Origin of the sequence: Halorhodospira sp. M38, from assembly GCF_022227985.1 — a bacterium.
Taxonomy (GTDB): domain Bacteria; phylum Pseudomonadota; class Gammaproteobacteria; order Nitrococcales; family Halorhodospiraceae; genus Halorhodospira; species Halorhodospira halophila_A.
On the sequence record NZ_JAJNQP010000013.1, the window covers coordinates 1 to 57,545 of the forward strand.

Below are 57,545 nucleotides of genomic sequence, written 5' to 3' on the forward strand. Positions count from 1 at the left end.
GCGCCCCCCCCCCCCCCGGGAGGGCCGCTGGTATTACGCCGACGAGCCGGTGACCCTCACCGTGCTCATCCGCACCGAGGACAACCGTGAGCGGGTCGGGGACTACATCGCCAACCTGATGGAGGATCTCGGCTTCACCGTCGAGCGCCTCTACCGCACGGCCGAGGAGGCCTCCCGCATCTGGATGACCGGCGACCCGGCCGCCGGACGCTGGCACATCTACACCGGCGCCTGGGTCTCGACCGTGATCAACCGCGACATCGGCGACAACTTCAACTACTACTACACCCCCCGAGGCCGCCCCGACCCGCTATGGCAGGCGTATGAGCCCACCGAGGCGTTCAGCGAGGCCGCCGAGCGCCTGGAGCGCCGCGACTACACCAGCGTCGGGGAACGCCAGGAACTCATGGAGGAGGGCCTGACCCTGGCGATGGAAAACTCGGCGCGCATCTGGCTGGCGGATCAGCTCAGTGTCTGGCCCCACGCCGCCGATCTTGAGGTGGCCGGCGACCTGGCCGGCGGGCTCTCCGGGTCGCAGCTGTGGCCCTTTACCCTGCGTTTCAGCGATCGCGTGGGCGGTCGCGTGGTGGCAGCCACGCCGAGCATGCTCACCGAACCGTGGAACCACGTCGCCGGCAGCAACTGGATCTTCGACCGCATGATCCTGCGCGGGTTGACCGACTCGGCGGTGCTGCCCGACCCCTTCACCGGCCTCTACTGGCCGCAGCGACTCGACTCGGCGGAGGTCACGGTCACTGAGGACGCGCCGGTCAACCGCACCCTGGACTGGGTCTCGCTGGAAACCGCTGAGACCATCGAGATCCCCGGTGACGCCTGGATCGACTGGGACCCGGAGGAGCAGCGCATCCTGACCGTGGACGATCGCCACGAGGATGGACTGACCGCCCGCTCGCGGGTAGTCCTCCACTACGAGGACGACTACCTCGAGCGCCGCTGGCACGACGGCTCGCAGGTCTCCGTGGCCGACGTGGTGCTGCCTTGGATCCTGAGCTTCGCCCGAGCCGACGAGGACAGCCCGCTGTTCGATCCCTCCCACCTGCCGGAGTTCGAGGTCTATCAACGCAACTTCCGCGGCTGGCGGATTACCGATACCGACCCCCTGACCGTCGAGGTCTACAGCGACCAGGTCTACCCGGACGCCGAGAACCTGGTCGCCGCCCGCATCCCGGCCGCTCAGCCCTGGCACGTGGTCAACCTGGGCATCCAGGCCGAGCGCCGCGGCGAGCTCGCCTTCTCCTCGAGCAAGGCCGACCGCATGGATGTGGAGTGGCTCAACCTGGTCTCGGGGCCGAGCCTGGAGGTTCTCCGCGGCTACCTGCGCGCTGCCGCTGAGGCCGAGCAGGTGCCCTTCGAGCAGGCCCTTGGCGAATGGCTGCGTGAGGGCGAGGCCGCCGAGCGCTACCGCGCCCTCGACACCTGGCAGCAGGAACGCGGCCACTTCTGGGTGGATGATGGGCCGTTCTACCTGCACTCGGTCCGCCCGGTGGAGGGCAGCATCGTGCTGCGTCGCTACCCGGATCACCCGGATCCGGCCGACAAGTGGCTGCGCTTCACCGACCCGCGCATCCCGGAGCTGGAAATCGACGGACCGCTGCTGGTCGAGCACGGCGAGGATCTCGAGCTGACGGTCCGCATCACCTACGCTGGCGAACCCTACCCGGACGAGGAGATCGAGACCGCCCGCTTCCTGCTCTTCGACCGGGACGACCGGCTGGCGCTGGAAGGCGAGAGCGAGCCGGACGGCGACGGACAGTGGCGCATCCGCGTCCCCGCCAAGGCGCTGGAGACGCTGGGCACCGGAGCCAACAGCATGGAACTGGCCGTCACCTCACGAAGCGTGGCCCTGCCGGCATTCGCCACCCACGCCTTCGCCACCCTACCGGCCGGCGGCCCCGAAGCAGACAGCCAGGAGGAGGAGTAGCCGTGGCCAGCGCCGCCCCCGTCAGCCGCACCGCCTCCTTGCTCCGCGACCTCCGTCATCTTGGGGTTTTCACCGCCAAGCGGCTCATCGCCCTGCTGCTGACCGTGCTGATCGGTGTCTACCTGACCATCCTCATCGCCAACATGGGCGGGCAGGTGGATGAGCTGCGCATGGCCCAGATCCAGGGCGAAGTGGCCGAACAGGTCCGGGGAGACCCGGCCTTCCAGGACCTCGACTCGGAGGAGCGCGAGGAACTGATGCAGCGCCAGATCGACCTAGAGGTCGAGCGCCTGCGCCTGGACGAGCCGTTCATCGTGCGCAGCTTCGACTACCTGCGCGCGGCCATGACCCTCGACCTGGGGCGGGCGGAGCAGATGCACAGCGATGCCGGTTCCCGGCAGGTCTACAACATCATTGCCGAGCGCCTGCCGGCGACGCTGCTGCTCTTCGGCACCGCCAACCTGCTGGTGTTTTTCGTCTCGGTCTTCGCCGCGCTGTCGCTGTCACGACGCTACGGCAGCCGGCTGGACCAGACCGTGATCGGCCTGGCACCCACCTCGGCGGCGCCGGCGTGGTTCTACGGCATCTTCCTGATCCTGCTGCTTGCGTTCATCTTCCCGCTGCTGCCGTCCGGCGGCATGGTGGCGGTGCCGCCGCCGGAGGATCCGTGGGCCTATGCAGCCAGCGTGATCCGCCACATGGCGCTACCGGTGGCGGCGATGTTCATCGCCCAGATCTTCATATCGATCTACTCGTGGCGGACGTTCTTCCTCATCCACTCCAGCGAGGATTATGTGGAGATGGCCCGTGCCAAGGGTTTGCCCGACGCCCTGGTGGAGCAGCGCTACATCCTCCGGCCGACACTTTCGCCGATCATCACCAGCTTCCTGCTGATGCTCATCGGCCTGTGGAGCGGTGCGATCATTCTCGAACAGGTCTTCAACTGGCCGGGCCTGGGCACGCTACTCTTCGAGGCCATCGGGCACCGTGACACGCCGGTCATCATCGGCTCGGTGGTCATCTTTGCCTACCTGCTGGCCGTGACCGTGTTCCTGCTGGACTTCCTCTACGCCATCCTGGACCCGCGGGTCCGCATCGACGGGGGGCAGGGATGATCCGCTGGCGCGATGGGCTCACCCAGGTACGACGCTACCCGTCCGCCGTGGCCGGGCTGCTGATCATCGCCATGCTGATCGCCACGGCCATCTATGCCGTGACCGCCATCCCCTACTCCGAGGCGCAGAAGCTCTGGCGCGGCGGCGACGCCTGGCAGGACCTGCCGGTCAACGCCAGCCCGGCGTGGACCGACCGGCTTCTCGGCGGGGACGCCCCGCGCACCATCACCGTCTCCAGCGAGGATGCGCCCACCGAGCGCCAGGATCTGGGCGCAGCACGGCTCGAGACAACCACCCTGGAGGTCGACTTCCCCTACGACGGCTTCCCCTCGGAGATCAATCTCTTCCTCGAGGCGGAGTTCGAGCAGGGCCAGCCCTTCACGCGGGTGCACTGGCGCACCCCGGACGGCGAGGAGATCCCCATCGACGCCCGCCGGGTGGGGGAGCGGGAGCGCTTCTCCATCTCCCAGGACCGGCAACTGGAGAGTCGGCTGGGCCGCGCGCCCCAGGTCGGCCTGTTCACCGACGCCGAACCCGGAACCCCGGACCCGACAGTGCGCACCGGCACCTACGAGCTGGTTATCGAGACGGTGCACTTCGAAGAGTCCGCCCGGCTGCACGCCGAGCTGGTCGTCTACGGGCAGGTCCACGGCGCCTTCGGCACCGACCACCAGCGCCGCGACCTGGCCGTAGCCCTGCTCTGGGGCACGCCGGTCGCCCTCGCCTTCGGACTGCTCGCCGCCGTGGGCACCACAGTGACCACCCTGATCATCGCCGCCACCGGGGTCTGGTACGGGGGCTGGGTGGACGCCACCATCCAGCGGCTCACCGAGGTGAACATCATCCTGCCGCTGCTGCCGATCCTGGTGATGATCGGCACCCTCTATTCGACCAGCATCTGGCTGATGCTCGGCGTCGTCGTGGTGCTGGGCATATTCAGCGCCGGGATCAAGATGTACCGCTCGATGCTGCTGCCCATCCGTGAAGCGCCCTATATCGAGGCGGCGCGCGCCTATGGGGCCGGGGGCGGCCGGATCATCCTGCGCTACATGGTGCCGCGGATCCTGCCAGTGCTCATCCCCACCTTCGTCACCCTGATCCCCACCTACGTCTTCCTGGAGGCGTCGTTGGCGGTTCTCGGCCTGGGTGACCCGGTGCTGCCGACGTGGGGCAAGGTCCTGCACGATGCCCAGGCCCAGAGTGCGCTCTACCACGGCTTTTACTACTGGGTGCTGTCGCCGGCGGCGCTGCTGATGCTCACCGGACTCGGCTTTGCCATGCTCGGCTTCGCCCTGGACCGGATCTTCAACCCGCGGCTGAGGAACCTCTGATGGCCGGTGCCCCGCTGCTCGAGATCGAGAACCTGCGCCTGGGCTACGCCACCGAGCGCGGCACCCTGTGGGCGGTGGACGGCGTGAACTTGGAGGTGCGCCGCAACGAGGCCCTGGCCGTGCTCGGCGAGTCCGGCTGCGGCAAGAGCTCGCTGGCGCGTACCCTGCTGCGCACGCTGCCGCGCAACGCCCATGCCCCCAGCGGCCAGATGCGCCTGGACGGACGCGACGTTCTCGGCCTTCCGGAGGAGCGCTTCCGCCGCGAAGTGCGTTGGGTGCGCATCGCCCTGGTCATGCAGGCGGCCATGAACGCCCTCAACCCGGTGGTGCGCGTCGGGGAACAGGTGGCTGAACCGCTGCGCGTGCACCACCGGCTGGGCCGGCGGGAGGCACACCGTCGCGCCGGCGCCGCCTTCGAGGAGGTGGGCATCGCCACGGATTTCCTGCGCCGCTACCCCCACGAGCTTTCGGGGGGCATGCGCCAGCGCGCGGTGCTGGCCATGGCGCTGGTGACCGAACCGGACCTGGTCGTCCTCGACGAGCCCACCTCGGCGCTGGACGTGCTCACCCAGGCATCCATCATGAACGTGCTCAAGCGCATCAAGGCCCAACGCGGGGTCAGCTTCGTGCTGATCACCCACGATATCGCCACCTCCAGCGAACTGGCCGACCGGGTGGCGCTGATGTACGCCGGGCAGGTGGTGGAGACCGCCAGCGCCGAGGCGTTCTTCGGCCATCCCGCCCACCCCTACTCGCGGCTGCTGATGGACTCGGTGCCCCGGCTGCACCAGGAGCAGCCGCCACGCGCCATACCGGGCCGCCCCCCGAGCCTGCTCGAGCCGCCGACCGGCTGCCGCTTCGCCGAACGCTGCCCGAAGGCCTATGAGCGCTGCAGCGAGCCACCACCCGAGGTTGCCTACGATACCCGGCACCGAGTCCGCTGCTGGCTTCACCACCGCTCGGGAGGGGGACCATGAGCTTGCACTCACCCATCGCGGCGCACACCACCGGCAGCACCGATGAGGCACTGCTGTGCGTTGACGGCCTGCACACCCACTTCGAACTGCGTCAGTGGGGGTTCCTGCGGACCGGCACGGTGCGCGCCGTCGACGGCGTAGCCTTCAGCCTGGACGCCGGTGAGGCCATTGCGGTGGTCGGCGAGAGCGGCTGCGGCAAGAGCTCTCTGGCGCGCACCCTGCTCGGGCTGCACCGGCCCACCGCCGGCTCGGCGCGTTTCGCCGGTACCGAGGTGGGTGAGCTCAACGGCGCGGCCCTCAAGACATACCGCGCGCAGGTCGGCTACGTCCAGCAGGACCCCTACGGGGCCCTGCCACCGTTCATGGAGGTGCAGCGGATCCTGGCCGAGCCGCTGATTATCCACGGCGTCCGCCCGCGCGCCGAGCGCTGGCGGCGCATCGAGGCAGCCCTCGAAGAGGTTGGCCTCAGCCCCGCGGCCGAGGTGGCCGGCAAGTTTCCCCACCAACTCAGCGGCGGTCAGCAGCAGCGCGTGGTCATCGCCCGGGCACTGCTGCTGCGGCCGGCGATGATCATCGCCGACGAGCCCGTCTCCATGCTCGACGCCTCGGTCCGGGTGGAGATCCTCAACCTGCTCCACCGGGTGCAACAGGAGCACGACTTGGCCCTGCTTTACATCACCCACGACCTCTCGACAGTCCGCCACTATGTGGACCGGGCGATGGTGATGTACGGCGGACGCATCGTCGAGCAGGCCCCTGTGGACGCGCTGTTGCAGCGGCCCCAGCACCCCTACACCGAGGCCCTGCTCAGCGCCCTCGGCGACCCCGATGCCGCCAACGCCGGCCGCCCCCGCCCAGTCCCCGGGGGCGAGGCGCCCAGCCTGATCCAGCCACCCACCGGATGCCGTTACCACCCACGCTGCCCGCACGCCATGGCGGGTCGGTGCGAGCTCGATCCGCCGCCGCCGGACTTCCGGCCCCGCCCGGAGCATCGAGCCGCCTGCTGGCTTCGCGAGTGACCCCGGTGCGCGGCGTCGAGCACATCCCGTGGCTCTACGACGCCGGTATGGCCGTCTGCGAACGCTTAGGCATGCACCGCTGGCGCGAGGCGCTCGTCGACGGGGTCCGCGGCCGTGTCCTGGAGGTAGGCTGCGGGACGGGACGGACCCTACCGCTCTATCCCGCCGAGACCGCGGTGTGGGCAGTGGATCCGGACGCCGCCGCGTTGCGCCGCGCCCGGCGCCGGGCGCCGCAGGTCCCGCTGTACGTTGGCCGCGCGGAGGCACTGCCCTTCGCCGACGGCAGCTTCGACACGGTCACCACCAGCCTGAGTTTCTGCAGCGTCGGCGATACCGCGGCGGGGCTGCGGGAGATCCGCCGGGTCCTCGACGATCACGGGGTGCTGCGAATGCTCGAGCACGTGCGCTCACCGGGGCTGGCGGGGCGGGTGCAGGACCGCATCCAGCCGGTGTGGACCGCCGTCAGCGGCGGCTGCCACCTCAACCGGGATACCGAGGCAGCCGTGCGCGCGGCGGGGTTCCGCATCGACGGCACCTCGCGACGGGCGCGCGGGGTCATGCGCTGCTTCGCCGCCTACAAAGCGTAACAGTCAGGACCGGCCCAGACGCTGCCACAGATCCGCCAGGTGGGCCGCCAGGCCAGCCAGCAACCACCCCGAGACCCAGTACCACGGGGCACCGGTCAGCGCGGCGCGCAGCGCCAGCAGCAGGAAGCCGCCGGCCGCCAGGGTGGTCACGATGGTTGCCGGCGCCAGGCCATGACCGGTGCGCCGGTAGAGCGCGTAAAGCAGGGCCCCCTCGAGGAGCATCAGCACCAGGATGGCGTCGATGACGCGGCCGCTGGCAAACCATTCCGCCATCATCCCGCTCACCACTCGGCCAGCCGTTCACGCAGCTCGTCCCGGAGGATGTCCACCTCAGGGCGGGCCTGCTCAAGGATCGTATCCACCCTGTGAAAGTCGAGCACGCGGATATCGCGGATCGCCGGGCTGATCAGGATATCGGGCTCCTCCCGCCGCCGCTTCTCCTGCAGGATGGAGTACTGCATGACCTGGAACGTGTTGAAGATGTTGTCCAGGTACGCCGGGTTGCGCAGTGCCTCGTCCTTGCCCTCCTCACGGGTGCCGAGCACATTGACCGCCACCACCACGTCGCAATCCTCAGCGAGCAGGTCGAACGGCACCGGATTGGTCAGGCCGCCGTCGACCAGCACCCGATCCTGATAGGAGACCGGGCTGAACAGCCCCGGCATGGCCATGCTCGCCTGGACCGCCGGCCACAACGCACCCGAATCGAAGACCACCGCCTCGCGCTTCCAGTAGTCGGTGGCCACAATCTGCAGCGGAATCTCCAGCTCGCCAAAGCGCGACACGCCCGTCTCCTTGCGCAGGTGGGCGATAAAGGCGTCGGACTCCACAAGCCCGCCGTCGCGATCCGACGGCTGCACGAAGTCGAGCCACTGCCGCCATTTGCCGCCCATCAGCGTCTGCAGCCAGTTCTCGTCCTGATCGGCGACGAGCTCATCGATTCCGGCTCGGATCTCCTCGGCGCTAAGCCCGGCGGCATAGAGCGCGCCCATGATGGCGCCGATGCTGCAGCCACTGATCCGGTGCGGACGCACCCCGAGCTCCTCGAGCGCCTCGAAGACCAGCAGGTGGGAGAGGCCGCGGGCCCCGCCGCTGCCGAGCGCCAGGCCGATACGCGGCCTCCCGTCCCGGTCCACCTCGCCGCCCCGGGCGCCGGCAACCGGGGTGACCGACATGCCCACCAGGGGCATCAGGGATGCGCTGATCATCATCTTCAGGGTGTGGCGTCGTGGGCGGTCGGGGAGGTCGTGTGGCACTGCGAATCCTCGCTTCAGGCTGCCGCTGAAGGTGCAGCGGTCTCGGGTGAACATAGCAGGCATGGCCCCGACTGTCCTCAGCCCGCGCCGCCGGCGACCGGGCGGCGCAACAGGGCGACATCGTCCCGCGGCAGGTGCAGCTCCGCGCCCCAGCGTCGGGCGAACCAGCAGAAGGTCGCCTCGGCGAAGAAGGCGATGTGGGTCGGGTCGCGCAGGTAGTGCCAGGCACCGAACGCCTCGGCGGACGGCTGGCGCTTGGTCATGATACCCAGCCAGCCCCCGGGTCGCACGCACCCCCAGAGCCCGTCGAGCTCGGCCGCCGGCTCGGCCAGGTGCTCGACCACCTCGGTGGCGGTAACCACCTCGTAGCGATCGCGCAACGGCGACGGATCGGGGAAGTAGAAGGGATCGTAGACCTCGGCCTGATAGCCTGCCTCACGGAACATCGCCGCCAGCGCGGGGCCGTGGCCGCAACCGAAATCCAGCACGCGCGCCGGCGGCACCACCGCGGCCATCAGCGGATCGGCGATCCGTGCCAGGAAGCGCCGGTAGCCCGGGTCGTTCACCGCATTCCGGTGCTGGTCGTAGACAGCCTTCTCGTCCGCCGCCGACAGGTGCTGCTCGGGCGGTACATGGACCAGGGCGCAGCTCGGGCATCGGTAATACGTGCGCTCGGCCCGATGGAACAGCACCGCCGAGCTGCCGCACAGGGGGCAGGGGCGAACGCTCACGGCGCCACCCCGCCGGCCTCCTCCGCGCGGACCGCCTCCAGGCGCCTGCCATCCGCGGTCAGCAGGCGCAGACGGTCGACTTCGGGCATATAGAGGAAGTACACCCCGGCGAGCACATCCAGGAACGCCTGCTCGGCTTCCGCCAGGCCCGCGTCGCGGCAGGCCATGCGCGTGGCGGCCAGGCCGCTGAACACGATCCGCTCGCCGGTCAGCCGGTAGGCGCCGGCGTAGCGATTACACGGCGCCTGCCCGTGAACCCGCCCCTCGGCATCGAGATCGAGCGTGATGATCGCCTCGGGGATCTCGCCGTCGACGGCCACGATCTGCCACTCACCCCCGGTCAGCAACCCCCGGGGATCGCCGCCGCAACCGCGATGCTGCGTACCGTCCAGGGTGTAGTCGACGCGGTACGGGTGCGGCATGCCGGTGGCCACATCGGCGCACAGCGCCTGCTCGACGACAACCTCCAGCGCGCGGCCGTTATCGGTCTCCGCCGTATAGCGCAGGGCCGTGTCCGTTACCTCCGGGTCCGGCTGCGCGGCGGCCACCTCGAGGCGGCCGTAATCGGCCAGCAGCCGCATGCGCTCGCCGTCCATGCGCAGCATCCACCCCGGCTCCTGCCCGCGGGCAATGAACGGTTCATCGGCGGTACCCAGCCCCGGTGCCGGCTCCGGGACAGTCTCGGGGGCCTCGATGGGCTCGGGCTCGGCCTCGGCCAAGGGGGCGGGGGGATCCTCACGGACCCCGGCCGGCTCGCGGTCCTGCGCCCGCTCGGGAGTAGCGCACGCGGCCAGCAGGAGAAGGATCGGAAGAGTGGTCGCGACGGTACGGATGGTGGTCATGGGTCCAGAATACCCGAAAGCGGTGCTCCAGCGGCACTGCCTCGGTGCAACGGAATCCGGACCGCACGCGGCGGCGCCGCCCCGTGCGGGGGCGGCGCACGGCGCGTACCGGCTCAGTTGGCCTTATGGATGGCCCGCTTACCCACGGCCAGGGCCGCTTCGTGGACGGACTCGGAGAGCGTCGGGTGGGCGTGGATGGTGCGCGCGATGTCCTCGGCGGAGCCGGCGAACTCCATGGTCACCACCGCCTCGGCGATGAGTTCGGAGGCCTGCGGACCGATGATGTGGGCCCCGAGCAACCGGTCGGTCTCGGCGTGAGCGATGAGCTTGACCATCCCAGCGGTCTGGTCCATGGCACGGGCCCGCCCGTTGGCAGCAAAGCCGAAAACCCCGGTGTTGTAGGGGATGCCGGCCTTCTTCAGCTGCTCCTCGGTCCGACCCACCCAGGCGATCTCGGGGTCGGTGTAGATCACCCACGGGATGGTCTCGTAGTTGAGGTGCCCGCCCTTGCCGGCGATTCGTTCCGCCACCAGGATGCCCTCTTCTTGGCCCTTGTGAGCGAGCATCGGCCCGCGCACGACGTCGCCGACGGCGTAGACGTCGGGCAGGTTGGTCTTGCAGTCCTCGTCGACATTGATGAAGCCACGCTCGTCGAGGAGCAGATCGACCTCTTTCGAGCAGAGGTCATCGGTGTTGGGTCGCCGGCCGACGCAGACGATGAGGCGGTCGACCTCCAGCTCCTGCCCACCGTTCTTGTCCTCGTAGGAGACCGTGACCCCACCGTCGACCCGGGTGCCGGTGACCCGGCAACCCAGGCGGATATCCAGCCCCTGCTTCTTGAACTCCTTCTGGGCCGTGCGCGCCACCTGGCGGTCCACCGGCCCGAGGAATTCGTCCTGCGCCTCGAGCAGCACCACCTCCGAGCCGAGCCGGCTCCATACCGAGCCCATCTCGAGGCCGATGACCCCGGCGCCGATGATGCCGAGCCGCTGCGGCACCTCGGTGAAGTCCAGCGCCCCGTCGGAGTTGACGATGCGCTCGTGATCCAGCGCTGCGGCGCCGATCTCGACGCTGCGCGAGCCGGTGGCCAGTACGACGGAGTCGGCGCTGTAGCGCTCACTGGTGCCATCCGAGCGGCGGACCTCCACGGTCTTCGCCTCGACCAACTGGCCGTGACCGTGGATCCACTCGATCTTGTTGGCCTTGAACAGCTGACGGATGCCCCCGGTGAGATCCTTCACCACCTTGTCCTTGCGGGCGATCATCTTCTCCACATCCAGCTCCACCCCCTGGGCGGTGATGCCGTGGGCGCTGAGCTGCTCGGTGACCTTGTGATACTGCTCCGAGCTGTCGAGCAGCGCCTTGGAGGGGATGCAGCCGACGTTCAGGCAAGTGCCGCCGAGGGCGGGCTCGCCGTCCTTGAAGACGAAGGCGTCGACCACGGCAGTGCGCATGCCCAGCTGGGCGCAGCGAATGGCAGCGCTGTATCCGGCGGGGCCGGCACCGATAACGATGACATCGTAGTGATTGGACATGTTGCGACCCTGTTCTGTGGTTGTATGTGCGCTCGAGGGCCTCCGGCCCCGGGCGGATCGTGGGCCCGCGCCGCTAGATTTCGAGCAGCAGCCGGGCGGGATCCTCGATGCAGTCCTTGACGGCCACCAGGAACTGCACCGCCTCGCGGCCGTCGATGATGCGGTGGTCGTAGGTGTGGGCCAGGTACATCATCGGCCGGACCACGATCTCACCGTCCTCGACCACCGGTCGTTCCTGGATCTTGTGCATCCCCAGGATGCCGCTCTGAGGCGGGTTGAGGATGGGCGTGGAGAGCAGCGACCCGAAGATCCCGCCGTTGGTGATGGTGAAGGTCCCGCCGGTAAGCTCGTCCATGCTCAGCTTGCCCTGCTGGGCACGCTTGCCGAGCTCGTTGATCTGTGACTCGATCTCGGCGAAGGAGAGGCGGTCGGCGTCGCGCAGCACCGGCACCACCAGCCCCCGCGGCGAGGAGACGGCGATGCCGATGTCGTAATAGCCGTGGTAGATGATGTCATTGCCGTCGATCGAGGCGTTGACCGCCGGATAGCGCTTGAGGGCCTCGACCGCCGCCTTGACGAAGAACGACATGAAGCCTAAGCGCACGTCGTGGGCCTTTTCGAAACGCTCGCGGTAACGGGCGCGCAGATCCATCACCGGCTGCATATCCACCTCGTTGAAGGTGGTGAGCATGGCCGCGGTCTGCTGCGCCTCGACCAAACGCTCGGCGATGCGCTGGCGCAGCCGGGTCATGGGCACCCGCTGCTCGGGTCGGTCGCCCAGCGGGGCGGCCTCGGCGGCGGGGGCGCTCTGCGGTGCTGTAACCGCGGTGGGCGCTGCCTCGGCCTCGGCCCGACGCTCCAGATGGCGGAGCACGTCTTCCTTGGTCAGGCGACCGTCGCCACTGGAGGACTCGATCCGGGCAGGATCCAGGCCGTGCTCGCGGACCAGACGGCGCACCGCCGGGCTGAGCCCGTCCAGGCTCACCGCCGGTGCCGCCTCCGCGTCCGCGGCCGCGACGGGCGCCTCGGGGGCCGTGTCCTCCCCGCCCTGGGGGGCCGGCTCGGCGTCGTCCGACGCCTGTCCGCCGGCCGCGGCCGCCGCGGCGGTCTCGGCGGCCGGGGGGTCATCGGTGGCGGCTGCGGCACCCGCCTCGACGTGCCCGAGGATATCGTCCGGGGTGACCGTATCGCCCACCGCACGGTCGATCCCCTGCAGCACACCGTCGGCGGGCGCCGGGACCTCCAGCACCACCTTATCCGTCTCCAGATCGACCAGGTTCTCGTCCTGGCTCACCGCCTCGCCGGGCTGCTTATGCCAGGCCACCACCGTCGCCTCGCTGACGGACTCGGGCAGCGCTGGCACCTTGATCTCGACGCTCATGCAGGTCCCCTTCTCTGGTGTTCTCGTCCGGGCTCGATCGCCGCGTGCCGCCTAGCCAAGGGCATCCTCGACCAGCGCCCGCTGCTGCTCGTGGTGGCGCTTGGGGTAGCCGACCGCCGGCGATGCCGCCGCCGAGCGCCCGGCGTAGCGCAGCCGCTGATCCGGCCCCATGCAGTTGTAGAGGTGGTGGTTGGTGGAGTACCAGGCGCCCTGGTTCTTCGGCTCCTCCTGGCACCAGACCACCTCGGTGGCGGCCGCGTAGCGCTCGGTCAGCAGCCGGCGCAGCGCCTTCTCCGGGAACGGGTAGAGCTGCTCGACCCGGATGATGGCGATGTCATTGCGGGCCTCCCGCCGGCGGGCCTCGAGCAGGTCGTAGTAGACCTTGCCGGCGCACAGCACCACCCGGCGGCAGGCAGCGGGATCGAGCCCGTCCACCTCATCGATGATGTTGTGGAAGTGGCCGCCGGTCAGGTCGTCAAGCCCGGAGGTGGAGAGCTTGTGCCGAAGCAGGCTTTTCGGCGTCAGCACCACCAGTGGCTTGCGGTAGCGGCGCAGCATCTGCCGGCGCAGCATGTGGAAGAACTGCGCCGGCGTCGAGGGCACGCAGACCTGCATGTTGTTCTCGGCACACAGCTGCAAGTAGCGCTCCAGGCGGGCCGACGAGTGCTCCGGCCCCTGCCCCTCGTAGCCGTGGGGCAGGAACATGGTCAACCCCGACAGCCGCCCCCACTTGGCCTCGGCCGCGGCGATGAACTGGTCGATGACCACCTGCGCGCCGTTGGCGAAGTCACCGAACTGCGCCTCCCAGATGGTCAGGGTGTCCGGCTCAGTGGTGGCGTAGCCGTACTCGAAACCGACCACGGCCTCCTCGGAGAGGAGCGAGTCGATGACTACGAAGTCCTGCGGCTCGGTGGTCACGTCCTGCAGCGGCACGAAGTTGGAGCCGTCACGGGCGTTGTGCAGCACGGCGTGGCGGTGGAAGAAGGTCCCCCGGCCGGAGTCCTGGCCGGTCAGACGCACGCGGTAGCCGTCCTGCAGCAGCGTGGCGTAGGCCATGGTCTCGGCAAAGCCCCAGTCCAGCGGCAGCGCACCGGCGACCATTTTGCGCCGGCTCTCCATGATGGAGGCCACCCGCGGATTGAGTTCGAAGCCGTCGGGCAGGGCGTCGAGAATCTGCTGCAGCCCGCGCAGGCGCTCCTTGTCCACGGCGGTCTCGACCGGCTCATTCCACTCGCCGCCGACGAACCGGGTCCAGTTCGCGGCGTAGTCGTTGCGCACGCCGGTGAGGATGTTCGACGCCACCACCTCCCGGTTTTCAAGGGCCTCGCGGTAGGCGGCGACCATCTCCTCGGACTCCCGCGGCCCGAGGATGCCTTCCTGCACCAACCGCTCGGCGTAACGCTGGCGTACCGTCGGCTGGTTGCGGATCTTCTGGTACATCATCGGCTGCGTGGCCGCCGGCTCGTCGGCCTCGTTGTGGCCGTGGCGGCGGTAGCAGATCAGATCGATGACCACATCGCGGTGGAAGGTGTTGCGGTAATCCAGGGCCAGGGCCGTGGTGAAGGCTACCGCCTCGGGGTCATCGCCGTTGACGTGGAAGATCGGCGCCTGAACGATCTTCGCCACTTCGGTGCAGTAGTGGCTCGAGCGCGTGTCTTGCGGGTGCGAGGTGGTGAAGCCGATCTGGTTGTTGACCACCACGTGCACCGTACCCCCGGTATAGAAACCGCGGGCCTGGGAGAGCTGGAAGGTCTCCATGACCACGCCCTGCCCGGCGAAGGCGGCGTCACCGTGGATGAGCAGGGGCAGGACCTGCTCGCCCTGGGGATCGCGACGCCGGCGCATGCGCCCGCGGCAGGAGCCCTCGACCACCGGGTTGACGATCTCCAGGTGCGACGGATTAAAGGCCAGAGCCACGTGCATGGGACCGCCCGGGGTCTGGATGTCCGACGAGAAGCCCATGTGGTACTTGACGTCGCCGGAGCCCTGCAGCCCGTCGGGTTGATGGCCCTCAAACTCGGCGAACAGGTCGCCCGGGTCCTTGCCCATGATGTTGATCAGCACGTTGAGCCGGCCCCGGTGGGCCATGCCCAGCACCATCTCCTTGACGCCCTCGCGTCCGGCGCCCTGGATCAGGTCGTGGAGCAGGGGGATCAGCGAGTCCCCACCCTCCAGGGAGAACCGCTTCTGGCCCACGTACTTGGAATGCAGGTACTTCTCGATACCCTCGGCCGCAGTCAGGCGCTCGAGGATCTCTTTCTTGCGCGCGGCGCTCAGCCGCGGACGGCAACCGGTCCCTTCGAGCCGCTCCTGGATCCAGCGCTTCTGCACCGTATCCGTGATGTGCATGTACTCCGAACCGACGGACCCGCAATAGACCTCCTCGAGCTGAGCGATGATCTCGCGCAGCGTCATTTGCGTCGGCGCGTAGAGGGACCCGGTGTTGAACGTTTGGTCCAGCTCCGCCGGCGACAGGCCGTGGAAGGCCGGATCGAGATCCGGCACCGGCGGTTTCGGGCGCAGGTCCAGGGGGTCGATATCCGCCGCCTGGTGACCCCGAAAACGGTAGGAGTTGATCAGCCGCAGCACCGCCACCTGCTTCTCGGCCGCCTCGGCGCTCAGCCCGCCCTGGACAGCGCCGGAGGCCCGCGCCGGAGTGCCGCCATTGTCCCGCGCGTGCTGCTCAAAGCGGGCCCGGATGGGGCTGTGCGGGATGTCCTCACCGGTGCCGGACTCCCGGGTCAGGCTGTGGAAGTAGGCGCGCCACTCCGGGTCCACGCGGCTCGGATCGGCCAGGTACGTCTCGTACAGGTCCTCGATGAAGGCCGCATTGGCCCCGTGCAGGTAGGAGGTGTTGCGAAGGTGTTCGAAAAGGCCGCGATCAGTCATGCCACCACTCTAAGGCTCGGAGCGAACGGAGAGAACCCGTGCGCCCGGGGCGCGGCGGCCCCGGCGGGCCGGCGCACCCCGGGCGCCACCGCTAACCGTGATCGCCTCCGCCGCCGTCCGGTGAGGCGGCCTCGGCGGGCTGCGTCCGTCCGGCGAGCAGGATGCCGATCTCGTAGAGCAACCAAACCGGCACGGCCAGCAGCACCTGCGAGAGCACATCGGGCGGGGTGAGCATCATACCCACCACGAAGGCACCGACAATCACGTAGGGGCGCTTGGCCGCCAGGCTCGCCCGGGTGGAGATGCCACTGCGCACCAGAAGGATGGTCGCGATCGGCACCTGAAAGGCCGCACCGAAGGCGAAGAACAGGGTCAGCACGAACGACAGGTATTCGCCGATATCCGTCATCATCTGCACGCCTTCCGGGGAGACCAGTGCAAAGAAGCGGAAGGCGATCGGGAAGACCACGAAGTAGGCGAAGGCCGCCCCGAGATAGAACAGCCCGGTGCTGGAGATCAGCAACGGCCAGATCATCCGCCGCTCGTGGCGGTACAGCCCCGGCGCCACGAAGGCCCAGAGCTGGTAGAGGATGTAGGGGATGGTGATGAAGATGGCCGCCACCAGGGCCAGCTTCATGGGAATCAGAAACGGCGAGGCCACCTTGATAGCAATCATCGAGGTGCCCTCGGGCAGGACTTCCTGAAGCGGCCCGGAGATCCAGCGGTAGAGTGTGTCCCGGAAGGGGTAGAGGAGCAGGAACGCCCCCAGGACCACCACGACGATGCGCAGCAGGCGGTCGCGGAACTCCTTCAGGTGGCTAAGCAGCGGTGCCTCCTGAAGCTTCTCGTCACCCCCCTCTTTCTCGTCGGGCTCGCCGGCACTCACTGGTCCTGCTCCTTATCGGCGCCGCGCGGCTTACCGCCCTCGGATTCCTCGGCCCTGCGGAGCCGGGCGGCGCGCCGGGCCTCCCGGGTCTCCCGCTCGACGTCCTCCTCAGCCCCCGTGAAGGCGCGGCGGGTCTGCTCGACATCGCGCCGAACCGACTCGCCCGCCTTGCGAATCTCCTCGACCCGCAGCTCGCGCTCGACCTCGCGGCGCGTCGCGTTGAACGAAGAGCGCGCCTTCCCGGCCCATCGGCCGAGCACGCGCACGGTACGCGCCATGCGCTCGGGGCCGAGCACCAGCAAGCCGATCAGGCAGATGATCAGAACTTCCCAGAAGCCGAGGTCGAACATGGCGATCCTGCGTCAGGGCCGTACCGGAGGCGCGCCGGCGCCTCTCAGGAGGCGCTACGGTCGTGCTGCTCGGCACTCTGGCGGGTGGCACTGCTGTCCCGGGCGTGGCCCTGCTCGGAGGCGGGGTCGCCCTGGTGCTCCAGCGGCTCGGGCTCCTCCGACGACTCCCCATCGGCGCGCTTCTGCGCCTCTTCCTCTTCGCCCTCCCGCATCGACTCCTTGAAGCCGCGGATGGCACCACCAAGGTCCCCGCCGATATTGCGCAGCTTCTTGGTGCCGAACAGCAGCGCCACGATCAGCAGAATGATCAGCAGCGACCAGATATTGAATCCCATCTCCTCACCCTCCGACGCCGTGCGGCGCCTTCCGTTATGCGTTGCTCACTCGCCGCGGGCCGCTTTCTCGTCCAGGCCCGAACGGCCCACCCGTCGCTCCAGCTCCGCCAGCACCTCATCCACCGACACCCCACTGGCGGAGAGCATGACGAGAGTATGGAACCACAGATCGGCGGTCTCATAAACGATCTGTTCCCGCTCGCCGCCCTTGGCGGCGATCACCGTCTCGGTCGCCTCCTCGCCAACCTTCTTGAGGATGGCGTCCAAGCCTTTGTGGTGAAGCCGCGCCACATAGGAGGCATCCGGCGATGCACCGCGGCGCCGCTCGATGGTCTCGGCCAGCTCGCGCAGGGTGTCGGCCGCCGACCGCCCGGTTCCGGCTTCGCTCATTGTCGGACCTCGATACCGCGTTCCGCCATGTACGCCTTGGCCTCGCCGACGGTGTGGTCGCCGAAGTGGAAAATGCTCGCCGCCAGAACGGCATCGGCTCCCCCCTCGTCGACCCCATCGGCCAGGTGTTCCAGATCCCCCACGCCGCCGGAGGCGATCACCGGCACGGTCACCGCATCGGCGACGGCGCGGGTCAGGCCGAGATCGAAACCGGCCCTTGTGCCGTCTCGGTCCATGCTGGTCAGCAGGATCTCGCCGGCTCCCAGCGCCACCAGGCGCTGGCACCAGCTGATGACCTCGAGCCCGGTGGGATTGCGCCCGCCGTGGGTGAAGACCTCCCAGCGCGGCGGATCCTCCTCAACCTGCTTGGCGTCCACCGCCACCACGATGCACTGCGAGCCGAAGCGTTCGGCGGCCTCGCGGACGAACTCCGGGCGGTGAACCGCCGCGGTGTTGATAGCCACCTTGTCGGCGCCGGCATTGAGCAGGCGGCGCACGTCGGCCACGGTGCGCACGCCGCCACCGACGGTCAACGGGATGAAGACCTGCCCGGCCACCGCCTCCACCACATCGTAGATGGTATCGCGCTCCTCGTGGCTGGCGGTGATATCCAGGAAGGTCAGCTCGTCAGCCCCCATGGCGTCGTAGCGCCGGGCGATCTCCACGGGGTCGCCAGCGTCGCGAATGTCCACGAAACGGACGCCCTTGACCACCCGGCCGCCATCCACATCCAGGCAAGGGATAATGCGCTTAGCGGTCATCGCCGGCCTCCCGCGCCGTGCGGATAGCGGCGGCCAGGTCAAGGCCGCCGTCGTAGATGGCCCGCCCCACGATGGCCCCGGCGATGCCCTCCGGGCTCGCGGCCAGGCTGCGCACGTCCTCGAGGCTGCTGACACCGCCGGATGCGATCACCGGGATGGAAACGGCCCGGGCCAGCTCGCGGGTGGCCTCGACGTTGCAGCCCTGCATCATCCCGTCCCGGCCGATGTCCGTGAAGATCAACGCCGCCACGCCGGCGTCCTCGAACCGGCGAGCGAGGTCGACGGCGGCCACCTCGGAGGTCTGTTCCCAGCCATCGGTGGCGACGTACCCGCCCCGCGCATCCAGCCCCACGCACACCCGCCCGGGGATCTCGCGGCAGAGCTCCTCCACGAAAGCCGGCTCGCGCACGGCACGGGTGCCGACAATGACGTAACCCACGCCGGCGTCCAGGTAGCGCAGGGCCGTATCCCGGCTGCGGATGCCGCCGCCGATCTGCAGCGGCGTATCGGGGTAGGCGCGGGCGATCGCGTGGATCGTCTCCTCGTGGGCAGGCCGGCCCTGCACCGCGCCGTCGAGGTCGACCAGGTGGAGGCGCCTGGCGCCGGCCGCCACCCAGCGCCCGGCCACTGCCACGGGGTCGGCGTCGAAGATGGTCTCGTCGTCCATCCGGCCCTGGCGCAGCCGCACACAGTGGCCGTTCTTGAGATCGATGGCGGGGATTACGATCACGTCCAGCTCCCGTCCCAGTCGAGGAAGTTGCGGTAGAGGCGCAGGCCCGCGTCCTGGCTCTTCTCCGGATGGAATTGCACGGCGAAGCAGGGCCCGTCCGCCACGGCGGCGGCGAAACGGCACCCGTGCTCGGCCTGGCCGACGATGATGCCCGGATCGTCGGCCACGACGTAGTAGCTGTGCACGAAATAGAACCAAGTCCCGTCCTCGATGCCGGCCCACAGCGGGTGCCGGCAAGGCCGGTGCACCCGGCTCCAGCCCATGTGCGGCACCTTCAGCGGCCGCCCGCGGCCGTCGCGCTCGCCGTCTGGGAATCGTACGGCACGTCCGGGCAGCACACCCAGGCCGTCCACCCCGCCGCTCTCCTCGCTGTGGGTCAGCAGCGCCTGCATCCCCAGGCAGATACCGAGGAAGGGACGGCTTCGCGCGGCCTCGATTAGGGCAGCGGTCAGCCCGAGGCGGTCGAGTTCGGTCATGCAGTCGCCGATGGCGCCGACGCCCGGGAGTACAACACGCTCGGCATCCCGGACCCGGGCGGGGTCGGCGGTCACCTCGAGACCCGACTCGTCACCGGCGGCGTGGGCCAGGGCCCGGTAGACCGAGCGCAGGTTGCCCATACCGTAGTCAACGATGGCCACCCGGCTCATGGCTAGAGGGCCCCCTTGGTGGAAGGGATCCGACCCGCGGCGCGCTCATCCAGGCTGACGGCCTGGCGCAGCGCGCGCCCGAAGGCCTTAAAAAGGCATTCGACCATGTGGTGAGCATTGCGTCCGCGCAGCACGTCCAGGTGCGCGGTCACCGCAGCGTGGCTGGTCAGGGCCCGGAAGAACTCCTCGACGAGTTCGGTATCAAAGCGTCCGATCAGCACCCGCGGGAACTCGGCCTCATAGACGAGCCCGGGCCGGCCGGAGAGGTCGAGCACGGCACGCGATAGCGCCTCGTCCAGGGGCACATAGGCGTACCCGTAGCGGGTCAGCCCGGCCTTGTCGCCCCACGCACGAGCCAGCGCCTGCCCGAGCGCGATGCCCACGTCCTCCACGGTGTGGTGGTCATCGATCCAGGTGTCCCCCTTGGCCTGGACGTGCAGATCCAAGCCGCCGTGACGGGCCACCTGGGCGAGCATATGCTCGAAGAAGGGGACCCCGCAGTCGAGTTCCGCGCTCCCCTCGCCGTCGAGATCCACCCGCACCCGCACGGCGGTCTCGCCGGTGGTGCGCTCGACTTCTGCCGTTCGCTTGGCCATGGCCGTAACGCCCTCGCAGGTTGGAATCGATCCGGGCCTGACGCCCGACGGGCGAACGAGGATATCACACGGCGCCGGCCGGCCCCGGCGGCGCCTCCAGCCAGAAGGTCACCGGCCCGTCATTGACCAGCTCAACCTGCATGTCCGCGCCAAAGACCCCGGCGGCCACCGGCCCCGTCGCCCGGGCGTGCAGAGCATCCAGAAAGATACCGAACAGGTCCTGACCGGTCTGGGGGTCGGCAGCGGGTCCGAAGCTCGGCCGCATGCCCTTGCGTGTATCCGCGGCCAGGGTGAACTGCGGCACAGCTAGCACACCGCAGGCCCGATCGAGGGTGGAGGCGTTCATGCGCCCGGCGTCATCCGGAAACACCCGGTAGCCCAGCACCCGCTCGGCCAGGCGCCGGGCCTGTTGCGGGCCATCCCCGCGCACGGCACAGACCAGGGCGACCAGCCCGTGCCCGATCTGCCCGACAACCTCGCCCTCGACCCAAACCCGGGCCCTTCCTGAACGCTGAATAACGGTGATCATCGCCGACGATGTCAGATTTGTCTTACACGCACTGCGGCTGCCCCTGATTTCCCTGCTACGGGCGCTGGGGCATTGTAGACCACGGCTACCGGCAGTCGAACTCCTGAGGCTTAACGGAAGAGCCCAGTCGATTGTGCGGGAGCCTGGGTGGGGCGATGGATCGCTCGGCCTTCAGGGACCGCTCAAGGAAGAGTAAGGCCCCCGCCCATTAGCCCGAGGGAAGCGGGTTCAAGCCGACGCAGGATGCGTCGGCTTTTTTTTTCGTCCGATCAGGCCTTCTTGCTGCCGCCCGAGGTACTTCGCCCTGCAGAGGATTTCTGCGAGCCGGCAGCCCCCGACGTCGCGGTTCCGGATAGCTCCTGCATCGCCTCCTGGGCCCGCTTGGTCGCATCCTGCCAGGCCTGGAGCACGCGCTGGCCCTCCGAGTCCCACTGCTCCGCCATGCGGGACGGATCCATGTTCTTCACGCTGTCGAACCAGGCGTTCCAGAGCTTGCTCTGCGCCTCGGTCCAGGACTTCATCATCTCCTGGGTCTGCTTAACCGCCTCCTGCATCCCCTCGCTGGCATGCTCTCCGGCACCGGCCTGCTGTGCCCACTTCTGCGCCCACTGCACCTGGGCGTCGAGGGCCTCGCGGACCGCCTTCTCCCAGGCCTCCAGGTTCTGCTGATAGTGGCGCTGCCACTCATCGCCCTGGGACACCCCGGTGGGCATCTGCATGCCACGCACCGTCTGCAGCCACGTATCCCACATGCGCTGCTGCATCTCGGTCCAGTTCCGGACCATTTCTTCCATCGGTTGGTTACCGCTCATTGGAATCCTCTCCTGTATGTCCTCACGGAGAACTGCGGGCACGGCCACATGGGTAAAGGCTCGTCCCGGGCGCGCATGGCACCCCACCGGGAAAGTGTAGCGAGCCTGCCCCCGAACACCACCGCCCGGGTTGCCTTGCCGCCCCGGGAACAGGTTAGCTATCGCCATGACCGAAGAGCCAGCCCCACCACGCAGCCTGGAATGGACCCTCTCCGTCCTGGCCCGACTGCCCCTGCCCGTGCTGCACGCCGTCGGTGCGGCGGTCGGCACCACCCTGGCCTACCTGCCCAATCGGACGCGGCAGGTCGCCGAGATCAACCTGCGCCTCTGCTTCCCGGATCTGGCCGCGGGCGCGCGGCGCCGCCTGGTTCGCAACGCCCTGCAGGAGACGTGCAAGACCGCGCTGGAGATCGCGCCGGTCTTTAAGCGCCCGCCTGAACGGGTGGTCGGCTGGGTGCGCCAGGTCCACGGCCGAACCCACTTCGACCAGGCCCTGGATGAAGGTCGGGGCGTGCTCCTGCTCGCCCCCCATATCGGCTGCTGGGAACTGCTCAACCTCTGGGTGGCTGCGCGACAACCGCTCACGGCCCTGTACCGCCCCCCCCGCCAGCCCGCTCTGGAACCCATCCTGCTCGCCGGGCGCTCGCGCAACGGAGCCCGCCTGCTCCCCGCCGGCCCCCAGGGCGTGCGCGGCGTACTGCGCGCCCTCGCCCGCCGGGAGGTGGTCGGCATCCTGCCCGACCAGGAGCCGGACGGCAGTGAACCCTTCGCGCCGTTTTTCGGGGTCCCCGCCAAGACCATGACCCTGGCCGGGCGCATCGCCCAGCGCTCTGGCGCCGTGCCACTATTCGCGTTCGCCGAGCGACTCCCCGCCGGTCGCGGCTACGATCTGCACTTCCTGCCCGCCGACCCAGACGTCGCCGACCGCGACCCGACCGCGGCCACGGCGGCGATCAACCGGGGAGTCGAGCAGTGCGTGCGCATCGCTCCGGCGCAGTACCAGTGGACCTACAAGCGCTTCAACACGCAGCCCGATGGCAGTCGCCCCTACCCGAAAAAACGCCGACGGCGAGGTTGAAATACCCCCCTCATGGCAACTAGACTGCTCGTTTATCTTTGGGCTGAAATGCCCGGATAATCATTTGCCATGGACAACGACGAAGGGGTCGACGAGCGCATGCCGATTGTGAAAGTCCGCGAAAACGAGCCATTCGAGGTGGCCCTGCGCCGCTTCAAGCGTTCCTGCGAGAAGGCGGGCGTGCTGTCCGAGATCCGCCGGCGCGAGTACTACGAAAAGCCCACGCAGGTGCGTAAGCGCAAGCAGGCCGCCGCCGTCAAGCGGCACATGAAGCGGCTCAACCGCGAGCAGCAGCGGCGCCAGCGGCCCTACTGACCCCCGGACCCAGGAACCGATGGCCGCACCCAGCAGCGTCAAGGAAACCGTGCTCGAGGCAGTGAAATCCGCCATGCGTTCCGGCGACAAGGAGCGATTGGCGGTCCTGCGCTCGGCGAGCGCGGCACTCAAGCAGCGTGAGGTGGACGAGCGCTGTGACCTCGCCACCGACGACAGCGCGGCCATCGATGTCCTGGCCAAGGCGGTCAAGCAGCGGCGGGAGTCCGCGGAGCAGTACCGCGACGCCGGCCAGACCGCCCGGGCCGAGGCCGAGGAACGAGAGATCGAGATCCTCTCCGAGTTCCTTCCCCAAGCGGCCAGCGATGAAGAGATCGACGCCCTGATCGAAGAGGCCATCAACAACTCAGGGGCCGCATCGATCAAGGACATGGGCCGCGTCATGGGATCTCTCAAAGAGAAGCTCCAGGGGCGGGCCGACCTCGGCGCAGTCAGCGCTCGCGTCAAGAACCGCCTCGGCGGCTGACCCCGCCCTCGCCGCGATACCGTCTGGAGCCTTCCAGACCCCGGAGGCTGGCCGATGGCCGGGCGGATCCCCGATGAGTTCATCGATGAGGTGCTGCAACGCACCGACATCGTCGCCGTCATCGGCGAGCGCGTGCCGTTGCGCCCGGCCGGCAGCAATTACAAGGCGCGCTGCCCCTTCCACGACGAGCGCACCCCCTCGTTCAACGTCAATCCTGAACGACAGACCTACCACTGCTTCGGCTGTGGTGCCCACGGCACGGCGATCCGCTTCCTCATGGAACACGACCGCATGGAGTTCCGTGAGGCCATTGAGGAGCTGGCCGGCCGGGTTGGCCTGGAAATCCCGGACGGCGGCGGGGCCCGCCGGGCCGCCGACGAATACGCCCCGCTGTACCGCGCTCTGGCCCACGCCCACCAGTTCTTCCGCGACGCACTGCGCAACCACCCCGCGCGCCAGAGCGCCGTAGAATACCTGCGTCGGCGCGGGATCTCCGGGGAGGTGGCCGCCCGTTTCGGCCTCGGCTTCGCCCCGCCGGGCTGGGACAACCTCCTGCGCCAGCTCGATGACCCGCGACCGGCCATCCGCGCCGGACTGATCATCGAACGGGAACAGAAGACCTACGACCGTTTCCGCGATCGCATTACCTTCCCGATCCACGATCGCCGCGGTCGCGTGGTGGCCTTCGGCGCCCGAGTGGTCTCCGACGGCGAGCCCAAGTACCTCAACTCCCCGGAGACCCCGGTCTTCCACAAGGGCCGTGAAGTCTACGGCCTCTACCAAGCCCTTCAAGCCGAGCGCCGCCCCGGCCGGCTGATCGTGGTCGAGGGGTACATGGATGTCATCGCCCTGACCCAGCAGGGCATCCCTGGCGCCGTCGCCACCCTGGGTACCGCCACCACCGCCGAGCAGGCGACGCTGCTACTGCGCTCCGCGGACGAACTGGTGCTCTGTTTCGACGGCGACGACGCCGGCCGCAGCGCGGCGCTGCGCGCCGTCGAGAACCTGCTCCCAGTCCTGCAGGGCGACCGCGAGGTCCGCGTGCTGCTGCTGCCCGAGGGCAGCGACCCCGACGACCTGGTGCGCAGCGAGGGCCGCGAGGCCTTCGAAGCACGCCTGGATGCCGCCACGCCGGTCATCGAATTCTTCCTGGCCCACCTCGGCGAGGAGTGCGACCTGACCACCGTCGACGGCCGCGCCCGCCTGCTGGAACGGGCCAGCAACCCGCTGCGGCGGCTACCACGGGGCATCGTGCGCGAGACGCTGATCGGCCAGCTCGCCGAGCTGACGCGCACCGAGCCCGAACGCATCGACCGCATCCTCGAAGGACGGGGCGAAGCCACCCGCAACCAAGGCGCCGCGCAGCCGCGCAGCGCCCCACGCAGTCCCGAGACAAGCCTGCAGCGCACCCCCGTGCGCCACGCCATCGCCCTGCTGCTGCAGCAGCCGCAGCTCGCGGCGTACGCCGGCGACCCGGACCGCTTCGCCGATCGAGACATTCCTGGACTAGACTTGCTGCAACAGCTCCTTGAACTGGCGCGCACGGAACCCAATATCACAACGGCAAGGGTCTTGGAGCGGTTCCGCGACACCCCGCACGAGACCCCGCTACACCGGCTGGCGGCCTGGCAACGAACCGCCATGGCCGAGGGGGACCACCAGCAGGAACTCCAGGACGCCCTCATGCGGATCGAGGAGCAGATCATCCACAACGAGCAGAAGCGGTTGGTCCGTGAGCTCGAGCAGGAGGAACGGGATGAGCAGACCATCGACCTGGAGCAGGAGCGGCTGCGTCAGGCGACACGACTGCAGTTGCTGATGGACCGGCTCAAGCGGGGCCGGATCAGCGCCGATGAACAGCAGGAGATGGAGGAACTTCGCGCGGCGTTTCGCCTCTAAAACCTGACGCGCCCTTGAAGGAACCCGAATCTGGACGCTACACTGTACGGTTCCGCCCAGAGGCGCCTTCCCCGAGCAACCGCGGATCAGACCGATCGCCTATGTCACAGGATCAACAGTCGCAAATCAAGCAGCTCATCGCCAAGGGCAAAGAGCAGGGCTTTCTGACCTACGCGGAGGTTAACGACCACCTCCCCGACGATATCGTCGACCCCGATCAAATCGACGATATCATCGGCATGATCAACGACATGGGGATCAACGTCCACGAGACGGCCCCGGACTCGGACGAGCTGCTCCTGGCTGAAACCACCGTGGCCACCGACGAGGACGAGGCCGAAGAGGCCGCTGCCGCCCTCGCCGCCGTGGACGCCGAGTTCGGCCGGACCACCGACCCCGTGCGCATGTACATGCGCGAGATGGGCAGCGTCGAGCTGCTCACCCGCGAGGGCGAGATCGAGCTGGCCAAGCGGATTGAGGACGGGCTCGACCGTGCTTTGATGGCCCTCTCCTCCTACCCGGAGGCGGCCCGGCAGCTGATCATGCTCTACGACCGCGCCCAGGAGGGCGAGGCCCGGCTGACCGACATCCTTGCCGGCTTCCGTGACCGCGAGGACGGCTCCGAGCAGCTTCCGGAGGCCCCCGCTGCCGCCCCGGAGACCGCCACCGAGGACGAGGAGGAGACCACCGCCACCGAAACCGGCCCCGATCCCGAGGCGGTGGCGGAGCTCTTTGAGCGCCTGCGGGCCGCCTACAACGAGATGCAGGAGGTTTTGGCCAGCGAGGGTTCGGCCGCACCGCGCATCGCCGAACTGCGCGGCGAGCTGGAGGAGATCTTCCTGAGCATCAAGTTCACCCCGAAGGTGGTGGACGCTGTGGCCGACCGGCTGCGTGGCACGGTGGATACGATCCGCGCCCGAGAGCGCGAGATCATGAATCTGTGCACCCGCGAAGGGCGAATGGCTCGCAAGGAGTTCGTCAAGAGCTTCCAGGATCGCGAAACCGACCCCACTTGGCTCGACGACCTGCTGGCCGAGGGGGGCGAGCGCGCCGAGCGACTGAAGCCGCACGCCGAGACCATCCGCAAGGCCCAGGCGGATCTCAAGGAGATCGCCGACAAGAACGGCCTCTCCGTGGCGGAGATCAAGGAGATCAACCGCCGCATGTCCATCGGTGAGGCCAAGGCCCGCCGCGCCAAGAAGGAGATGGTCGAGGCCAACCTGCGCCTGGTCATCTCCATCGCCAAGAAGTACACCAACCGCGGCCTCCAGTTCCTGGACCTGATCCAGGAGGGCAACATCGGCCTGATGAAGGCGGTGGACAAGTTCGAGTACCGGCGCGGCTACAAGTTCTCCACCTACGCCACGTGGTGGATCCGCCAGGCCATCACCCGCTCCATCGCCGACCAGGCGCGGACCATCCGCATCCCGGTGCACATGATCGAGACCATCAACAAGCTCAACCGGGTATCGCGGCAGATGCTTCAGGAGATGGGCCGCGAGGCCACCCCCGAGGAGCTCGCCGAGCGCATGGAGATGCCCGAGGACAAGGTGCGCAAGGTCCTCAAGATCGCCAAGGAGCCGATCTCCATGGAGACGCCCATCGGCGACGACGAGGACAGCCACCTGGGCGACTTCATCGAGGACACCAGCGTCACCTCGCCGGTGGACTCGGCCACCTCCGAAGGCCTGCGCGAGTCGGTGCGCGAGGTACTCTCCGGGCTGACGCCCCGGGAGGCCAAGGTCCTGCGCATGCGCTTTGGCATCGACATGAACACCGACCATACCCTCGAAGAGGTCGGCAAACAGTTCGATGTCACCCGCGAGCGCATCCGCCAGATCGAGGCCAAGGCGCTGCGCAAGCTGCGCCACCCGACCCGCTCGGAGGGACTGCGCAGCTTCCTGGAGGAGTAACCCGCGCCCGAGCCGATCCCCGGGGTGCCGTTGCCGGCGCCCCGGGGTTGTGTTTTGATCCCTGCGGGATCCCTATCCCCTCCGACGGGCCTGTAGCTCAGTGGTTAGAGCAGGGGACTCATAATCCCTTGGTCGTCGGTTCGAATCCGACCGGGCCCACCATTTCCCGCCCTCCAATCCATCGTTACGCAAAAACCCACGTACTGCGTCCAGCCTCCCGGCGACCCGCGTGACTCGATCGTGACTCTTCCCGTCACTCCCCGATCAGCGTCAGCGTCACGCGTCGAGCATGCCCCCCGCTGCGGTGCTCCCAGAGGTAGAGCCCCTGCCACGTCCCCAGCGCCGGGCGACCGCCGCTGATCGGGATGGTCACGCCGCTGCCGGTGAGCAGGCTGCGGATGTGGGCCGGCATGTCGTCAGGGCCCTCCATGTCGTGCTCGTACATGGGGTCGCCGTCCGGCGCTACACGGGCCATGAACCGCTCCAGATCGGCGCGGACACTGGGATCGGCGTTCTCGGTGATCATGAGCGAGGCGCTGGTGTGGTGGCAGAAGGCATGCGCGAGGCCACGCGAAACGCCGTACTCACCAATGGCGTCGGCGAGGCGACGGGTGAGCTCATGGGTCCCACGGCCGCGGGTCTGCACGGTGAGGGTCTGCTGCTCGATCTTCATGACACATGGACTCCGGGGCGATGATTCGAGCCCGACACCCTAGCGCCGCCCCGGGATCCGCTCAAGTTGCGGCCGCGGCACACAAAACGTCCATGACGCGCCCCGCTGCGCCGGTTACCATGACGGCGTGAACGACTCGAAGCCCCCCGCACTGTTCTCCTACCGCCCCTACTGGGCGGCCCGCTTCGGCGTAGCGCCGTTTCTGCCCATGTCCCGGCGAGAAATGGGCGAGTTGGGCTGGGACAGCTGCGACATCATCCTGGTCACCGGCGACGCCTACGTCGATCACCCGAGCTTCGGCATGGCCATCATCGGCCGTCTGCTCGAGGCCCAGGGCTTCCGCGTGGGTATTATCGCCCAGCCCGACTGGCGCGACACCACCGACTTCCAGGCCCTGGGGGAACCGAACCTCTTCTTTGGCGTCACCGCCGGCAACATGGACTCCATGGTCAACCGGTACACCGCCGATGGTCGGCGCCGCAGCAACGACGCCTACAGCCCCGATGACGAGGGCGGACGCCGCCCCGACCGGGCCACCATCGTCTACAGCCAGCGCCTGCGCCAGGCCTACCGCGACACGCCGATCCTCCTGGGCGGGATCGAGGCCAGCCTGCGCCGCCTGGCCCACTACGACTACTGGTCCGACAAGGTCCGGCGCTCGGTGCTGCTCGACGCCAAGGCCGACCTGCTGCTCTACGGCAACGCGGAACGGGCCCTGGTCGAGGTCGCCCACCGCATCGCCGCCGGCGAGCCGCCGCAGCGGATCCGCGACGTGCGGGGCATCGCTTACGCCCGCCCCGCTCCCGGCCCCGCGGAGGACGACCCGGCCGACCAGCAGGGCGTGCTGCGGCTGCCGGACTGGGAGAGCGTGCGCCGGGACGCGGATCGTTTTGCCGAGCTGGCGCGCATCACCCGCCAGGAGACCAACCCGCACAACGCCCGGACCCTGGTGCAGGCCCACGGCGATCAGGAGGTCTGGATCACGCCGCCTCCGCTGCCGCTGAGCACCGAGGAGCTGGACACCCTCTACGAACTGCCCTACCAGCGGGGGCCGCACCCAGACTACGCCGGACGCCGGATCCCCGCCTGGGAGATGATCCGCTTCTCGGTGAGCATCATGCGCGGCTGCTTCGGCGGCTGCAGCTTCTGCTCGATCACGGAGCACGAGGGGCGGCTGATCCAGTCCCGCTCCCGGGAGTCGATCCTGCGCGAGATCGACGAGATCGCCGAGCGCACCGAGGGCTTTACCGGGGTCATCTCGGATCTCGGCGGCCCCAGTGCCAACATGTACCGCATGGGCTGCAAGGACCCGCAGGCCGAGGCCCATTGCCGGCGCATGTCGTGCCTCTACCCCCGCATCTGCCGCAACCTTGACACCGATCACGAGCCGCTGATCGACCTCTACCGCCAGGCCCGGCAACGCCCCGGCGTGAAGAAGGTCCTGGTGGCCTCGGGCGTGCGCTACGACCTGGCCATCCACTCCAAGGCTTACGTGCGGGAGCTGGTCAGCCACCACGTCGGCGGCTACCTGAAGATCGCGCCGGAGCACACGGAGCCCGGGCCCCTGGGGCAGATGCTCAAACCGGGCATGGACACCTACGATCGCTTCAAGGCGCTGTTTGAGGACTACAGCCGGCGGGCGGGCAAGGAGCAGTATCTAATCCCGTACTTCATCGCCGCCCACCCGGGCACCACGGACGAGGACATGCTGCAGCTGGCCCTGTGGCTCAAGCGCAACGGCTTCCGGCCCAACCAGGTGCAGGCCTTCCTGCCCACGCCCATGGCGCTGGCCACCGCCATGTATCACAGCGGCCGCGACCCGCTGCGCCGGGTCGGGCCGGAGGGCGGCGCCCCGGTGCACACCGCCCGGGGTCTGCGCACGCGTCGGCTCCACAAGGCCTTCCTGCGTTACCACGACCCGGAGAACTGGCCGCTGCTGCGCCAGGCCCTGCAGCGCATGGGCCGCGCGGACCTGATCGGCAACAGCAAACGTCACCTGGTGCCCGCCCACCAGCCGCCGGGCACCGGATCCGCCGGCGAGGGGCGGCGGACCCCGACGGGCAAGCACCCCCGCCGGCAGACGCCGCCCGCGGGCGCCCCCCCGGCCCGGCAGCGAAAGGGCCGGGGGCGGGGCAGGCGCCAGCGCTAATCCGCGGGCGCTGACCCGGCGGAGCGGTCGTCATCCCCGCTCTGCCCCCAGCTCGCGATACAGATCCCGATACGCCCGCGCCGAGGCCTCCCACGAGTAGCTCCCGGCCATGCCGCGGGCCTGGATGGCGTGCCAAGCCGACCGATCCCGCCAGTGCGCCAAGGCCCGCTCCACCGCCTCGGCCAGGGCGGCGCCCTCCGCCGCAGCCAGGTGGAAACCGTTACCGCTCTGGGGGTGGGCATCCACGTCCACGACCGTATCCGCCAGCCCGCCGGTGGGGTGGACCACCGGCGGCGTCCCGTAGCGCAGGGAGTAGAGCTGGTTGAGCCCGCACGGCTCAAAGCGCGAGGGCATCAGAAACAGATCACTGCCGGCCTCGATCTGGTGGGCGAGCGCCTCATCGTAGCCGATCACCACCCCGACCTGCCCCGGATATTGTTCGGCCGCGGCACGCAGCGCGGCCTCCAGCCTATGATCCCCCGAGCCGAGAAGGGCCAGCCGCGCGCCGCTGGCCAGCAGACGCGGCAACGCCGCCAGGATCAGGTCCACACCCTTTTGCTCCACCAGCCGACCGACGAAACCGAGCACGGGCCCGTCGCCCTCCGCCAGGCCAACGGCCCGTGCCACGGCCCCGCGATTGGCCCACCGGGCCGGGTCGTCCGGTTCGGCGTAGCGGGCGGCCAGATGGGGGTCACGCCCCGGGTCCCAGGTCTCGGTATCGATGCCGTTGACGATGCCGAACAGCCGGTCCCGCCGGTGGTGGAGGAGCCCCTCCAGCCCCCAGCCAAAGGCCGGGGTCTGGATCTCGCGAGCGTAGGTTGGGCTGACCGTCACCAGGGCGTCGGCGAAGACCAGCGAGCCCTTGATAAAGGCCAGCTGGCCGAAAAACTCCAACCCCGCGGGGTGCCAGAGCTCGGCTGGCAGCCCGAGCCGGGGATAGAGTTCCGCCGGAAAGAGCCCGCGGTAGGCCAGATTGTGGATACCGAACACGGTGGCCGGCCGCTCGCTGCGCTCGCGCAGGAACACCGGGGCCAACGCGGTCTGCCAGTCGTTGCCGTGGAGCACGTCGGCGCGCCAGTCCAGCAAATCCCCCGCTGCCAGAGCCGCAGCCACCTGCGACAGACGGCAGAACCGCCAATGATTGTCCGGCCAGGCATCGCCCCCAGCCGTGGCGTAGGGACCGCCGACGCGTGCGAACAGCGGCGGATCGTCGAGCAGCCAGACCCCAACCCCGGTGCCAGGCAGCCGCCCTTCAATCAGCGCCACATCCCCGTCGGCCCACGGCACCTGACGCCGGCGGACCGTGCCCTCCAGCTGCTCGGCGGCACCCGGATAGGCGGGCATCAACAGGCGTACGTCGCAATCGAGCTCAGCCAGCCCCCGGGTCAGGCCGAAAGCCACGTCGCCCAAGCCCCCGGTCTTGGCCAGCGGCCAAGCCTCGGCGGTGGCGAACAGGATCCTCACGCACCCTCCCCGACCAGCACCAGGCCGGCCAGCGGCGGCAGGGTCAGCACCACCGAATACGGGTGGCCGCTCCACGGCACCGGCTCGGCGATCACGCCACCGGCGTTGCCCACATCCGAGCCGCCGTAGAGGGCCGAATCGGTGTTCATCCGCTCCGCCCAGTACCCAGCGACCGGCACGCCCAGCCGATAGCCGTGGCGTGGCACCGGCGTGAAGTTGAGAACCACCATTGCCCGCTCGCCGGCGTCACCGCAGCGCAGGTAACTGAGCACCGACTGCTCGGCGTCGTGGCAGTCCACCCAGGCGAAGCCCGCCTCGGAGAAGTCGTGCCGGTGCAGCGCCGGCTCGCCCCGGTAGAGCCCGTTGAGATCGCCGATCAGGCGCTGCACGCCGGCGTGGCGTGGATCGGATAGGGCCGCCCAGTCCACCGTAGAATCGGCATCCCATTCGCTGCGCTGGCCGATCTCGCAGCCCATGAACAGCAGCTTTTTGCCCGGATAGGTGAACTGGTAGGCGTAGAGCAGGCGCAGGTTGGCCAGGCGCTGCCAGTCGTCGCCGGGCATGCGGTCAAGCAGGCTGCCCTTGCCGTGGACCACCTCGTCGTGACTGAACGGCAGGACGAAGTTCTCGGTGAAGGCGTAGAGCAGACCAAAGGTCAGCTGGTCGTGGTGGTAGCGGCGGTGGACGGGGTCCTCGCCGAGGTAGGTCAGGGTGTCGTGCATCCAGCCCATGTTCCACTTCATGGTGAACCCCAGCCCACCGAGGTAGGTCGGGCGCGTGACCTGCGGCCAAGAGGTGGACTCCTCCGCGATGATGCAGGTCCCAGGCTGCTCGCCGTGGGTAACGGTGTTGACCTCGCGCAGGAAGGCGATAGCCTCCAGGTTCTCGTTGCCGCCGTGGACGTTCGCCACCCAGTCACCGTCCTCGCGGGAGTAGTCCAGATAGAGCATGGAGGCCACTGCGTCGACGCGCAGCCCATCCAGATGGTAGGCCTCGAGCCAGTACAGGGCGCTGGAGAGCAGGAAACTGCGCACCTCGTTGCGGCCGAAGTTGAAGATCAGCGTCCCCCAGTCGCGGTGCTCCCCCTGGCGGGGATCGGCGTGCTCGTAGAGCGGCGTACCGTCGAAGCGGGCCAGCGCCCAGGCGTCCCGCGGGAAGTGGGCGGGCACCCAGTCCAGGATCACTCCGATGCCGTGGCGGTGGCAGTAGTCAATGAAGTAGCGGAAATCATCCGGGCCGCCGAAGCGGCTGGTCGGGGCAAAGTAGCCGGTGGTCTGGTAGCCCCAAGAGTCGTCCAGCGGGTGCTCGGTGATCGGCAGCAGCTCGATGTGGGTAAACCCGGTGCGCTGGACGTACGCGACCAGCTCGTGGGCGAGGGTGCGGTAGTCGAGGAAACCGCCCTGCGCATCGCGCTGCCAGGAGCCAAGGTGGACCTCGTAGATCGACCAGGGCGCCTGCTGCCAGGCGCTGCCCTCCCGGCGCCGGCGCTCCATCCACTCGCCGTCTTCCCAGGCGTAGGCCTCCGGCGGCTCGACCACGGCGGCCGTTTCGGGCCTTTGCTGGTAACGCCGGGCACAGGGGTCGGTCTTGAGCATGGGGCCACAACCGCCGTGACCGCGTAACTCGAACTTGTACAACGCCCCCGGCTCCAGCCCGGGGATAAACAGCTCCCACACCCCGGCCTCGAGGCGCAACCGCATGGGGTGAAGACGCCCGTCCCAGCGGTTGAAGTCGCCCACCACGCTGACCCGCTCGGCGTTGGGCGCCCAGACGGCAAAGGCCACGCCCGCCACCCCCTCCACCGTGGTGCAGTGCGCGCCTAGAAAGCGCTGGGCGTGCCAGTGCCGCCCCTCGGCGTAGAGGTGCAGATCGAACTCGGAGAGCACCGGCGGGAAGCTGTAGGGGTCGTAGGTGCTGCGCCAGCTCCCGCCAGCGTCGCGCCAGCAGAAGACGTACGGCGCCTGCAGGGCGGCGGGCAGCGGCGCCTCGAAGAAGTCGGTACCCGCGATACGGGGCACCGCGGTGCCGTCCTTGAAGGTTACCTCCACGGCTTCCGGGTGGTAGATCCGCACCCGGCGCTCGGCGCCGTGGGGCCCGCCGAGGTAGGCGAAGGGGTCGGCGTGACGGCCCTCCGCGATACGCTGCCGGTCGTCACCCCCGGCATCCTTCTGAATGGATCGATTCACGCGCACACCCCGCTCGCCGGCTTCAATGGACCCTGCCGGAAGGGGCGCTGGCACGCAATACCCTGTCGATCGCCGGAAAAGCCGTCCATACTGCCCTTCAGGCCTCTGTCACCAGGAAGATCCGACGTGTTATCCCATCGCTCTCCCCGTTTCGTCAGCCGCCTGACCCGAGACACCCTGGCCCTGATCCTCGCCGGCGGCCGCGGCACGCGGCTGCGCGAGCTCACCCAGTGGCGTGCCAAACCGGCGGTTCCGTTCGGCGGCAAGTTCCGCATCATCGACTTCCCCCTGTCCAACTGCATTAATTCCGGCGTGCGGCGCATTGGCGTACTCACCCAGTACAAGGCCCACTCCCTGATCCGGCACATCCGTCAGGGCTGGAGCTCGCTGAGCAGCGACTTCGGCGAGTTCGTCGAACTGCTGCCAGCCCAGCAGCGCATCGCCGACTCCTGGTACCAAGGCACGGCCGATGCGGTTTATCAGAGCCTGGACATCGTCCGACTGCACGATCCCGACTACGTCCTGATCCTCGCCGGCGACCACATCTACAAGATGGACTACGGGCCGCTGCTTGCCTACCACGTGGAGAGCGGCGCCGACGTCACCGTCAGTTGCCTCGAGGTCCCCATCGAGGAAGCCAGCGCCTTCGGCGTCATGGGCATCGATGACGACAGCCGGGTGGTTCGCTTCGACGAGAAGCCGGCCAACCCCACCCCGATCCCCGGCCGCGACGACCGCGCGCTGGCCTCCATGGGGGTCTACGTCTTCAACCGGGACTTCCTCTTCCGAACCCTCGGGGCGGACGCCCGCAGCGGCTCGGAGCATGACTTCGGCAAGGACATCATCCCGCAGCTGATCGACCAGGCCCGAGTCATGGCCTACCCCTTCCGGGAGCCGACCACCGGGGACCAGGCGTACTGGCGGGACGTAGGAACCATCGACGCCTTCTGGCGGACCAACCTTGAGCTGATCGACGTCACCCCGGAGCTCAACCTCTATGACCGCAAGTGGCCGATCTGGACCTTCCAGGAGCAGCTGCCCCCGGCCAAGTTCGTCTTCGACGAGGAGGGCCGCCGCGGCACCGTAGTCGACTCCATGGTCTCCGGCGGGTGCATCATCTCCGGGGCGCGGCTACGGCGCTCGCTACTGTTCTCGTCGGTGATCGTCGATGAACGCACCCGGGTTGAGGACTCGGTGATCCTCCCCGAGGCCCATATCGAGCCCGACTGTCGGATCCGCAACGCGGTGATCGACAAGTACTGCCACATCCAGGCGGGGACCGTGATCGGCGAAGATCCCGAGGAGGACGCGCGGCGCTTTACGGTCAGCCCCAGCGGTGTTGTCCTCGTCACCCCGGAAATGCTCGGCCAGGAGATCCACGTTGTCTATTGATGCCAGCGACCCGAACGCGACAGAGACCCAGCCCGTGCGCGTGGTGCTGTGCTGGCACATGCACCAGCCGAGCTACCTCGACCCCGGCACCGGCGACTACCTACTGCCTTGGACCTACCTGCACGGGATCAAGGACTACGCCGACATGGCCGCCCACCTCGAGGCCAACCCGGCGGCGCGCGCAGTGGTCAACTTCTCCCCGGTTCTCCTCGAGCAGCTGGAGGACTACAGCCGCCAGATCGCCGGCTTCCTGGAAAGCGGCGAACGGCTGCGCGACCCCCTGCTGCGCGCCCTGGCCATGCCCACCCTGCCGGTCAACGAGCACGAGCGGCGCCGCCTGGTCGAGCAGTGCCAGCGCATCAACCGCCAGCGGCTAGCGGACCCGTTCCCGGCATTCCGACACCTGCTCGAGATCGCCGAGATGGTCAGCGCCCACCCGGCGAGCATGCGCTACCTCAGCGACGCCTTCTTAGTGGATCTGATCACCTGGTACCACCTGGGCTGGATGGGCGAGACCGTCCGCCGCGGCGAGCCGCGGGTCCAGCGGCTGATCGACCAGGGCAAGGGCTTTACCCTCCACGACCGACGCGAACTGCTCGGCGTAATCGGCGAGCTGCTCGCCGGCCTGCCCCACCGCTACCGCCACCTGGCCGAGACCGGGCGGGTCGAGCTGTCGATGACCCCCTATGGGCACCCCATCCTGCCACTGCTCCAGGATCTGCAGTGCGCCCGCGAGTCCTGGCCCGAGAGTTCCATGCCGGTGGTCGACCGCTATCCCGGCGGCGAGGACCGGGCGCGCTGGCACCTCGAGCAGGGCATACGGCGCTTTGAGCACACCTTCGGCCACCGTCCGCGGGGGTGCTGGCCGTCGGAGGGGGCGATCAGCCAGGCCACCCTGAGGCTACTGCAGGAGTTCGGATTCCGCTGGGCGGCCAGCGGCGGCGCGGTCCTGGACAACAGCCTCGGCCCGGAGGGCACCGGCAACGGCCAGTGGCACCGGGCCTACGCCCTCGACGCCGAGGGCGACAGCGGCGACGGAACCCGCTGCTTCTTCCGCGACGACGGGCTGTCCGACGCCATCGGCTTCGAGTTCTCCGACTGGCACGGCGACGACGCCGTCGCCAATCTAATCAGCCGCATGGAGGCCATCGCCGCCGGCTGCGAGGCACCGGAACAGACGGTCATCCCGATCATCATGGACGGCGAGAACGCCTGGGAGCACTACCCCGCCAACGGTTTCCATTTTCTCAACGGCCTGTATCAGCGGCTCGGCGATCACCCGGGACTGGTGCTGACCACCTTCGCCGAGGCGGCCGAGGAACTCGAGCCGCGCCCCCTGTCACGACTGGTGGCCGGCAGCTGGGTCTACGGCACCCTCTCCACCTGGATCGGCGAGGTGGACAAGGATCGGGCCTGGGAGCTGCTTGCCGAGGCCAAGCAGGCGTTCGATCAGCGTATCGGCGCGCTCGACGAAGCCGCCCGGGAACGCGCCGAGGCGCAGCTGGCCATCTGCGAGAGTTCGGACTGGTTCTGGTGGTTCGGCGACTACAACCCCGCCGACGTGATCCGCGACTTCGACCACCTCTATCGGATCCAACTCGCCGCGCTGTACCACGCCCTGGGCCAGGAGCCGCCGGAGCACCTGAGCCACGCCTTCGCGCGCCAGGGCCGGGGCTCGCCCGAGCGCGGCGGCGTGATGCGCCACGGACGCGCCGAGCCGTGAGCGGCGCGGAGCTGGCCGAGCGGCGCCGGGCTGGGGTGCTGGTTCACCTCAGCGCCCTGCCTGGGCCCGCAGGCAACGGCGACCTGGGGCAGCACGCCTACCGCTTCGTGGACTGGCTGGCGGCAAGCGGCTTCACCATCTGGCAGATGCTGCCGCTCGGCCCCACCCACGACGACCTCAGCCCCTACCAGGGGTTGTCGGTTCACGCGGGCGAGCCGTGCTACATCGACCTAAACGCACTGGCCGAGCGGGGGTGGCTGACGCCGGAGGAGCTTCACCCCCCAGAGACCGGAGACGATCCTGTCGCGCTGCGGGCCTGGCGCCGCTCCTGCCTGCACCGCGCCCACCAGCGGCTGCGCGAACAAGGTGACGCACCGACCGAGGCGCAGATCGACGCCTTCCGGCGCGAGCAGGGCCACTGGCTGGAGGACTACGCCCTCTACGCCGCCCTGCGCGAGGAGCACGGCGACGCGGCCTGGTGGACGTGGCCCGCCGCCGAGCGGGACCGCGAACCGGCGGCGCTGGAGGCAGCCACCCACCGGCTGGCCGGGCGGATCGACCGCCACATCTTTGAACAGTACCTCTTCTTCAGCCAGTGGCAGGCGTTGCGCGACTACGCCGCCGAGCGCGGTGTCCAGTTCTTCGGCGACGTCCCCATTTTCGTCGCCCACGACAGCGCCGATACCTGGGCCCACCGGCGGTACTTCCGACTCGACGAAGAGGGGCATGCGGCCCTCGTCGCCGGCGTGCCACCGGACTATTTCTCCGCCGAGGGCCAGCGCTGGGGCAACCCGCTCTACGACTGGCAGCGCCTGCAGGGCGACGGCTTCGCGTGGTGGCTCGAGCGGCTGGCCACCCAGCTGGCCCTGTTCGACTTCGTGCGCATCGATCACTTCCGGGGGCTGAGCGCCTGCTGGGCGATCCCGGCCGAGGCGCCCACCGCCCGGGACGGATACTGGGAGGCAGCCCCTGGGGACGCCCTACTCGAGGCGGTGGAGGAGCGCTTCGGTCGGGTCCCGCTGGTGGCCGAGGATCTGGGCGTGATCACCGAGGACGTGGAGCGGCTCCGCGAGCGCTTCGCCCTGCCGGGGATGAAGGTGCTGCACTTCGCCTTCGACAGCGACGCCGCCAACCCCTACCTACCCCACCAGCACCACCGGCACTGCGTCGTCTACACCGGTACCCACGACAACGACACCACCCTGGGCTGGTACGCCGACCTACCGGAGGCGACGGCGCAGCGGCTCCACGCCTACCTGGGCCACCCCGGCGAACCGATGCCGTGGCCGCTGATCCGGGCAGCGCTGGCGTCGGTGGCGGGACTGGCCGTGATCCCGTTGCAGGATCTGCTGGCGCTGGGCGGCGAGCACCGCATGAACGTGCCCGGGGTTGCCGAGGGCAACTGGCGCTGGCGTTTTGAATGGGAGTGGCTGCCCGACCCCCTGGCCGGGCAGCTGCGCGCCCTCAACGAACTCTACGGCCGGCTCTAGGCGGCGGTCGCCGCCTAGAGCCAGCGCATCCGCCCCAGCTCCAGCGGGTGACCGAGCAGCGGGTGGCTCGGGTACATGCAGATACGGAAGTACTGCAAGCCGTTGAGGCGGGGTTGAATGTCCAGGGAGAACAGCGGATCCCCGTCGTCATCACCGCCAGTGGGCGAGAACACGAAACGCTGGGTCTGGCCCGGATCCCGGGGGTGGGGCACCGGGCTGAAGCGGCACTCGACGGTGACATCATCGCCACCCAGCCCGTTGAGCTGCGCCTTCACCCGCAGACGCAGCGGCTCTCCGTGGCGCAGGGCGTCCGGGGCCTCGTCGATCAGCTCCAGGGCCGTCCCGTCCCAGCAGGCCCGCACATGCTCCTTCCAGGCGGCCAGACCAGCGGCGCCGGCCAACTCCTCGTCGGTCAGGCGCCGATGATGTCGGGCGGCCGGGCCATAGAGATCGCGCACATAGTCCATCACCATGCGCTGCGCATTGAACCGGGGCAGCGTACTGCGCATCGAGGCCTTGGACATCTGCACCCAGCCGGCCGAGTAGCCGCGCTCACCGCGATCGAAGTAGAGCGGCGCCACCTCACCGGCAAGGGTATCGAGCAGGTCGCGGGCCTCCTCGCCGTCACGGTACTCCGGATCGAAGCCCGGCGCGTGGGGGTAGATCGCCCAGCCGTTGTCCCCGGCGTAGCCCTCATCCCACCAGCCATCCAGAACCGAGAGATTGACCACCCCGTTGATGGCTGCCTTCTGACCGGAGGTGCCGCACGCCTCCAGGGGGTACTCCGGATTGTTCAGCCACACGTCGACACCGGTCACCAGCTTGCGCGCCAGCGCCATGTCGTAGTTCTCCAGCAGCAGAAGCCGCCCGATCAGATCGGGATCGAGGGTCAGCTCGTGGATCCGCCGAATCATCTCCTGGCCCTGCTCATCGTGCGGGTGGGCCTTGCCGGCGAAGATCAGGATCATCGGCCGCTCGGGATCGTTGAGCAGCTGCTTGAGACGCTCGAGGTCGCGGAAGATCAGCAGAGCGCGCTTGTAGGTGGCAAAGCGGCGGGCAAAACCGAGCACGAGGACATCGGCCTCGGGGTCGCGGATGAAGCGGGTCATGCGCCGGATCATCGCCTCGGCCATGCCGTTGCGCTTGCACCGCGCCTCGACCCGGGCACAGACGTCGCGGAGCATCTGCGACTTCAGGCTCTGGCGCATGCTCCAGTAGCGGTGATCGGGCAGCTCGTCGACCACGCTCCAGAACGCCTCGTTGCTCAGCTCGCTGCGCCAGGCCGGCCAGCGCTGATCGAAGAGATTGCCCCACTCCTGGGCCAGGAAGGTCGGCACGTGCACGCCGTTGGTGATGGCGTGGATGGGGTTCTCCTGAGCCGGCACATCAGGCCAGATGCGCGCCTCCATCTCCGAGGCCACGCGGCCGTGGATTCGGCTGACCCCGTTGTGGAAGCGCGATCCGCGCAGGGCCAGGCTGGTCATGTTGAAACCCGGCTGCTCAGCCCGCCCGTTGCCCAGCGCCAGCAGGGCATCGATATCGAGCCCGGAGTCCCCGAGCGCAGCCCCCAAGTATTCGCGGACCATCTCCGGATCGAAGATGTCGTGACCCGCCGCCACCGGCGTGTGCGTCGTAAACACCGAGCCCCCGGCGACGCCCTCCATCGCCGTGACGAAATCGACGCCGGCCGCCACCCACTCGCGGCAGCGCTCGACGAGCTGGAAGGCCGAGTGCCCCTCGTTCAAGTGCCAGACCGTCGGCGCCACGCCAAGCTTGCGCAGCGCCCGTACGCCCCCGATGCCGAGGCAGAGCTCCTGCTTGATGCGCATCTCGGTGCCGCCGCCGTAGAGCTGATAGGTGATCGAGCGATCCTCGGGGGTGTTCTCGGGCACATCGCTGTCGAGCATGTACAGACGCACGTGGCCGGCCCGCACCGACCAGATGCGCAGCTGCACCGATCGTCCGGGGAAGTCGACAGCCACCCGCAGCTCCTCGCCGTCACCATCCTGGCGTGGGTAGGCGGGCAGCTGCGCCACCTCGGTGGGCACGTAGTGCGCCACCTGGCGCCCTTCGTGATCGATGCTCTGGATGAAGTAGCCCTGGCGATAGAGCAACCCGACCGCGATCAGCGGCACGCGCAGATCGCTGGCCGCCTTGCAGTGGTCACCGGCGAGGATGCCGAGGCCGCCAGAGTAAAGGGGCAGGCTCTCGTGCAGGCCGAACTCGGCGCAGAAGTAGGCCACCAAGTCCTGGTCCGGATCCAGGTGCGGGGCAACCTCCGGCGACGTGTCCTGCTCCAGATAGGTGTCGTAGGCGGAAAGGGTCCGGTTGTAGTCTTCCAGGAAGGTCGGGTCCTCGGCGGCACGCTCTAACGCCTCCTGGGGAACCCGGCGCAGGAAAACCTTGGGGTTGTGGCCGCTGGCCTCCCAGCACTCGGGGTCAATCTGGTAGAACAGCCCCCGGACTCGCCGGTCCCAGGAATAGTAGAGGTCATCGACCAGCTCGCGCAGGCGGGCGAGTGACGGCGGGAGGCAGGGGTGGACTTCCAGGGTGAAGACGCGTTCGGACATGGGTGGGGCAACTCCCTCTGTGGACCCCTCTGTTTAGCACATGTCGCCGGGGCGCACACGCACGTCCCACAACGAGAAAGGCCCGCCAGGGGCGGGCCTTTCTCTCAATGGCAGCTTACTGCCGCTCTGGCGGCGGTTTAAAGCGCTGCGACGTCCTCGGCCTGCAGGCCCTTGGGGCTGCGGGTCACGCTGAACTCGACCGCTTGACCCTCGTCCAGGGAGCGGAAACCGTCGCCCCGGATGGCACGGAAGTGGACGAACACGTCTTCACCCCCCTCGCGGCTGATGAAGCCGTAGCCCTTGGCGTTGTCGAACCACTTAACCGTACCTTGTTGACGCTCTGACATCTCAAACAACCTCTGTATTAATCATCGTGACGCGACCTCCATGAGGACCAGGGTCAGGTCTTGCTGTCGGTCGCACCCCATATATTGGCACAAGTTGGGGGCCTCGCAACCTGCCACCCACGAGTTTTTTTCAACCGATTTTGTTGCGACGCAACATGGCCGCTGCTATGCTGCATGGCAACAATCGAGACAAAGCCCGGAACGGCGCGAAAGGAGCGGTGGCAATGATGAACTACCAAGAGATGATCAAGCAGATGCAGACCCAGTTCGGGCCCTATGCCGAGCCCTTCCACGGTGTGAACAGCAAGATGCTCGAGCACTGGGAGAAGATGACCGATTACCAGCTGGACATGGCCCGGCGCTACACCGACGCCACCCTCGGCAACCTGCGCGAGGCAAGCGAGGTCCAGTCGCCGGAGCAGCTGCAGAACTACCTGCAGAAGAGCGTGGAGGCGGCCCGCGAGACCTCGGACAGCCTCGCCAAGGACGCCCGGACTCTGGCCCAGCTCAGCCAGGCGATGACCGAGGACCTGCAGCAGTCGGTCCGCGAGAGCACCAGTAGCCTGGCCGCGAAGACCACCAAGGCCGCGTGAGCGGACGCTAAGACGGCGCCCCCCCCCCCCCCCGGCCGGGGGGGGGGGGGGGCGCCGTAGCTATTCGCTTGAACGAATACCGCGCGCCCCCTACCCTGAGCGCATGCCCCTGACGCCCGACCACCTGTTCCGACTCTTCGGCGACCCCACGCGGCTGCGTTGCCTACTTCTGCTGCGCCGCGAGGGCTGGTTGTGCGTCTGCGAGCTCACTGAAGCACTGGGCATTATTCAGCCCAAGATCTCCCGCCATCTGGCCATGCTCCGCGAGGCCGGACTGGTCGAGTGTCGACGCCGCGGGCAGTGGGTCCACTACCGCATCAGCCCCGAGCAGCCTCCGTGGGTGGCGCCGATCCTCGACGCCGCCGTCCAGGCCAGCGACGCCCTGGCCTGGCACCAGGAGGATCGTGAACGGCTGGAGCGTATGGCCAACCGAGTCACCACCAAGGATCAAGCATGAACGAGACCTCCCTGCTCGAGTGCGTGGAGAAGCGCACCGGCGAGAACGTTTCCGCCAGCATCATCTGGCTCCACGGCCTGGGCGCCGACGGCCACGACTTCGCGCCCATCGTCGATGAACTCCGCCAGAGCGCCGGTTACGGCGTGCGCTTGATCTTCCCCCACGCCCCGGTCCAGCCGGTCACGGTCAACGGCGGCATGTCCATGCCGGCGTGGTACGACATCCGGGGCCTTGGCGGCGGCGGCATCGATGAGGATACGCCGGGGCTCGAGCGAGCACGACTGCAGATCGAGGCGCTGATGCGCCGGGAGGTGGAACGCGGCACCCCCGCCGAGCGCCTGTTCCTCGCAGGCTTCTCGCAGGGCGCCGCCACCGCCCTCTACACGGCGCTCAACTCGTCAACCCCGCCGGCCGGGGTCATTGCGCTTTCGGGCTGGTTGCCGAGCGCCACGGAGACCGGCCACGACGGGGCACGGGCCCCGGTCTTCATGGCCCACGGGACGCAGGATCCGATCGTCCCCATCGAACTCGGCCGCCAGGCGGCTGCCGAGCTGGAGGCCGCAGGCCATCCCGTGGAGTGGCACGATTTCCCTATGGAGCACGCGGTCTGCATGCCCGAGATCCAGCGCCTGGACACCTGGCTATCGAACCGGCTCGGGCGGTCGTAGCCGGCCCGCGCGGCCTTCAGTCGTCACACTCGAAACCGAAGGCATCCAGTCCCTCTTCCAGGTAGTCGGCCGCCAGCGGCGTAGCGAGGATATAGTCAGCGGTCCGCGGGTTCCACGCCGACTTCGCCTCGCTGCGCGCCTCCGTCCACTCGCTGGCATCGAAATCGCCGCGTCCGATCCACATCAGCGCCACGACCTCGGCCTGCTCCGCCGGCTCCATGTCCTCGAAGGTGGCACGCAGCTCTTGCACGCTCAGGTCATCGGCGTGGTCGGCAAGGACCTGAAGCGCCCAGTCGTCCTCGGGGCCATCCGGCGAGTCGGGGATGACCACCGCCTCCTTAGCCTGGAACTCCCGGCACTTGCGGATGATAAAGCAGACAGTATCCAGACTGACCTCGAACATGACCTTTCCCCTCGCCAGAGGCGGACCTGAGGGTCCACGTTGCCTGGGTCCCCGGCCGAGCGCAAGCGGCGCCCCGAGGGCTACGGGATGCCCAGGTCTTTGTGGATCTGCATGCTCAGCCACCACTGCGGGTGCGCACGGCAGTAGTCCAGTGCCGCACGGGTATGCGCATCGCGCTGGGCATCGTCCAAGGGCTGGAGATAGAAGTGGCGGAATGCCAGGTGGGCGTAGCGCTCCGGCTCTGCTCCGGGCTGCGGATAGATCAGCTTGAGTTCGTCACCGGCGGTGACCGCCAGCTCGGTCCCTGCTTTGGGGCTAACGCAAAGCCAGTCCACGCCCGGCGCCAGGGGCAAGGTGCCGTTGGTCTCCACGGCCACCTCAAACCCCCGGGCGTGCAGGGCTGCCAGCAGGTCCGCGTCGAGCTGTAACGCCGGTTCACCGCCGGTGCAAACGACATAGGGCGCACCGCCATCGGGCCACTGCGCCGCCACCGCCGCGGCCAGCTCCCCGGCGTCACCGAAACGCCCCCCGCCGGGACCGCCGGTACCCACGAACTCGGTATCGCAGAACCTGCAGACGGCCGTCGCTCGATCGGGCTCCCGGCCGCTCCACAGGTTGCAGCCGGCAAAACGCACAAAGACAGCCGGCCGGCCGCTTCGCCCTCCTTCGCCCTGCAGGGTATAGAACAGACTGTGGACGGCGTAGCTCACGGCTCAATCCGGCCAGGCGATGGCCCCGACGCCGTCGCGCTCGTAGCAGTCCACGCGGTGGAGTTCCGGCAGCCGCTGGTGCGCGGAGCGCGCCACCCAGGCGGCCAGACTGGCCACGTCCCCGGCCTCGAGACCGGCGATCGCGTCCAGGCGCTGGTGGTCCAGCGCCTGGCGCACAGGCGCGAAGGCCGCCTTGACGTCGCCGTAGTCCAACGTCCAGCCGAGCACGCGGTCCAGCGGGGCAGTGACATGGACCCGCAGCCGATAGCCGTGCCCGTGCAACCGGCCGCGTCGATCTCCGGGCCCCGAAACGCAGGTGGCGGCCTCAAAACGCTGGGCCTTCCAGATGGTGTGCCGCTCGCCGTCGTAGGTGCAGCCAGAGTGCTCCGTCTCATGGACATGCAATCGGGTAAGCCCGGGGCAGCGGGGACGGAGCTGCTCCCAGAGCCAGACGGCAATGAGTTCACTGGTGGGGTTGTCCAGGAAGTCGTTCAGGCAGGCGCGGTCCAGGGCCTCGCCCAGCGGCGCCCACGCCGCCCCCAGCCCCTCAGCATCGGCGCCGGTGGCCTCGAGCACCACCAGGTACCCGTGCCCGTGCATGCGCCCGCACGGGTGGCCTTCGGGGACGTAGGGCAGCCGATGGGCCGCTTCGAACCGGAAGGCCCGCCACGCCCAGTCCACCTCACCGCGGCCGACGCCGCGATCCGGGGCACTGCGCAGCGCCAGCCGCCGCGGGGTCACGCCAGCGGTGCGCAAGCACCGGCCGAGCTCGTCGAGCAGCCGGTCGTCAGCGGGATCCTCGAGGCGCTCGTTGAGGAGCGTGTAGTCAAATGGCGCCGTCACGCGGGCGCACGCATCGGCCAGCGCGTCCGGATCGGCGGCACCACCATCGGGCGCCGCCCGCACACGCAGCCGGAAGGAGTGGCCGTGCCAGCCCCGGCCAACGCGTCGCGCGGCCTCGAAGGGCACCTCGGCGGTGTAGAGCAGGGATTCCATCCTGCTGATGCTATCACGGCCGTGCGGCAATCAGCGGCACCCACTGCTCACTGGCCGAGGCGCCACCGTGCACGCCCACCTGGGCGAAACGGCCCTCACCCACCAGCCGATCCTTGATCACCCAGCCGTCCGCAGGCAACAACACCCAGTCGCCGATCCTCCGGCGCAGCCGGGGGTGCTCGGGCATCGGACCGAACCAACCGGCTGCAAGCAGCTCTTCGGCCCGGGCGACCTGGCAGACGGCCCCCAGGCGCTCCCGACAATAGAGCTGGAAGTCGGTCTCGGTGCCGGGACGCAGGTAGCAGTAAGCCGCCCGCGGCTCGCCGCACAGCGGCAGGGCCAGCATCTCGGCGAGTTCCGGATGGTCCTCGAGGTAGAGGGTCCGCTCGGGGGCGGTGTCGATCAGGCCGTGATCGGCCGTGGCCAGCACCACGGTATCGGTACCCTGGACCCCGTCGAGCAGTCGCTGCCAGGCGATATCGATGGAGCGAAACTGATCGCGCACCGGCGCACTGTCGACCCCGTGCTGATGGCTCAGCGTATCCAGATCCGGCCAGTAGGCGTAGACGAATCGGCGCTGCCGGCCGGGCTCGCGGGCGATCCGCACGAGCACCTCGCGCAGCTCGTCCAGCCCCTGATAACCTTGGCGCCGGGCATAGCGTCCCGTGACCCCGCGGCTGTACGGCGTATCGACCAGCCAAGAGGGCTGGACGACGTGCGTCTCGGCCTCGAAGCGATCCCAGATCGGGTCGCGCTGAAGCAACTCGGCGCTTTCCGGCTCGATACCGGACCACTGCCCCTTGCCCACCCGCGGCCCGAAAGGCAGCCAGGCGGTGACGGCGCCGAGCTCGTGGACGTACATGAACCAGCCTGTGACCCCGTGCCCCCGCGGTGGGCGGCCGGTGATGATACTGGTCAGCGCCGCCGAGGTGGTGGCCGGGAAAACCGAGGTCAGCCCCCGAACCCGGTCTCGGGCCAGTGTGCTGGCCGGCTGTCGGGCCAGGAAGTGGTCGCCGAGGCCGTCGATAATCCAGAGGATCACCGTGCGGGCATCCTCCAGCCCCAGGTCCGGATCGGGGTCGAGGGCTGGATAGTGGCTCGACCCGGCCGCGAATGCGCGACCCAGGGAGGCCATCAGGTTGACCAGCCCGCTGCCCTCGTAGCTCGGCTTATCCATCGCCGGAAACCTCGCTCTCCGCAGGGAAACAGGGCAGTTCGACCCAGAAGACCGACCCGACCCCGGGCTCGCTGGAGAAGCCTAGCTCTCCGCCCATCTGCTCAACCAGGCGGCGAGTCACCACCAGGCCGATTCCGGTCCCCTCCACCTCCGAGGATTCCAGGCCCAGGCGATTGAAGGGGTAGAAGACCTCGCGCTGGCGCTCCTCAGGGATGCCGACCCCGGTGTCCCGCACCCGGAACCGGATCCGGTTGGCGGCGGACGCTTCGACCTCGAGGTCCACCCGCCCCTGCGGCCGGTTGTACTTCACGGCATTGCTGAGCAGGTTGAACAGCACCTGCCGGATGCGCTGTGGATCGGCCCGGATCGTTGCCGGGGCATCAGCGGCCTGCTGCACCGACAGGTGCACCCCAGCATCGGCGGCCAGGGGACCGAGCAGCTCGACGCACTGATCAACCAGCGACCCCGGCGCCACCCACTCCGACTGCAGCTGCACCCGACCGGCCTCAACCCGGGAGAGATCGAGGATGTCGTCGATCAGCGACAGCAAGTGCCGACCACCCCCGAGGATCTGCTCGACGTAGCCGGCCTGGCGCTCGGAGAGCGGCTCGCGCGGGTCCTGATCGAGGATCTGGGCGAAACCGAGCACGGCGTTCAGCGGCGTGCGCAGTTCGTGGCTCATGCTTGAGAGGAACTGGCTCTTGGCCCGATTACCCCGCTCGGCCTCCTCGCGGGCCTGCTGCAGTTCGAGGTTGGCGCGGCGCAGCTCGGTGGCCGCCCGCTCGGCGCGCGCCCGCTCTTGATCGAGGCGCTGGTTGGCCCGGCGCAGCTCGAACTCGTCCACCACCATGGCCGCCAGCTCCTGCAGGGTCTCCAGCTCGGCGCCGGAGAGGGTCCGCGGCCGGCGATCCCCGAGGCATAGGGTGCCGATCCGCGCGCCGCCATCGACGACCAGCGGCACCCCGGCGTAAAAGCGCAGGTGCGGGGGCCCGGTAACCAGCGGATGGTCCGCGTAGTGCGGATCCCGGTGGCTGTCAGTGACCACCAGCGGATCCCCGGTCTCGATCACGCAGTTGCAGAAGGCGATCTCGCGCGGCGTCTCCGTCAGCTCCAGCCCGCGAGCCGCCTTGAACCATTGCCGCTCGCGCTCGACCAGCGAGATGAAAGCGATGGGCACCTCGAAGACCCTTGCGCACAAGCCCACCAGCCGGTCAAAGGCCACCTCGGGGCCGCTTTCACCGCCCTGGTACCGCGCCAGGGCCTCGAGGCGGTGCGCCTCGTCCGCCGGGATGCGGGATGATGCCATGGTCAGAAGGCCTCGCCTGCCAGCCGCATGCCTGAATCCACTCGGGTCTCAAGGGTACCGCAAGTCATCCAGCCACGCGCGCAGCCCGAGCAGCGCAGCTGCCGCCGGATCGTCGATGCGCCAAACCGGCACCGGCTCGAGGTAGCTACGGAAGCGCCCTTTGGCCAGGAAGCGCTCGAGCAACGGCGAGTCGGCTAGCCGCGAGGCACTCAACCGCGGCAGGATCCCGCCGGCGAGGAACACACCTGCGCGCGCACCCAGGGTGAGCGCGAGGTTGCCGGCGGTCCCGCCGAGCAGGGCGAGGAAACGGTCGATGGTCTCCCGGGCCGCCGGGTCGGCCTCGCCGTCGGCGGCAGTAATGGCCTCCGGGGCCGCCTCGACCCCGTGGAGCACCCGGTGCAGCCGGCTCAACCCGGGCCCACTGAGCACCGCCTCGGCGGAGACGTGGCCGAGTTCCCCGCGCAAGGCACCGAGCAACGTTGCCTCGGTCTCGTCGGCGGCGGCGAGGGTGACGTGGCCGCCCTCGCCGGCGATCACCCCCCAGCCCCGGACGGCCGGCACCAGCCCGGAGACGCCCAGGCCCGTGCCCGGCCCAAGCACCGCCATCGCCCCACCCGACGCCGGCGTACCGGATCGCAGCACAGTGCAGTGCGCCGCCGGATCCAGTTCGGGCAGAGCGCGGGCCAGCGCCTGGTAGTCGTTAACCAGCTCGGCACGAGCCGCCCCGGTACGGCACGCCAGCTCGCCGACCTCGAGCTGCCAGCCGAGGTTGGTCAGCCGAACCTCCCCCTGAGCCACGGGTCCGGCCACTGCCGCCGCCACCCACCAGTCTTCGTCGGCGTGCCCGGTGCGGTGGCGCTGCAGCGCCTCGCTGGGGCCGGCGAGATCGCGATTGCGGTACTGCGTGACCGGCCCCGGGGGTTCACCCGGAACCGCCTCCGCCACGCGGGTATGCGTACCGCCGATGTCGGCCAGCAGGTAACGGGTCACAGCGCCTCCGAACTCCTTGCGCGGTGAGCATCGTGCAGGGCCTGGATGAACTCCGTCCGCCAGCGGTGGATATCCTGCCGGCGCAGGGCCTCGATCATCTGCTGCCAGCGCTCGCGTCGCTCACCCAGCGGCATGGTCAGCGCCTGGTGCATAGCATCGACCATCTGGTCCACATCGTAGGGATTGACCAGCACCGCGCCATCCAACTCCTGCGCCGCGCCCGCATAGCGCGAGAGCACAAGGGCACCCGGATCACCGGGATCCTGAGCGGCGACGAACTCCTTCGCCACCAGGTTCATGCCGTCGCGCATCGGGGTGATCAGCCCGACATCGCTGCGCGCCAGAAAGCCAAGGATGTTCGAGCGGTGGAAGCCGCGGTTGAGGTAGCGCAGCGGCACCCAGTCGTACTCCGCGAAACGACCATTGATGTGGCCGGCCAGGTACTCCAGGTGCTGGCGGATCTCCTCGTACTCGGGCACATCCCCGCGTGAGACGGGGGCGATCTGCAGGAAGACCACATCCCCGCGCTGCTCGCTGTGCTGCTCGAGCAGGGCCTCGTAGGCCTCGAACCGGTTGCGCAGGCCCTTGCTGTAGTCGAGCCGGTCGACCCCGATCATCAGCCGCCGATCGCGCAGACTCTGCTGCAGCCGCCGCCCCTGCTGGGAGTTGTAACCCCGCTGGGCCTCGCGGGCTACCTGATCGACATCGATGCTGATGGGGAAGACCTCGGCCCGGGGGCGCGGGAGCTGCGGGCGGTAATGCGCCAGGCAGTCGAAGAAGTTGTCCCGGTCGATGGCTGTCTGGAACCCCACCAGGTCGTAGCGGCACAGGGACTCAAGCAGACGCTCGTGGCCCGGTAGAGCGCGGTAGACATCCCAGGGCGGGAAGGGGGTGTGCAGGAAGAAGCCGATGGGCGCCTCGACGCCCTGTTCGCGCAGCAACTGCCCGAGCGGGATGAAGTGGTAGTCATGGACCCAGATAACCTCGTCGCCCTCAAGCAGCGGCGGTAGGTGCTCGGCGAACAGCCGGTTCACCTCCCAGTAGCCCTCGACGCGCTCCCGGCGGCAGTGCACGAAGGACATGCGGTAGTGGAACAGCGGCCACAGCACCTGGTTGGCGTACCCCAGGTAGTACCGGTTGTATTCACTGCGACTCAGACGCAGGGTGGCGTAACGCACCCCGTTGGCGGTCTGCACGCGCGGCTGGCGCAACCCGTCGATGCGCTCGTCGACGCCGCCGTCCCAGCCGAACCAGATCCCGCCAGACTCCTCCAGCGCCGAGCGCAGGCCGACAGCGAGCCCACCCTGGGCCGCCTGCAGCTGGCTGGGCAGGGCCACACGGTTGGAAACGGTCACCAGTCGACTCACAGCGGTTCCTCCCAAGTACGACTCAGGCGCATGGCCGAGTTAATGAGTCCGACCATGCTGTAGGTCTGCGGGAAGTTGCCCCAGAGTTCTCCAGTGTACGGGTCGATATCCTCCGAGAGCAGACCGACGTGATTGCGGCACTCGAGCAGGCGCTCGAACAGCGCGCGGGCCTCCGCGTCACGCCCGACCGCGGCCAGGGCATCGATATACCAGAAGGTGCAGGTGGTGAAGGCCGTGTGCGGCTTGCCGAAGTCGTCCTCGTGGACGTAGCGGAACAGGAAGTCGCCGTGGCGCAGCTCCTGCTCCACGGCGCGCACGGTTCCGGCCAGACGCGGGTCGCCCGCGCGCAGGAAACCCCATTCGTAGAGCAGCATCAGACTGGCGTCGAGATCCTGGCCGCCGAAGCTGGCCATGTAGCTGTTGCGCTGCTCGTTCCAGGCCTCGGTGCGGATGGTGGCTGCCATCTCGTCGGCGCGGCGGCGCCAGTAGTCGGCCCGCTCCATCAGCCCCAGTTTAGCGGCGATAGCGCGCAGGTTGCGGGCAGCCGCCCAGCAGATTGCCGCCGAGAAAGTGTGCACCTTCTCAAAACCGCGAAACTCCCAGGGGCCGGCATCCGGCTCGCGGTAGACGGCCACGGCCTGCTCGCCGAGCTGCTCAAGGCGACGGAACAGCGCTTCATCGCCGCGGCGGCGCAGGCGCTCATCGAAGAACAGGTGCGCCGTGGCCAGGATCACCGAGCCGTAGACGTCGTTCTGCTGCTGCTCGTAGGCCTGGTTGCCGATGCGGACCGGGCCCATCTCCCGGTATCCGGGCAACCCGTAGGCGATGGTCTCGAAGAGATCATCGCGGCCGTTGATGCGATACACCGGGCGCAGGGAGCGACCCTCGATACCGGCGGTGGTGTTGATGATGAAGCGCACGTAGTGCTCCATCGTCTTGGTCGCCCCCAGCCGGTTGAGGGCGTTGATCACGAAGTACGCGTCACGCAGCCAGCAGTACCGGTAGTCCCAGTTGCGACCGGTATCCGGCGCCTCGGGGACCGAGGTGGTCACCGCGGCGATCACCGCACCGGTGTCCTCGTAGGTGTTGAGCTTAAGCGTGATCGCGGCGCGGATCACCGCCTCCTGCCACTCGAAGGGGATGGCCAGGTTGCGCACCCACTCCTGCCAATAGATGCAGGTGTGCTCATAGAACTGGTAGCCCGTCTCATGGGGCGACTGGGGCAGCGTCTCGTCGGGACCGAACACGAGCGTCAGGTCGTCCTCGAGGATGAACGGGGTCTCATCCTGGATCGCGGTCAGCGAGGCGTCGGTGGTCAGGCGCAGGACTTGGCCCGGGCCGACGTAGCGCACGTGATTGCTGCCCTGGGTGACGCTGGGCAACGCCCGACCATGATCGAACACCGGCCGCACCACCAGCCGAATCAGGGGCGAACCGGCCACCCGGCGCACCTGGCGGATCAACTCCACCGGGCGGAAGGTTCGTCCGAACTGCTCGAAGCGCGGGGCGAAGTCGGTCACCTCCACCACCCCGCCCTGATGATCGTAGAGCCGCGTCACCACGATGGCGGTGTTCCGCTCGTACCACTGCTCGGTGCGCGCCAACCCCTCGAGTTCGATGGCGAACCGCCCCGCCCCGGCGCCGGCGGCCGGATCGCCGAGCAGGGAGCAGAACACCGGATCGCCGTCGAAGCGGGGCATACAGGCCCAGGTGATCTCGGCCTGGCGGTTGACCAGCGCGGCAAAGGCGCAGTTGCCAATCAGGGCTTGCTCCAGCGTGCTCACGGGACCTCCTCGTCACTCGGATCCACACCTTTCGGAGGATACCCTACTCGCCCCGGGCCGGGTTCGCCTCCCGGGCCACCGCCTCGCCACGCTCGTTGACGCTGAGCACGCACAGCCCCTGGGGCGGGACATCGAGGGCATTGTTGAACTTGGTGGTCATGTTGTGGAAGGCCACCAGCCCGGTGAGTTCGATCAGGGCCTCATCATCCAGATGGCGCTTCACCGCCCCGACCACGTCGGCGCTGACCGGGGTGTCGCTGCGCGTGACCGCCTCGACGTAGCCGAGCACCACCCGCTCCCGGCTGGTGAAACCCTCCCCCTCGGCCCAATCGGCGACCGCACGGATCTTCTCCCAGGGCACACCCTGTCGTTGGAGGCTGTGGGCGCTCTGATCAACCGTGAAAGGGCATTCGTTGAGCTGCCCCACGCGCAGCCCCACCAACCCGCGCAGACCGGGCTCGAGGTCGGCGCGCCGGCGCTCGAACGCCGCCCCGAGGAGCATCAGCGGCGCCAGCAACCGGGGCCGGCGCGCCCACAGGCGGATCGGTTCGGACACCGAGCCGGCGCGCCGCCGCTGCCACCAGAACCAAGGGCGCAGGTACCAGGGGTAAGCGCTCAGGGGCATGGGATCTACGTACATGGGTGTCCTCTTTCCGGGGATTGCGGGTGCTGCCGGAGGCTATCGGCGCCGCCACTCGCAGCGTCCGGCACAGGCGCCGCGCCGAGCCAGCGCAGGTGGCTACCACAGCCGGCCACGCAGTCGCTAGCGCCGAAGCCCGACACCACCACGATACCGCCATTGCGGCGGTTGCGCCGACACTCCGGCTCGGCGTGCCGGGTGACCGACACCACGATGACGCGCCGGTCGCCGGTCAGGTAGTCCAGGTGCCAGCGCCGCGGTTTGTCCCGGCGCAGGTGCCGGGCGACCCGGGCATCCATGTTGCGCCGCGCGCTGCCCGTGTAGACCCACCAGCCGGCGGGGAATCCCACCATCCCGAGCCGGCCCACTCTGACCCGCATCGCCTCGGTAAGGAACAGCGTCAGGCAGTAGGTGGTGGCGTCCTGCTGCACCCCGGCTCCCACGGCTAGCGACTCAGCCGGACCTCGCGGATCAGCGCATCGAGCTGCTCCAGCTCGAAAGGCTTGACGATATAGTCGTTGAACCCCTCGTCCAGGGCTCGGCGACGGACCTCGTCGCTGGCATCGGCGCTGACCGCCACCAGCGGTGTCTCGTGCAGCGCCGGATCGGCGCGCAGCTGCCGGGCCAAGGCAAAGCCGTCGGTATCCGGCAGGTGCATGTCGAGCAGGATCAGATCCGGCCGCTTGCGCTTGGCCATCTCCAGCCCGGTGCCTCCGTCGTAGGCCTCGAGCAGCTCCACGCCCCGGCGCTTGGCCACCAAACCGCTGAGCAGCAGCATGTTGACCCGATTGTCCTCCACCGCCAGCACACGCAGGGGCGGATCATCGGCGCGCTCATCCAGCAACTGCGGGTCGAGGCTCGGCGTGTGGTGCCGATCCCAGCCCTCACCGTCGATGCCGGGCAGGCTCAGCCGGAAGCGGGAGCCCTGATCCGGTGCGCTCTCGACCAAATGCAGATCACCGCCCATCAGGCGGCTGAGCCGCAGCGCCAGCGGTAGCCCGATCCCCACGCCCTCGATGCTTCCCGTCTCGCGCCCGAGCCGGTCGAAGGTCTCGAAGAGCCCCTCGCGGCGCTCCGGATCAATCCCCAGCCCCGTGTCGGCCACGTCGACCCACACCTGCCCGGCCTCGTCGCATCCGTAGCTGAGGACCACCGATCCGCCCTCACGGTTGTACTTGATGGCGTTGGTCAGCAGGTTCAGCACCACCTGCTTGAGCCGCAGCCGGTCCGCCCAGACACACACCCCGCTGGAGCGCCCGGAACCCTCCAGGCGCAGGCTGACGCCGTGGTCGGCGGCCTGATCACGCACCAGGCGCAGACCCTCCTGCAGCAGATCGGAGACGCGCACCGTCTCCGGCGTCAGTGACGCCCGGCCGGCCTCGATCCGCGCCAGATCCAGGATGTCGCCGACCAGATCACGCAGGTGCCAGCCGGCACTGAGGATGTGGCGCAGGTATTCGCTGCGGGTGGCGGCATCGAGCTCATCGTCGGCATAGAGCAGCTGCGCGAAGCCGACGATGGCGTTGAGCGGGGTGCGCAGCTCGTGGCTCATCGCCGAGAGGAACTCCGACTTGGCCCGGTCCGTGCGCTCGGCCGCCACCCGCGCCTCGGCGTGCTCGGACTCCCGCGCCTTATAATCCTCGATATCGAGCAGGGCGCCGGCCACCGCGGTCATCCGGCCGGCGGCATCGCGCACCGGCGTCCCGGTCGCGCGCAGCCAGCGCTGCTCCCCGCCGGCAACCCGGGCTTGGAACTCGACATCGTAGGCGGTGCCGTCATCGATGCACCGGCGATAGGCCTCCTGCAACCGCTCGCGATGCTCGAGGGCATAGTGGTCCAGCCCCTCGCGGGCCGGCCGCGGGGCGTCGTCGGTCAAGCCGAAGAGGGCCCGGGCGCGCGGACACAGCTCGATGCACTCGGTCTGCAGGTCGATACGCCATACGCCCAAGCCCACCGACTCGGCGGCCAGGGTAAGTAAGTCGTCCGGGTCGGACTCGGCATTCAATCTGGGCAAACGTCCACCCTCAGCAGTGCAGGAACCAGCGGCCCACGGCCCTGCGGGGACCGATTCCCCACGGGATCACTGTAGCCCCGGAGCAGCGGTTGGCCCAACCCCGACCGCGCCCACAGGGAAGTGACTCCACCAACGAAAGACCGTACTCTGGATCATACATTGGTTCAGGCGCGGCCGCGCCGCCGCCGACACAGAGGAGGGCTCCGCGTTGCGAGTCAACGAACCGGTCACGCAGCGCCGTGTTGCCGTCTGGGATGGCGCCAACATCCTGTCGACCACCGACTCCCGCGGACGGATCCGCTACATCAACGAGGACTTTGTCCGCATCAGCGGCTACCAACCGGACGAACTCATCGGGCAACCCCACAACGTGATCCGTCACCCGGACATGCCACGGGTGGTGTTCGAGCACATGTGGCAGCGCCTGCAGTCCGGGCAACCGTGGATGGGGGTGATCAAGAACCGCTGCAAGAACGGCGATCACTACTGGGTTCACGCCTACGCCACGCCCATCCGCGACGATACGGGCAACATCACCGAGATACAGTCGGTGCGTCAGCAGATCGGCGACGAGGCGGTGATCGAGCGGGCCGAACGCGCCTACCGGCGCCTGCGCGCCGCGGAGCCGGACAAGGGCCCCCTGCCCGCCGGGCTGATCGAACGGCGGCGCCCGGGCGGTGGCGTCTGGCTGGCCGGCGGTGCGCTGGCCGCACTGCTCGGCGTCGCCCTCGGCGCCCTGCTGCCGGTCGGCACCGGGGGCCAGCTGTCGCTCGGCATCGCCGGCATCGCCGCCCTCGGCGCCGCCGGCCTGCAGGTGCTGAGTCAGCTCCGTGGCGCCCGCGAGCAGGCCCGAGCGCTGCTCGATGACCCGCTCAGCGAGGCGATCTACCTCGGCCGCCGCGACGATCGAGCGTCGATCCAGCTGGCGCTGCTGCACCTCGCCTCCGAGACCCAGGCCATCGCCAAGCGCCTGGGGGACGACGCCCGCCGCCTCTCCGCAGAGGCCGCCGAGGCCCGCCAGTCGATGCACGCGGTGCGCGACGAGGCGCAGCAGCAGAGCGACGAAACCCGCAGCGTAGCCACCGCCATGGAACAGATGAGCGCGACGGTCCAGGAGGTGGCCCAGAACGCTTCGGCCACCGCCGATGCCACCGAGCGCGCCGGGAAACAGACCGAGCGGGGCCGGCAGACCGTGGAACAGAGCACCGCCGCGGTGCGCTCCCTGGTCCGCGACATCGAGAACGCCGCGGCCACCATCGAACGGGTCAACGGCGAGGCGGAGCGCATCGGCAAGGCGGCCACCCTCATCGGCAAGATCACCAAGCAGACCCACCTGCTCGCCCTGAATGCGTCGGTGGAATCCGCCCGCGCCGGCGAGGCGGGGCGCAGCTTTACCGTCGTCGCCGAGGAGGTGCGCAAGCTCGCCGGGCAGACGGCGGAATCGACCCGCGAGATCGATGGCATCATCGAGTCGCTGCAGAGCGGCTCGGCCGAGGCCGTCGAGGCCATGCGTGAGAGCCGCAGTCGCGCCGAGCAGACCCTGGCGCACGCCGACGAGTCCAGCAGCTCGCTGCAGGAGATCCAGGCGGCCGTCGACGAGATCCGCGACATGGCCGGCCAGATCGCCACCGCCACCGAACAGCAGGGGGCCACCTCGCAGGAGATCGCGCGCAGCGTCTCGAGCATCGAGGGGGTGGCCGAGCGGGTCACCGGCGAATCGCTGCGAACCGACGAACGGCTGCAGGCGGTCACCGAGCGCATCGCCGGCATCGAGGCTCTGACCGGCCGGTTCGTGCGTCGCCGCTGAACCGGCCCACGGGGCCGCGCAGGCACCGCGCCGCCGAACCGCCAACCGCACGCCGCATGCGTGCGCGCGAGTGCTCGTTCAGGTAGTGTATAACCCCTGCGCGACACCCTGATCCGTGCCGGGCGCAGCACCACCAACCCCTGGATCGCGATGCCTCACAGCCCGCAACGTGCCAACGTGCCGGGTACCCCACCGAGCGGGGACGCCGGCCACCGTCGAGGGAGCCCCTGCGACCCCGCGGAGCAGGCCATCGAGGACCTGCTCGTGCAGGTGCGGCAGTGGCGGTTCGAGAGCCCGGGCCTGGTGCGAGCCAGCGTGCCCGTACCGGAGGTCGACCCGCTCGCTTGGCTGGAGGCCAACCCGCTGGCGCCGCGCTGCTACTGGCAGGACCGCTCCGGTCAGATCCGCCTGGCCGGCATCGGCGCCGCTTGGCGGTACACGGCCGACACCCCGGACGACCACCCCGCGCTGCTGCGCCACGCCCAGAGCCTGGCGCGCCACCCCGGGGTCCACCTGCTCTGCGCCTTCTCCTTCGATGGCCGCTCTGGTGCCGGCGAGTGGCAGGGTTTCCCGGCCAGCCTGGCCCTACTCCCCGCAGTGGAACTGCAAGGCAACCGCGCCGGGCAGCAGCTGAGTGTCAACCTGTACGCCGAAAGTGCTGCGGAACTCCGGCAACGCCGGAGCGAGCTGACCGGGCTCCTTGAGGATCTGCGCCCGGCAGCCGTGAGCGAACACCGGCCGGCACGGGTCACCGACCGCACGGAGGACCTGGATTTCGCCGAGTGCAGCAGCCGCATCGAGGCGATCCTCCGGGACATCCGGGTCGGCCACGTGCACAAGGCGGTGCTGGCCCGGCAGGTAGCCCTCCGACTCGACCGCCCGCTGGCCGCCTTCACCACGCTGCGCCGCTGGTCGGCGATCACCGACGGCAGCTACTGCTTCGCCATCGAGCACGCCGGACGGATCTTCATGGGCTGCTCGCCGGAGCGGCTGTTCTACCGCAGCGGGCGTTCGGTCCAGACCGAATCCCTTGCCGGCACTGTGCGCCGCGGTGAGACCGCGGCGGAGGACGCCGCCCTGGAGGCGTCCTTGCGGGAGGACTCCAAGCTGGTCCGCGAACACGCCTGGGTCACCCGCTACATCCGCGGGGAACTCGAGCCTTGGGCGATCCGCATCGACGCCCCCGAGCAGGCCGGAGTGCTCAAACTCGACCGCATCCAGCACCGCCGGCTGCCCATCGAGGCGACCCTGCGCCCGGGGGTCGGCGACCACCAACTGCTCGATGCCCTCCACCCGACACCGGCGGTCT

At 69.0% G+C, this 57,545-nt stretch carries 53 protein-coding genes and 1 tRNA gene (1 of these 54 running past the window's edge); 21 read left to right on the forward strand and 33 right to left on the reverse strand.

Features of this window, described 5'->3' with window-relative positions; all coding sequences use genetic code 11:
• The 6 genes from LRA98_RS08640 to LRA98_RS08665 form a co-directional block, all read left to right on the forward strand.
• On the forward strand, positions 1-1,942 hold a 1,942-nt coding region (locus LRA98_RS08640; protein WP_238640835.1), incomplete at its 5' end, for an ABC transporter substrate-binding protein.
• Between the two features lie 2 nt (positions 1,943-1,944).
• Entirely contained in the window at positions 1,945-3,057 is a 1,113-nt protein-coding gene (locus tag LRA98_RS08645; RefSeq protein WP_201169953.1) for an ABC transporter permease subunit, read from the forward strand.
• Positions 3,054-4,388 (forward strand): ABC transporter permease, encoded by a 1,335-nt coding sequence (locus tag LRA98_RS08650; RefSeq protein WP_201242995.1) that lies wholly within the window; start codon positions 3,054-3,056, stop codon positions 4,386-4,388. The genes LRA98_RS08645 and LRA98_RS08650 overlap by 4 nt, the downstream gene beginning before the upstream one ends.
• Positions 4,388-5,365, forward strand: coding sequence for an ABC transporter ATP-binding protein (locus LRA98_RS08655; protein ID WP_238633441.1), 978 nt, complete (start codon positions 4,388-4,390; stop codon positions 5,363-5,365). Before LRA98_RS08650 ends, LRA98_RS08655 begins: the two co-directional genes overlap by 1 nt.
• Entirely contained in the window at positions 5,362-6,384 is a 1,023-nt protein-coding gene (locus LRA98_RS08660) for an ABC transporter ATP-binding protein (protein ID WP_238633442.1), read from the forward strand. Before LRA98_RS08655 ends, LRA98_RS08660 begins: the two co-directional genes overlap by 4 nt.
• Positions 6,385-6,389: 5 nt before the next feature.
• Positions 6,390-6,971 carry a methyltransferase domain-containing protein gene (locus LRA98_RS08665; protein ID WP_201170306.1) on the forward strand — a complete coding sequence of 194 codons (582 nt, stop codon included), beginning with the start codon at positions 6,390-6,392 and terminating at the stop codon, positions 6,969-6,971.
• 3 nt (positions 6,972-6,974) lie between these two features.
• On the opposite strand, the gene LRA98_RS08670 is transcribed toward LRA98_RS08665, so the two are convergent.
• The 17 genes from LRA98_RS08670 to LRA98_RS08750 all read right to left on the reverse strand — a co-directional run bounded on the left by LRA98_RS08670 (position 6,975) and on the right by LRA98_RS08750 (position 21,641).
• Positions 6,975-7,244, reverse strand: a complete 270-nt coding sequence (locus LRA98_RS08670) for a hypothetical protein (protein WP_201169961.1) — start codon at positions 7,242-7,244, stop codon at positions 6,975-6,977.
• An 8-nt stretch (positions 7,245-7,252) separates the two neighbouring features.
• Complete coding sequence (locus tag LRA98_RS08675; RefSeq protein ID WP_238633443.1) at positions 7,253-8,227, reverse strand: patatin-like phospholipase family protein; 975 nt, start codon at positions 8,225-8,227, stop codon at positions 7,253-7,255.
• Positions 8,228-8,304: 77 nt separating this feature from the next.
• Entirely contained in the window at positions 8,305-8,958 is a 654-nt protein-coding gene (locus LRA98_RS08680; protein ID WP_201241769.1) for a methyltransferase domain-containing protein, read from the reverse strand.
• A complete protein-coding gene (locus tag LRA98_RS08685) occupies positions 8,955-9,800 on the reverse strand; it encodes an META domain-containing protein (RefSeq protein ID WP_238633444.1) in 846 nt (281 codons plus the stop codon). The genes LRA98_RS08680 and LRA98_RS08685 overlap by 4 nt, the downstream gene beginning before the upstream one ends.
• Before the next feature lie 113 nt (positions 9,801-9,913).
• Positions 9,914-11,335, reverse strand: coding sequence for a dihydrolipoyl dehydrogenase (gene lpdA, locus LRA98_RS08690; protein ID WP_201169965.1), 1,422 nt, complete (start codon positions 11,333-11,335; stop codon positions 9,914-9,916).
• 73 nt (positions 11,336-11,408) lie between these two features.
• Positions 11,409-12,716: a 2-oxoglutarate dehydrogenase complex dihydrolipoyllysine-residue succinyltransferase gene (gene odhB, locus LRA98_RS08695; protein WP_238633445.1), complete on the reverse strand. Its 1,308-nt coding sequence runs from the start codon at positions 12,714-12,716 to the stop codon at positions 11,409-11,411.
• A 51-nt stretch (positions 12,717-12,767) separates the two neighbouring features.
• Entirely contained in the window at positions 12,768-15,605 is a 2,838-nt protein-coding gene (locus tag LRA98_RS08700; protein ID WP_238633446.1) for a 2-oxoglutarate dehydrogenase E1 component, read from the reverse strand.
• A gap of 91 nt (positions 15,606-15,696) precedes the next feature.
• Positions 15,697-16,491: a twin-arginine translocase subunit TatC gene (gene tatC, locus LRA98_RS08705; protein ID WP_238633447.1), complete on the reverse strand. Its 795-nt coding sequence runs from the start codon at positions 16,489-16,491 to the stop codon at positions 15,697-15,699.
• Positions 16,488-16,841: a Sec-independent protein translocase protein TatB gene (tatB, locus tag LRA98_RS08710; protein ID WP_201241765.1), complete on the reverse strand. Its 354-nt coding sequence runs from the start codon at positions 16,839-16,841 to the stop codon at positions 16,488-16,490. Before tatB ends, tatC begins: the two co-directional genes overlap by 4 nt.
• A gap of 44 nt (positions 16,842-16,885) precedes the next feature.
• Positions 16,886-17,176, reverse strand: coding sequence for a Sec-independent protein translocase subunit TatA (tatA, locus tag LRA98_RS08715; protein ID WP_238633448.1), 291 nt, complete (start codon positions 17,174-17,176; stop codon positions 16,886-16,888).
• Between the two features lie 45 nt (positions 17,177-17,221).
• Positions 17,222-17,566, reverse strand: coding sequence for a phosphoribosyl-ATP diphosphatase (locus LRA98_RS08720; RefSeq protein WP_201169978.1), 345 nt, complete (start codon positions 17,564-17,566; stop codon positions 17,222-17,224).
• Positions 17,563-18,327, reverse strand: coding sequence for an imidazole glycerol phosphate synthase subunit HisF (gene hisF / locus LRA98_RS08725; protein WP_201169980.1), 765 nt, complete (start codon positions 18,325-18,327; stop codon positions 17,563-17,565). Before hisF ends, LRA98_RS08720 begins: the two co-directional genes overlap by 4 nt.
• The gene (gene hisA / locus LRA98_RS08730) at positions 18,317-19,057 is read right to left on the reverse strand and encodes a 1-(5-phosphoribosyl)-5-[(5-phosphoribosylamino)methylideneamino]imidazole-4-carboxamide isomerase (protein ID WP_201169982.1); all 741 of its coding nucleotides are present in this window, start codon (positions 19,055-19,057) and stop codon (positions 18,317-18,319) included. Before hisA ends, hisF begins: the two co-directional genes overlap by 11 nt.
• Positions 19,054-19,704 carry an imidazole glycerol phosphate synthase subunit HisH gene (gene hisH / locus LRA98_RS08735; RefSeq protein WP_238633449.1) on the reverse strand — a complete coding sequence of 217 codons (651 nt, stop codon included), beginning with the start codon at positions 19,702-19,704 and terminating at the stop codon, positions 19,054-19,056. The genes hisA and hisH overlap by 4 nt, the downstream gene beginning before the upstream one ends.
• 2 nt (positions 19,705-19,706) lie before the next feature.
• Positions 19,707-20,300, reverse strand: a complete 594-nt coding sequence (hisB, locus tag LRA98_RS08740; RefSeq protein WP_238633450.1) for an imidazoleglycerol-phosphate dehydratase HisB — start codon at positions 20,298-20,300, stop codon at positions 19,707-19,709.
• Between the two features lie 64 nt (positions 20,301-20,364).
• Complete coding sequence (gene dtd / locus LRA98_RS08745; RefSeq protein ID WP_238633451.1) at positions 20,365-20,829, reverse strand: D-aminoacyl-tRNA deacylase; 465 nt, start codon at positions 20,827-20,829, stop codon at positions 20,365-20,367.
• A gap of 269 nt (positions 20,830-21,098) precedes the next feature.
• Positions 21,099-21,641, reverse strand: coding sequence for a hypothetical protein (locus LRA98_RS08750; protein ID WP_201169988.1), 543 nt, complete (start codon positions 21,639-21,641; stop codon positions 21,099-21,101).
• A 166-nt stretch (positions 21,642-21,807) separates the two neighbouring features.
• On the opposite strand from LRA98_RS08750, the gene LRA98_RS08755 reads away from it, so the two are divergent.
• The 6 genes from LRA98_RS08755 (at position 21,808) to LRA98_RS08780 (ending at position 27,492) form a co-directional block, all read left to right on the forward strand.
• Positions 21,808-22,719: a lysophospholipid acyltransferase family protein gene (locus tag LRA98_RS08755; protein ID WP_201241763.1), complete on the forward strand. Its 912-nt coding sequence runs from the start codon at positions 21,808-21,810 to the stop codon at positions 22,717-22,719.
• Between the two features lie 99 nt (positions 22,720-22,818).
• Positions 22,819-23,034, forward strand: a complete 216-nt coding sequence (gene rpsU / locus LRA98_RS08760; RefSeq protein ID WP_011813897.1) for a 30S ribosomal protein S21 — start codon at positions 22,819-22,821, stop codon at positions 23,032-23,034.
• A 19-nt stretch (positions 23,035-23,053) separates the two neighbouring features.
• Positions 23,054-23,518, forward strand: coding sequence for a GatB/YqeY domain-containing protein (locus tag LRA98_RS08765; RefSeq protein WP_201169990.1), 465 nt, complete (start codon positions 23,054-23,056; stop codon positions 23,516-23,518).
• Between the two features lie 54 nt (positions 23,519-23,572).
• Positions 23,573-25,417 (forward strand): DNA primase, encoded by a 1,845-nt coding sequence (gene dnaG / locus LRA98_RS08770; RefSeq protein WP_238633452.1) that lies wholly within the window; start codon positions 23,573-23,575, stop codon positions 25,415-25,417.
• A 101-nt stretch (positions 25,418-25,518) separates the two neighbouring features.
• On the forward strand, positions 25,519-27,330 hold the full coding sequence (gene rpoD, locus LRA98_RS08775) for an RNA polymerase sigma factor RpoD (RefSeq protein WP_201169992.1): 1,812 nt from the start codon (positions 25,519-25,521) through the stop codon (positions 27,328-27,330).
• Between the two features lie 86 nt (positions 27,331-27,416).
• Positions 27,417-27,492: transfer RNA gene (locus LRA98_RS08780), tRNA-Ile, on the forward strand.
• 91 nt (positions 27,493-27,583) lie between these two features.
• Here the strand turns inward: LRA98_RS08780 and LRA98_RS08785 are convergent.
• Positions 27,584-28,003: a secondary thiamine-phosphate synthase enzyme YjbQ gene (locus LRA98_RS08785; RefSeq protein WP_238633453.1), complete on the reverse strand. Its 420-nt coding sequence runs from the start codon at positions 28,001-28,003 to the stop codon at positions 27,584-27,586.
• Positions 28,004-28,130: 127 nt separating this feature from the next.
• On the opposite strand from LRA98_RS08785, the gene LRA98_RS08790 reads away from it, so the two are divergent.
• Entirely contained in the window at positions 28,131-30,152 is a 2,022-nt protein-coding gene (locus tag LRA98_RS08790) for a YgiQ family radical SAM protein (protein WP_238633454.1), read from the forward strand.
• A gap of 30 nt (positions 30,153-30,182) precedes the next feature.
• On the opposite strand, the gene glgA is transcribed toward LRA98_RS08790, so the two are convergent.
• Positions 30,183-31,616, reverse strand: a complete 1,434-nt coding sequence (gene glgA / locus LRA98_RS08795; RefSeq protein ID WP_238633455.1) for a glycogen synthase GlgA — start codon at positions 31,614-31,616, stop codon at positions 30,183-30,185.
• The gene (glgB, locus tag LRA98_RS08800; protein ID WP_238633456.1) at positions 31,613-33,802 is read right to left on the reverse strand and encodes a 1,4-alpha-glucan branching protein GlgB; all 2,190 of its coding nucleotides are present in this window, start codon (positions 33,800-33,802) and stop codon (positions 31,613-31,615) included. The genes glgA and glgB overlap by 4 nt, the downstream gene beginning before the upstream one ends.
• A gap of 126 nt (positions 33,803-33,928) precedes the next feature.
• On the opposite strand from glgB, the gene glgC reads away from it, so the two are divergent.
• From glgC to malQ, 3 genes are read left to right on the forward strand one after another with little or no spacing between them, the layout of a single operon-like run.
• Positions 33,929-35,194, forward strand: coding sequence for a glucose-1-phosphate adenylyltransferase (glgC, locus tag LRA98_RS08805; protein ID WP_201241757.1), 1,266 nt, complete (start codon positions 33,929-33,931; stop codon positions 35,192-35,194).
• A 58-nt stretch (positions 35,195-35,252) separates the two neighbouring features.
• Complete coding sequence (locus LRA98_RS08810; RefSeq protein ID WP_370641507.1) at positions 35,253-36,917, forward strand: glycoside hydrolase; 1,665 nt, start codon at positions 35,253-35,255, stop codon at positions 36,915-36,917.
• Entirely contained in the window at positions 36,914-38,407 is a 1,494-nt protein-coding gene (gene malQ, locus LRA98_RS08815; RefSeq protein ID WP_238633457.1) for a 4-alpha-glucanotransferase, read from the forward strand. Before LRA98_RS08810 ends, malQ begins: the two co-directional genes overlap by 4 nt.
• Before the next feature lie 14 nt (positions 38,408-38,421).
• Here malQ and glgP read toward each other — a convergent pair whose 3' ends face one another.
• Positions 38,422-40,977, reverse strand: coding sequence for an alpha-glucan family phosphorylase (gene glgP, locus LRA98_RS08820; protein ID WP_238633458.1), 2,556 nt, complete (start codon positions 40,975-40,977; stop codon positions 38,422-38,424).
• A gap of 137 nt (positions 40,978-41,114) precedes the next feature.
• Positions 41,115-41,324 (reverse strand): cold-shock protein, encoded by a 210-nt coding sequence (locus LRA98_RS08825; protein ID WP_201170011.1) that lies wholly within the window; start codon positions 41,322-41,324, stop codon positions 41,115-41,117.
• A 224-nt stretch (positions 41,325-41,548) separates the two neighbouring features.
• Between LRA98_RS08825 and LRA98_RS08830 the strand changes: the two genes are divergently transcribed.
• The 3 genes from LRA98_RS08830 to LRA98_RS08840 all read left to right on the forward strand — a co-directional run bounded on the left by LRA98_RS08830 (position 41,549) and on the right by LRA98_RS08840 (position 43,042).
• Positions 41,549-41,917: a phasin family protein gene (locus LRA98_RS08830; protein ID WP_201170014.1), complete on the forward strand. Its 369-nt coding sequence runs from the start codon at positions 41,549-41,551 to the stop codon at positions 41,915-41,917.
• 103 nt (positions 41,918-42,020) lie between these two features.
• A complete protein-coding gene (locus tag LRA98_RS08835; RefSeq protein WP_201170016.1) occupies positions 42,021-42,374 on the forward strand; it encodes a metalloregulator ArsR/SmtB family transcription factor in 354 nt (117 codons plus the stop codon).
• On the forward strand, positions 42,371-43,042 hold the full coding sequence (locus tag LRA98_RS08840; protein ID WP_201170019.1) for an alpha/beta hydrolase: 672 nt from the start codon (positions 42,371-42,373) through the stop codon (positions 43,040-43,042). The genes LRA98_RS08835 and LRA98_RS08840 overlap by 4 nt, the downstream gene beginning before the upstream one ends.
• Positions 43,043-43,058: 16 nt before the next feature.
• On the opposite strand, the gene LRA98_RS08845 is transcribed toward LRA98_RS08840, so the two are convergent.
• The 11 genes from LRA98_RS08845 to LRA98_RS08895 all read right to left on the reverse strand — a co-directional run bounded on the left by LRA98_RS08845 (position 43,059) and on the right by LRA98_RS08895 (position 54,429).
• Positions 43,059-43,445 (reverse strand): DUF3775 domain-containing protein, encoded by a 387-nt coding sequence (locus LRA98_RS08845; RefSeq protein ID WP_201170021.1) that lies wholly within the window; start codon positions 43,443-43,445, stop codon positions 43,059-43,061.
• A gap of 80 nt (positions 43,446-43,525) precedes the next feature.
• Complete coding sequence (queE, locus tag LRA98_RS08850; protein ID WP_238633617.1) at positions 43,526-44,155, reverse strand: 7-carboxy-7-deazaguanine synthase; 630 nt, start codon at positions 44,153-44,155, stop codon at positions 43,526-43,528.
• A 3-nt stretch (positions 44,156-44,158) separates the two neighbouring features.
• Positions 44,159-45,151: a 6-carboxytetrahydropterin synthase gene (locus LRA98_RS13215; protein ID WP_201170025.1), complete on the reverse strand. Its 993-nt coding sequence runs from the start codon at positions 45,149-45,151 to the stop codon at positions 44,159-44,161.
• A 13-nt stretch (positions 45,152-45,164) separates the two neighbouring features.
• Positions 45,165-46,328, reverse strand: a complete 1,164-nt coding sequence (locus LRA98_RS08860) for an alkaline phosphatase family protein (protein WP_238633618.1) — start codon at positions 46,326-46,328, stop codon at positions 45,165-45,167.
• On the reverse strand, positions 46,321-47,634 hold the full coding sequence (locus LRA98_RS08865; protein WP_238633619.1) for a GAF domain-containing sensor histidine kinase: 1,314 nt from the start codon (positions 47,632-47,634) through the stop codon (positions 46,321-46,323). Before LRA98_RS08865 ends, LRA98_RS08860 begins: the two co-directional genes overlap by 8 nt.
• A gap of 48 nt (positions 47,635-47,682) precedes the next feature.
• Positions 47,683-48,624, reverse strand: a complete 942-nt coding sequence (locus LRA98_RS08870; RefSeq protein ID WP_201170032.1) for a glucokinase — start codon at positions 48,622-48,624, stop codon at positions 47,683-47,685.
• Positions 48,621-49,991, reverse strand: coding sequence for an alpha,alpha-trehalose-phosphate synthase (UDP-forming) (locus LRA98_RS08875; RefSeq protein WP_201170034.1), 1,371 nt, complete (start codon positions 49,989-49,991; stop codon positions 48,621-48,623). Before LRA98_RS08875 ends, LRA98_RS08870 begins: the two co-directional genes overlap by 4 nt.
• Entirely contained in the window at positions 49,988-51,775 is a 1,788-nt protein-coding gene (locus LRA98_RS08880; protein WP_201170036.1) for a glycoside hydrolase family 15 protein, read from the reverse strand. Before LRA98_RS08880 ends, LRA98_RS08875 begins: the two co-directional genes overlap by 4 nt.
• A 43-nt stretch (positions 51,776-51,818) precedes the next feature.
• Positions 51,819-52,415 (reverse strand): carboxymuconolactone decarboxylase family protein, encoded by a 597-nt coding sequence (locus LRA98_RS08885; protein WP_201170038.1) that lies wholly within the window; start codon positions 52,413-52,415, stop codon positions 51,819-51,821.
• Entirely contained in the window at positions 52,406-52,846 is a 441-nt protein-coding gene (locus tag LRA98_RS08890) for a GIY-YIG nuclease family protein (RefSeq protein WP_238633620.1), read from the reverse strand. The genes LRA98_RS08885 and LRA98_RS08890 overlap by 10 nt, the downstream gene beginning before the upstream one ends.
• A 14-nt stretch (positions 52,847-52,860) precedes the next feature.
• Positions 52,861-54,429, reverse strand: coding sequence for a PAS domain-containing hybrid sensor histidine kinase/response regulator (locus LRA98_RS08895; protein WP_201241419.1), 1,569 nt, complete (start codon positions 54,427-54,429; stop codon positions 52,861-52,863).
• 208 nt (positions 54,430-54,637) lie between these two features.
• Between LRA98_RS08895 and LRA98_RS08900 the strand changes: the two genes are divergently transcribed.
• Positions 54,638-56,236 (forward strand): methyl-accepting chemotaxis protein, encoded by a 1,599-nt coding sequence (locus LRA98_RS08900; protein ID WP_238633621.1) that lies wholly within the window; start codon positions 54,638-54,640, stop codon positions 56,234-56,236.
• Positions 56,237-56,413: 177 nt separating this feature from the next.
• On the forward strand, positions 56,414-57,545 hold the 5' portion of the coding sequence (locus LRA98_RS08905; protein ID WP_238633622.1) for an isochorismate synthase. 257 nt of this gene lie beyond the right edge of the window; the window shows 1,132 of its 1,389 coding nt (coding positions 1-1,132); it begins with the start codon at positions 56,414-56,416; its stop codon lies off the right edge, out of view.

Excerpts from the sequence above, each read along its gene's own strand:
- LRA98_RS08650 (WP_201242995.1), top strand. The coding sequence starts at position 3,054 with ATGATCCGCTGGCGCGATGGGCTCACCCAGGTACGACGCTACCCGTCC.
- LRA98_RS08655 (WP_238633441.1), top strand. The coding sequence starts at position 4,388 with ATGGCCGGTGCCCCGCTGCTCGAGATCGAGAACCTGCGCCTGGGCTAC.
- LRA98_RS08660 (WP_238633442.1), top strand. The coding sequence starts at position 5,362 with ATGAGCTTGCACTCACCCATCGCGGCGCACACCACCGGCAGCACCGAT.
- LRA98_RS08670 (WP_201169961.1), bottom strand. The coding sequence starts at position 7,244 with ATGGCGGAATGGTTTGCCAGCGGCCGCGTCATCGACGCCATCCTGGTG.
- LRA98_RS08685 (WP_238633444.1), bottom strand. The coding sequence starts at position 9,800 with ATGACCACCATCCGTACCGTCGCGACCACTCTTCCGATCCTTCTCCTG.
- lpdA (WP_201169965.1), bottom strand. The coding sequence starts at position 11,335 with ATGTCCAATCACTACGATGTCATCGTTATCGGTGCCGGCCCCGCCGGA.
- odhB (WP_238633445.1), bottom strand. The coding sequence starts at position 12,716 with ATGAGCGTCGAGATCAAGGTGCCAGCGCTGCCCGAGTCCGTCAGCGAG.
- LRA98_RS08700 (WP_238633446.1), bottom strand. The coding sequence starts at position 15,605 with ATGACTGATCGCGGCCTTTTCGAACACCTTCGCAACACCTCCTACCTG.
- tatB (WP_201241765.1), bottom strand. The coding sequence starts at position 16,841 with ATGTTCGACCTCGGCTTCTGGGAAGTTCTGATCATCTGCCTGATCGGC.
- tatA (WP_238633448.1), bottom strand. The coding sequence starts at position 17,176 with ATGGGATTCAATATCTGGTCGCTGCTGATCATTCTGCTGATCGTGGCG.
- LRA98_RS08720 (WP_201169978.1), bottom strand. The coding sequence starts at position 17,566 with ATGAGCGAAGCCGGAACCGGGCGGTCGGCGGCCGACACCCTGCGCGAG.
- hisF (WP_201169980.1), bottom strand. The coding sequence starts at position 18,327 with ATGACCGCTAAGCGCATTATCCCTTGCCTGGATGTGGATGGCGGCCGG.
- hisH (WP_238633449.1), bottom strand. The coding sequence starts at position 19,704 with ATGAGCCGGGTGGCCATCGTTGACTACGGTATGGGCAACCTGCGCTCG.
- hisB (WP_238633450.1), bottom strand. The coding sequence starts at position 20,300 with ATGGCCAAGCGAACGGCAGAAGTCGAGCGCACCACCGGCGAGACCGCC.
- dtd (WP_238633451.1), bottom strand. The coding sequence starts at position 20,829 with ATGATCACCGTTATTCAGCGTTCAGGAAGGGCCCGGGTTTGGGTCGAG.
- LRA98_RS08750 (WP_201169988.1), bottom strand. The coding sequence starts at position 21,641 with ATGAGCGGTAACCAACCGATGGAAGAAATGGTCCGGAACTGGACCGAG.
- LRA98_RS08755 (WP_201241763.1), top strand. The coding sequence starts at position 21,808 with ATGACCGAAGAGCCAGCCCCACCACGCAGCCTGGAATGGACCCTCTCC.
- rpsU (WP_011813897.1), top strand. The coding sequence starts at position 22,819 with ATGCCGATTGTGAAAGTCCGCGAAAACGAGCCATTCGAGGTGGCCCTG.
- LRA98_RS08765 (WP_201169990.1), top strand. The coding sequence starts at position 23,054 with ATGGCCGCACCCAGCAGCGTCAAGGAAACCGTGCTCGAGGCAGTGAAA.
- dnaG (WP_238633452.1), top strand. The coding sequence starts at position 23,573 with ATGGCCGGGCGGATCCCCGATGAGTTCATCGATGAGGTGCTGCAACGC.
- rpoD (WP_201169992.1), top strand. The coding sequence starts at position 25,519 with ATGTCACAGGATCAACAGTCGCAAATCAAGCAGCTCATCGCCAAGGGC.
- LRA98_RS08785 (WP_238633453.1), bottom strand. The coding sequence starts at position 28,003 with ATGAAGATCGAGCAGCAGACCCTCACCGTGCAGACCCGCGGCCGTGGG.
- LRA98_RS08810 (WP_370641507.1), top strand. The coding sequence starts at position 35,253 with ATGCACCAGCCGAGCTACCTCGACCCCGGCACCGGCGACTACCTACTG.
- glgP (WP_238633458.1), bottom strand. The coding sequence starts at position 40,977 with ATGTCCGAACGCGTCTTCACCCTGGAAGTCCACCCCTGCCTCCCGCCG.
- LRA98_RS08825 (WP_201170011.1), bottom strand. The coding sequence starts at position 41,324 with ATGTCAGAGCGTCAACAAGGTACGGTTAAGTGGTTCGACAACGCCAAG.
- LRA98_RS08830 (WP_201170014.1), top strand. The coding sequence starts at position 41,549 with ATGATGAACTACCAAGAGATGATCAAGCAGATGCAGACCCAGTTCGGG.
- LRA98_RS08835 (WP_201170016.1), top strand. The coding sequence starts at position 42,021 with ATGCCCCTGACGCCCGACCACCTGTTCCGACTCTTCGGCGACCCCACG.
- LRA98_RS08840 (WP_201170019.1), top strand. The coding sequence starts at position 42,371 with ATGAACGAGACCTCCCTGCTCGAGTGCGTGGAGAAGCGCACCGGCGAG.
- LRA98_RS08845 (WP_201170021.1), bottom strand. The coding sequence starts at position 43,445 with ATGTTCGAGGTCAGTCTGGATACTGTCTGCTTTATCATCCGCAAGTGC.
- LRA98_RS13215 (WP_201170025.1), bottom strand. The coding sequence starts at position 45,151 with ATGGAATCCCTGCTCTACACCGCCGAGGTGCCCTTCGAGGCCGCGCGA.
- LRA98_RS08860 (WP_238633618.1), bottom strand. The coding sequence starts at position 46,328 with ATGGATAAGCCGAGCTACGAGGGCAGCGGGCTGGTCAACCTGATGGCC.
- LRA98_RS08865 (WP_238633619.1), bottom strand. The coding sequence starts at position 47,634 with ATGGCATCATCCCGCATCCCGGCGGACGAGGCGCACCGCCTCGAGGCC.
- LRA98_RS08885 (WP_201170038.1), bottom strand. The coding sequence starts at position 52,415 with ATGTACGTAGATCCCATGCCCCTGAGCGCTTACCCCTGGTACCTGCGC.